This window comes from Halomonas sp. LMYGS-3, assembly GCF_059509875.1.
Window position 1 is genome coordinate 1 of sequence record NZ_JCAKFQ010000018.1, and the last position, 55174, is coordinate 55174.

A 55174-nucleotide genomic window follows, 5' to 3' on the forward strand; every position below is an offset into this window, starting at 1 on the left:
ACCGGTTGGAGGACGTGGGGCCGGCGCTGCAGAAGGCGATCGACCTGCAGATGACCGAGGGCAAGACCTGCATTCTCGAGATCATGTGCACCCGCGAGCTGGGCGACCCGTTCCGCCGCGACGCGTTGAAGAAGCCGGTGCGCCTGCTGGAGAAGTACCAGGACTACGTCTGAGGCCGGTCAGTTCAGTGGCAGTGGTCTTCCCCCGGCCTGGCCGGGGGTTTTTCTCCTGGCAGGACGATCGAGAGATTGGGAGGTGCACGAGATGAGCGCGCTGAACCGGGTACTGGACCGAGTCGCTTGGGGGGCCAGGCGGATGATCAATGTGGCGGCAAGGTGTACTCAGGCGTTGGGATCTGGGTGATGCAAGTACGCCAGCAGCACATCCTTGACGTGCTGACGACGCTCGGCAACCCAGGAAGGATCATTCAGGTTGCGGCTGAAAGTGATAGAAAGGGTGTACTGGTTAGAGTGATGGAGGTGAATCATCGAGAACAGGGTCATATAGAAATGGAAGGGGTCCACGTCCTGGCGGAAAGTGCCTTGTCGCTCGCCTTCCATGAGGATCTCATGAAGTTTGTCGAGCAGGAGCCGGCCACGATTCTTGATGGAGAGGATGTTCTGAATACATGCGCCTTGATTGATGTTCTCGATACCGACGAGACGAATGAATTCTGGATGCTCACGCAAGTGATCGAACGTGAAATCGACAAGCGCTTCAATAGCCTGGTCGGGAGTAAGTCCGGCTAGCTGTATCCCTTCTTCCCTTGTCCTGAGGTCCTCATAGACCTTCTCCAGGCAGGCCCGATAAATCTTTTCCTTGCTGCCGAAGTAGTGGTAGAGCATGCGAATATTGGTAGAGGCGCGGCGGGCGATGCGCTCGGTACGTGCGCCATCGAGTCCGTACTCACAGAACTCGTCTATCGACGCTTGCAGAATTCTGTTACGCGTTGCTTCAGCGTCGCGCAGTCGGCGCTTCTGCATGGGTCGTGCTTTGGTCTGGGTCATTCTGTCTCCCTCTATTGCTGGCGGATAACGTGACCCGGCCGAGGGGAGTGCCGTCATCCAGAGGCTGTTTCATGCCACGCAGTACATCAGACGTTGACAGCTCTGTCAACAAGTAATAAATTGCTTACTTACCTGGTGGGCCGATGCCGCTGGGCCTAACACCCTCGGCATGACTGCCATGCAGGACGAGGGTGAAGTAAACAACAACAGTATGGAAAAGAACGTATGAAAAACCGTAAACAATACAATGGGATGCTGGTGGGCAGCCTGTCGAAGGAGCATTGCCGGAAAACGAACCATGGGGCCGCGTGTCCGGGCCTGGGCGTCGCCGGCAGTTGGTGCCTTGCCCTGGCGCTTATCACAACACCAGCCATGGCCGATGAGACCACGGTGAGTATCCTCACCGCACCCTTTGGCACCACAGTGCATGCCAAGTACTCAGGGTTCGCCCGCGAAGTAGCGGATTCGATCCCAGGTGTGCGCGTCGAGGCGCTCGAGACACCCGGCTGGGTGTACAACTCAACCGAGATGGCCAGAAATGAGGAGATCCGGAGTAATACCTTGGCGGCCATCAGCCCGGGTGCGCTGTTCGCGGCTTCTCAAGGACTTCGACCATGGCGTGGCCCGACCGAAGTAGAGGGATGGAAGGCGCTGTGGGCCTACTATGTGTTGACCGGCTACTTCGTAACTACGAACTCAGATATCGATGAGGCTGAAAAGCTGGTTGATTCGCGGATCGGGCTTGGTCGCGCTACTCAGACTCACTGGTCGGTCTTTCCAAGACTGTTCCTCGAGAATGCCTACGGATTGGAGCTATCCGGTGTGGATAACCTTGGGCCGAGCGAAGCGATGAGGGCAATGCTGGATGGGGTAGTGGACTCAGCGATTGTGTCCGACAGCTTCACCTACGATTTCAGTGCCCGTCATGCGCCAAGCTCGATGATGGAGCTGGAAAGCTCGGGGCGGGACTACCATTACCTCACCCATGCCTCCCATGCGGCAATCGATGCTCTCAACGAGTCGATGGGTTCCTCCTTTCTCAAGATGACGATCCCAGCGGGTTCCTTGCCGGGTCTTGATCAGCCCATGGAAACCTACGGAGATCCGGCGATCATCTATGCGCATGAAGACTTCTCGGAGGAGGTTGCCTATGAGCTGGTCAAGTTCATGATGAACAACTGGGAATCGCTCCAGAACCATCATGCTTCCTGGGAGCTGACAAATCCCTCCACTTGGGTGGCAGGACAGACGGTGGAGACCCTGCATCCCGGGGCCGTGCGGGCTTATCGAGAAGCAGGTATCGAGATTCCCGAGCGTTGACGGAGGTACTGCTGGCCATGGATGGCCTGTCAGGACATGGAGGTAGGGATTATTCGGACACGGGCAAAGGGCCTGGTCGTCAAGCTATTGGGGGTAGGGGATGAGTACTGACCTGCAAGAGAGCCAGGTGGGCTCTGGGCGATTTTCCCGGTTGCTGCAGGGGGTGCTGCTGTATGGTGGTGCCGCCGTTGCGCTGTATCATTTCATCTATGTCTTCACCAACTTTCAAGGTTCTACAGAGCACTACATTACTCATATCACCCTGGGAGTGGTGCTGTGCGCTTTGGTGCCGGCCATCCAGGTGACTACATCGGGCCAGAGTCGCTCTCGGCGCCTGATGGTGCAACTCGGTTTAGCATTGGTACTGCTATTAGGCGTCGCCGCTCTGGTCTACATGCGCCTCTATGCCCGGGATCTCGAGGATTTCTTTCCCTACTTCGAGCCGCATCAGCTACCTATCGGTGCCATGGCGATTGGCGCCATCCTGGTTCTTACCTGGGTGCACTGGGGTGCGACCCTGCCGCTCATCACTCTGGGGGCGATCGCCTATTTCATGCTGGGGCACTGGATACCTGCCGATGGAATACTGGGAGTGTTGAGTCAGCCCAAGCGTGACATCTACTACATCATGGGCTATCTGGGGTTGAGTCCAACTCAGGGGTTTATCGGCTGGATCATTCCCGTATCTGCCAACTTCATCTTCCTGTTCGTGGTGTTTGGCAATATTCTCCTGCGCACTGGGGTCGTGGACATGTTCCTCGAGCTGGGTAGGGCCATCGGAAACGTACTGCGGCCAGGGCCCGCCTACGCGGCGACGATGGCAAGCGCCATGGTTGGGTCGGTAACTGGTGCGCCAGGGGCTAATGTGGTCCTTACCGGCAGCGTAACCATTCCTGCGATGAAGTCAGTGGGCTTCAAGGGCCATCACGCTGGAGCCATCGAAGCTTGTGCCTCGACAGGTGGCCAGATCATGCCACCCGTCATGGGAGCGGCCGTCTTCATCATGGCGGCATTCATCAATATTCCTTATATTGAAATCGCCCAACGTGCGATTGTACCAGCGACTCTCTACTTTTCGGCCATCGCGATCGGCATCTATTTCCTGGTGCAGTCGCTTGGTATTGTGCCACCGAAGGCCAATGTCTCTCACGCTATGATCTGGCGACGGCTACCATGCTTCTTGATTCCTCTCGGGATCATCGTGGTTCTGCTGGTGCAGCGTTATTCTCCGATGTATGCCGCCACGTTTGGCACCTTGGCCCTGCTGGTGGTTTCCTTCTTGCTTCCCGAAACACGCATTTCGGTGAAGAATCTCGTCAAAGCACTGAGTGAGGGGGCCGCTCAAGGGGCCCAGATTGCCATGGTGCTGGCTTGTGTCGGTATTTTCTCGCAGGTCGTGATTACCACCGGGCTTGGCGCCAGACTGGGTGACTTCGTGATGAGCCTGACTGATGGCACCTTGCTGCCAACGCTGCTGGCTTCGATGACCATCTGCATTCTACTCGGTATGTCAGTTCCTACTGTGCCGGCCTATATCATTACGGCTCTGGCTGTTGGGCCCACGCTGATTGCCCTGGGTGTCGATGCATTGGGCGCGCATATGTTTGTATTCTACTTCGCCATTTTCTCCACTTTAACACCGCCTATTGCCATGGCATCGATAGTGGCGGCTCGTATCGCTGGCGCAGGGTTTATGAGGACTTCAATCGAAGGATTGAGACTTGCCTTGGTCTGCTACTTCATTCCTTTCGCCTTCATTTTTCACCCGGCATTGCTTGAGTTTCCAATGATTGGTATCGATGGAGTCGTGGCAATTGTTTCCACACTGGTTGTCTGTGTTACCTACAGCGCCTCTAGCTATGGCTTCTTCGGTGCCGCTCTGTCGCGAGGCATGCGAGCTCTGTTCGCCATGGCGACACTGTGCGGTGTGTTGTTCGTGTTCGGCCTGGGGATCTGGGCCCTATGGTTGCAGCTCTCTCTGGCGGTGCTTTGCATGCTGGCATCCTGGAAACGATCGAGCCTTTCCCCATCGCAGATCGCGTAATAAAAACCCATGGATAACAGTGGCCTATTCAAATAAAGGAGACGACAGTTGACGATCATGAGACTTGATGAGGGCGTCATTAATGGCGCCAAGGTGAGCCAGTGCGTGGTGCATGACGGGGTAATTCATATCGCTGGCCTCATGGCGCCCGAGCCAACTGGTGACATTGGTCAGCAGACCTTGCGAGTGCTGGACATCGTCGATCACTACCTGGCTAGAACAGATAGCGACCGGCGTCATGTGCTCTCCGTTCAGATCTGGCTTCACGACATGGCGGACTTCGCCGAGATGAACCGGGTGTGGAACGCCTGGGTGGATGCGTCGCAGCCACCGGCTAGAGCCTGTGTCAGCGGCCTGTTAGCGCATGCCGATGCACGCATCGAGGTAATGGTCATGGCAAAGGTGAAGGGCTAGATATGACAATAGATCGCTACGGGCTGGTCAATGAACCAGGGCGGCCTTGCATGAGCTTGGCCCTTGCTACCGATAGCTGGATGACGGTATGCGCCACGGCCCCAGATCGAGTGCCTGACGTCGCGGATCAGACCCGTCAGGTCCTGGACATACTGGACCATTACCTGGAGGAGAGTGGTGTATCGATGAATGATGGGCTGTTAACCGCCATGGTTTGGCTCAAGGACATCACGGATTACGCCGCCATGAATGATGTCTGGAACGAATGGCTCGGGGAGCGTGCCGCTCCGGCTCGTTGTTGTGTACAAGCGAATATGGCGCGCCCCGAGATGCTGGTCGAGATCAAGCTCACCGCCGCGCGTTAACGTTTCCCTTAAATCGGGATGTGGCCGGTCTGGCGATGGGGGAAACTCCCTCCATCGCCCTGTCAGCGCGTCCTCAAGCCAGGAGAATTGGTCGTGAAGTCCAAGAAAATGGGGGTCTTTCTGGCTCTACTTTCGGTGTCGATATGGGCGGGAAATTTTGTACTCGCGAGGATCGCGCCGGGTACCATGGACGCGGTTTCCCTGACATTTCTCAGGTGGCTGGTGGCCAGCATACTGGTGTTACCCTTCGTGGTAATGCCGATGATTCAGGCATGGCGACTGGTTGTGATGCATGGAGTGACTATCGTGATCATGTCGTTGCTTGGCGTGGTGGCGTTCAATCTTTTAGTATATCAGTCGGGTCATTATCTTGATGCCGCCAGGATGTCACTCATCAATGCCATGTCTCCGGTGTTCATCATGATCTTGGCTAGTCTTTTCCTGGGCGAGAAGTTTACCCAGAGAAAACTGATTGGCGCTGCCATGGGAGGGGGCGGTGTGTGCCTCTCGATTGCAGGAGCCAGTCAGGTAGATTCAATCGATCTGGTACTTGGCATGGGAATGATGACGGTCGCTGCGATGGCATTTTCGATCTATACGCTGATGTTCAGGAAGCTCTACCAAGAAGTCGATTTCATGGCGCTCGTTGGCGCGACATTTTTCATCGGTACACTGATGCTATTGCCAGTATTCATAGTTAATGGCGTCCACAGTGATTTTCCCAATCTAAACAGACGTAATGTAGTGATCGTGCTTTACTCAGGCGTATTGGCCGCGCTGATAGCCTTCATTGCCTGGAACCTCTCTGTATCGATCATTGGCGCTTCACGAGCGGGCTGCATCTATTTCCTGATGCCAGTGTTCGCAGCGCTTCAATCTTTCACCATCATCGGGGAGTTCCCTGGCTGGAATGCCATCCTGGCTGCGCCGATCGTACTGCTCGGGGTATACATTGCCGTTGCGCAGCCGCCATCGGCCAAGTCCATCTTCCTGCCGTCGTCCTCATCCCGGCGCTGAAGCCGATCGCATGATGTGGGCCTGTGTTCGGGCCTGGCGATTGACACCACTGATCTCGTAACCCTGTGAGTTGCAGGTCGCTCTCGATGCCGGCAAGCATGCGTGTCGGGCACACGACGTCAGGCTCGAGGTTCTTGAATTCTGCCAATTGCTCCTCCTCGGCACGCCTGGTCGGGCCGGTCGTTGCGAGAGGGGCGTGTCAGGGGCTGCAGGTAGAACGCGAGTGGGGGGAGTGCTACGGTTCCTGAAAATAAATTATTTTGTACCGTTTTATGGAACCCTGCGTTGACGCACGGTCCTCGGGCGGTTAGGTTTTCCATAAGTTTCTTATTCCGGAACGATCTGTACCATAAATGAGGGAATGGCCGCAGAGGAGAAGCCGATGCACACCACAGAAATCCACGCCACATGCCACATCGTGCAGGGTGAGCAGATGATGATCCCCTCGGAGGCCTTCGTCGAAACCTCGGTGGTTAACAGCTGCTCGCACAACGACTCCTGCCCGGCCAGCCCCCGCGTCGAGTCGACAGGAGGTGGGTATGTCCCCGGTGCGGCAGCGGTCACGGCGACCGTACCGGAGATTTTGCATTCTCAGACACCTTGAACTCTGGTGGCATGAACAACAATCCGAGAGGTTCGAATGCGTGATTTCATGATCATCGGCGGTGGCGTCATCGGCATGATGACCGCCTGGCAACTGGCCGAGGCCGGCTGCTCCGTTACCCTGCTGGAGCGCCGCCGCTGCGGCCAGGAGGCCTCCTGGGCCGGCGGTGGTATCGTCTCGCCGCTCTATCCCTGGCGCTATGGCGAAGCCGTCTCGCAGTTGTCGCGCTGGTCGGAGGGGGCTTACCCCGAGCTGGCCGCACGGCTCCACGAGGCCACCGGCATCGACCCCGAGTATCGCCAGAGGGGGCTGCTCTATCTGCGTGTCGACGATGGCGACCAGGCCTTCGACTGGGCGCAGCGTATGCACAAGCCGCTGGCGGCCGTGGAGGCCGACTTCATCTACGCACAGGAGCCCTGGCTGGCCAAGGGCTTCGCTGCGGGGCTGTGGATGCCGACTCTGGGCAGCATTCGCAATCCCCGGCTCTGCCGGGCGTTGCGTGCCCGGTTGCTGTCGTTGCCCGGGGTGACTCTCGAAGAAGCCGTGGATGTTGAGCGGTTGTGCGTTGAAGGCGAGCGTGTGACCGCTGTGGAAACCTCACGCGGGCGCATGACGGCGGGCCAGGTGGTCCTGTGTGGCGGAGCCTGGAGCGGCGTGCTGCTCGGCAGACTCGGTCTGGCCTTGCCGGTTCGTCCGGTGAAGGGCCAGATGATGCTGTTCCGTACCCCGCCGATGCCCGGCGGTCGCATGCTGCTCGAGCGCGTCGTGCTGGCTGATGGTCGCTACCTGATCCCGCGGGGGGATGGACGTGTGCTGATCGGCTCGACCCTGGAGGAGGCGGATTTCGACAAGACGCCCACCGCCGAGGCGCGGGAGTCACTGCGGCAGAGCGCCCTGGGCATGCTGCCGGCCCTGGCCGATTGCGAGATCGAGCACCACTGGGCGGGCTTGCGGCCGGCAGCGCCCGACGGGGTGCCCTTCATCGGCCCGGTACCGGGCGTTCAGGGGCTGCACGTCAATGCCGGGCACTACCGCAATGGCCTGGTGCTGGCACCGGCCGCGACGCGCCTGCTGGTCGACCGGCTGCTGGGGCGCTCTGCCGTGGTGGATTCGACTCCCTACGAGCCTGCTCATCGTCTGGTGGTGTGGCGGGAAGGGGCTGCGGGGGTGGCCTGATGCCGGGCCGGACAGCCTGGCCCAACAGGTGAGTGGCAACTGGTGCTAAGCAAGGATGACGTACCCCATTACTCTCGATGACAGGTTCTGGGGAAGGTCCCCTGAACATGCAGCCGACAATGAACGGACCCCTTACAGGAGAAAATGATGAGCCAGGTTGGTGTGGAACTGCTCGAAGCCTTCAGTGATGCCCTGAATCGCCACGATATCGATGCCGTGATGGAGATGATGACCGATGACTGTGTGTTTCATGCCATTGCCGGCCCGGAACTGGTAGGCAAGAGCTTCGTCGGCCAGGCCGAAGTGCGACAGGGGCTCGAGAACGCCTGGAAGACCGCCCCCGATGCCTGCTGGGTCGATGGCGAGCACTTCGTGATCGGTGATCGCGGCTTCTCGGAGACCACCTACAAGGGCACGACCACCGATGGGGTTCGCTCCGAGGCCCGCATGATCGATGCCTTCACCTTTCGTGATGGCAAGATCGCCGTGAAGAACGCCTTCCGCAAGAACCGTCCGCCGATCGCCGGTGGCAACAGCTAGGAGCGGCGCGCAGTCACGGCCCACCAGAGACATGAAGGAGTCGATCATGGAGACACTAGCCAGCAAGGCGGGAGACGGGCAGTGCCGCTCTACCGCCCCCTTTCAGCCTTATGATCCGGCTTACGATCCGCTCAAGAGCGCCACTCCAGGGCAGGGCCGCGACTACGCGCCAACCTACTGGATCGGTACGGCGGGTGAGCCGCCCGCCGATGACGGTCCGGTGACCCAGGACATGGACGTGGATGTGGTGATCATCGGGGCCGGTTTCACCGGGCTGACGGCAGCCATCTTCCTGGCCAAGGAGTATGGCATCCGCGCCACGGTGCTCGAGGCCAATCGGACAAGCTGGGGATGCAGCACACGCAACGGTGGGCAGGCGCAGTGCGCCTCGGGGCGCCTGAAGCGCTCCCAGTGGATCGAGCGCTATGGCCTGGAGACCGCGCTCAAGCTGCATCGCGAGTGCCTGGATGGCATGGAGACCTTCAAGTCGCTGATCAAGGACATCGACTGCGAGCCTCAGCCGGGTGGTCATCTCTACATCGCCCACCGTGACAAGGTCATGCCATCCCTCGAAAAGGAGGCCAAGCTGCTGAGGGAGACGTTCGACTACGATGCCCGTATCCTCGACGCCGATACGGTCAAGCGTGACTGGGTGGGTGACCAGGACGCTGCCGGTGCCATGCACGAGCCCGAGGGAATCGGTATCCATGCCGGCAAGCTGGCCTTCGGCTATCTCAAGACGGCGAGGGCGCTGGGCGCCAGGGTACATCCGGCGAGCCCCGTGCAGGGCTGGGAGACGCGCGATGGCGTTCATTACCTGAAGACGCCTGGTGGCGTGGTCAAGGCGCGGGCCGTGGGCATCGCCACCGGCGGCTACACCTCCCAGAGCCTGCACCCCCAGCTCAAGAATCGCCTGCTGCCGATCCTGTCGAACTCGATCGTGACTCGGCCGCTCACGGCGAACGAGATCGAGGCCTGCAGCTTCAGGACGCATCAGGTCATTACCGATACGCGGGTGCTGCGGCACTATTACCGTCTGCTGCCGGACAACCGGCTGCAGATTGGTAGCCGCAGTGCGATCACCGGGCGCGATGCACCCCAGCAGAAATACGAGGATGTGCTGGTTAACAACATGATCCGTAAATTCCCGGCGCTGAAGGGCATTCCGTTGGATTACTCCTGGTGGGGCTGGGTGGACGTCAGCCACGACATGATGCCGCGCATTCATCAGCCCGATCCCAAGGAGACCATCTTCTACGCCCTGGGCTACGGCGGCAACGGGGTCATGTACTCGGCCCAGGCCGGGCGTCGCCTGGCCCAGTGGATCGCCGGTGACGGCAAGCAGCTCGACCTGCCGATCTTCACCTCCAGGCTGCCGTTCCCGAATATCCGGGAAATGGTGGAGTCCCAGGCCTTCGCCCCCTTTCGGCGTGTCGGCCAGCGGTTCCTCTATCGCTGGTACTACCTCAAAGATGAGGTGCTGTGACCCGGCTGGCAACGATCAACCGGCCGTTACCTACTGCATAGCGACTAGTCTGCCCGTTCCATGGCTCTTGGGATCAATCGAGCCAGGCGTTCGATGCCTGGCTCGATGCGTTCTTCGGGAATGGCGGAAAACCCCAGGCGCAGGTACTCGTTGCCGGGACGATCGAAGTAGTGCAGGTTGCCGCACTCGATCAGGATGTCCTCTTCGCGGGCCAGCGCCTGAAGACGCGCGCAGTCCAGCCCCTCGGGGCCCCGGACCCAGAAACAGGAACCGCCATAGGTCGAAGGCGTGAAGCACTCCGGCAGGTGTCGCTTCAACGCCTCGCTCATGCGATGCCAGCGATTCTCGAATGTCTGGTGGATCTGCCTGAGTAGCGCATCGTGATAGCCGCGGTCGAGAAACAGCGCCAGGGCGCGCTGGTTGTTGGTCGGTGGGTGGCGCAGCATCAGGCGCCGTAGCGCGCGCGCTTCGCGGATGAGCGTCGGATGGGCCACCATGTAGCCCAGCCGCAGCCCGGGCGCCAGGGTCTTGGATAGGCTGCCGACATAGATGACACGGCTGTGCCGGTCCAGGCTCTTGAGCGCCGGCGTGGGGTTGCTGAGGTAGTTGGTCTCGCTGTCGTAGTCGTCCTCGATGATCAGGAAGTTCTCGATCTCGGCCATGTCGAGCAGCTGCCGTCGCCGCTCGAGTGGCATGGTCACCGTCGTGGGGCTCTGGTGGCTGGGCGTCGTGTAGACCAGGGAACACTGCGTCAGCTCCTCGACCGGTCGCATGCCTTGCTCATCCACCGGTAACAGGCGGATATCGTCGGTGAAGATGCGGGCGATGTTATGCATGTCCACATAGCCGGGATTCTCCATGCCGAACTGCCGGCCCGGTTTCAGCAACAACATGGCGGCGATCCACAGCGCCTGCTGGGTGCCGACCGTGACGAGAATTTCCTCGGGCCTGGCCCAAACGCCACGCCGGGGGAGCAGTCGCTTGTGAATCTGCTCGATCAGTAATGGATCATCGTCATTGAGGTGGTCGACCGACCAGCTGCGAATGGCCGGTACGCTCATGGAGTCACGACTACATTCCCGCCAGTGCTGGGTCGGAAAGAGAGCAGGATCGATCTGTCCATAGAGGAATGGGTAGTGGTATCGATGCCAATCGCTGGGTTTCTGGATGGTTTCCTGCTGTGAGGGCCGGACCGTGAGCAGCCTTTCCCAAGGCATACGCTCGGCGTCGATATCGTTGAGGCGTTCCGGTTTCTCGGCGCGACCTTCCAGGATTTCCGGATTCACGAAGTAGCCGCTGCGACTCTTGGCAATCAGGTAGCCGTCGTCGAGCAACTGCTCATAGGCCAGCATCACCGTGTTGCGCGCCACCTGAAGCTCGCGCGATAACTTGCGGCTGGACGGAAGTGCCTCATCGAGCGGGATATGGCCATCCAGGATGGCATGCGTGATCTGTTCACGCAGCTGCTGCTGGAGGCTCGTCGGAAGGCTTGAATCGAGATGAAACAGTAGCTGGCTCATGGCAGGCCCAGGATGAAAGCCATCCCCTGGAAGGGGCTGGCGAGTCGATGCAGGGGGGTGGGGTACGGATGCCGGCGCCCACGACCTTCGAACATGCCAAGGATGTCACCCAATGTCTAGTTGGACAATCGAAAAATCAGTGGGTTGCATCACTCCATTCGTCGGGGATGGTGGTCTGATCACCCGATGACATCAGCCTGCGGGCGGGCTGGACCAATCGACGGCTAGTGTCTGGCACTAGTGTCGCGGTGTCGGGGGGGTAGAGTGAACAGCATGGAACAGCCCGCTCAAGACAAGACAAGCCGAGTGGATGTTTCAGGGTGAGTACAAGTCAATAACAAGACATTGCTGGGAGAGTGGCATGAACAAGATGATGTTTTCCGTAGCCGCGGCGGCCGTCAGTGCCGTCATCAGTCAGAGCGCCCTGGCGGAAACCTGGCGCATGGCGCTGGGCGATGCACAGGGCGGCACCCAGTATGCCATGGGCGAGAAATTTGCCGAACTGATCCACGAAAAGACCGAAGGTCAGGTGACGGTCGACCTGTTCCCCAACGGCCAACTGGGGAGCGAACAGGATACGGTCAGCAGTGCCAGCATGGGGTTGCTCGATCTCTCGGTTCTGGCCATCAATAACATCACGCCGTTCTCGCCTACGGTTGGCGTTCTCACGCTGCCTTATGTGATCACCAGTCCGGAAGATGCCAGGACCCTCACCCAGGGTGAGATCGGCCAGCAGCTGGCTGAAAATACCATTCGGGATGCCGGGGTCCGGGTGCTTTCCTGGGCGTATTCCGGGTGCCGCGTGCTAAGCAATTCCAGCAAACCGGTTGCCACCCCGGATGACCTGAAAGGGCTCACCATTCGTGTGCCGCGAAACGAGATCATGATCGCTTCGTATCAGGAGTGGGGAGTCAACCCACTGCCGATGGCCTGGTCGGAAACGTTCACGGCCCTGCAGCAGGGCGTCGTGGATGGACAGGACAATCCCTACATCACGATCAATGCCATGAAGTTCTATGAGGTGCAGGACTATATCACCGACATCTGCTACGTATTCTCGCTGGAGCCACTGATCATGAGCGAGTCCAAGTTCCAGAGTCTGAGGCCCGACATGCAGGAGATCGTACTGGAGGCAGGCCGAGAAGCCACTGCCTACAGCTATGACTATCTGCTGGAATCCGAGGAAAGCATCAAGCAGGCCCTGGTGGAAGAGCATGGCATGCAGATCATCGAGCCCGCCAATGGCGAGAGCGAGTGGATCGAGAAAGCCTCGAGCATCTGGCCACGGTTCTACGACAGCATCGGCGGTGAGGAGCGGTTGGAGGAAGCGCTCCAGGCACTGGGTCGAAACCTGAACTAACAGCCGAGATTCCGTGAGTGCTGCACTGAACAGGGTTTCGGTGCAGCCTTCGGGAAAGGATCAGGCAAGGCATCGGGGGAGACTATCATGAAACGGGTTCTACTTAAGACGCTCGACAATCTCGAAAGTTATCTATGCCAGTTTCTCCTGGTGTTCTTCGTGGTGTTGCTGTTCGTGCAGATCGTGCTGCGCAATGTGTTCAGTGGTTCACTGGCCTGGGGAGATGAGCTGGCTACCTATGCCTTCGTCTGGTTTGCCTATATGGGGGCCGTGTATGCTGCCAAGATGTCAGCCCATAATCGTGTGACGTTTCAGTTCAAGTTCTTTCCACGCGTAGTGGAGAAAGTTTGCAATATCATGACAGATCTGGTTTGGGTTGGGTTTAATCTCTACTTCGTCTATATGAGTTACGATTTTGTGTTCAATAGAATGAATGTCTTCTGGAAGTCTCAGACCATGGGGGTTCCAATGAAGTATTTCTACATGATTCTTCCATTGGCGTTCCTGGTAATGTCTATTCGAATCCTGCAGAACCTGTACATCAAATACGTGATGAAGCAACAGGTCATGGATCCGGAAGGTGCGCAAATCGAAGAGATGAAGCGTGCGAAAATCGAAACTGACGACAAGGGCTGATCGGCCGGAGATAACGCCATGGATCCCACTATCGTATATGTGCTGTTCGGCACTTTCTTCTTGCTGTTGTTGTTGGGAGCACCCATTACAGCATCGCTCGGCGTATCGGCATTGGCGGCGTTCCTCTATATTGGCCAGAATCCGGCCACCTTTGTCCAGATCGCCTTTACCTCGGTGGGTTCGTTCCCGCTCATGGCGTTGCCGGCCTTCATTCTCGCCGGCGCCTTGATGGAGGCCTCGGGAATATCACGCCGACTGGTCGATATCGCCGAGGCGTTTGCCGGGCCGGCCACGGGAGGGCTCGCCGCGGCGACGGTCTTCGCCTGCATGTTCTTCGGTGCCATCTCCGGGTCGGGGCCCGCCACCACGGCTGCCGTTGGCATGCTGATGATCCCGGCCATGGTGCAGCGCCACTACGACCGAGGGTACGCCTCTGCCATCACCGCTTCCTCCGGCGGGCTCGGGGTCGTGATCCCCCCCTCCATTCCCATGGTCATCTTCGGCATCACTGGCATGGGAATGACGCCGCCGCCGGAAGCGGTGGCGGCACATGGTAGTTTCCAGACCTTGTCGATTCCCAAGTTGTTCATTGCCGGCATCTTCCCCGGCATGGTGATCGCCGGCTGCCTGTTGTCCATGAACTATCTCCTTTCCAGGAAACTTGGATATCGTGGCCTGACCGATCACTGGTCGACGGAGGCGATCAAGAAGACATTGCGTCGTGGCATCTGGTCGATCCTGGCTCCCATCATCATTCTCGGAGGGATCTATTCCGGGGTGTTCACGCCGACGGAGTCGGCCATCGTCGCTATCTTCTATACGCTGATCGTGGGGATCTTCATCCACAAGGAGCTGAAGTTCCGTCCGGCCATGAAGACGCTGGAAACCACGACCTGGATCAGTGGGCGTGTGCTGCTGATACTGTTCACCGCGACGGTCTTCGGTCGGCTGCTGGTCGAGCAGCGTGTCCCGGCCTACATTGCCTCGGCCATGCTGGATTTTACCCAGAACATGTATATCATCTGGGCGCTGATCATCATGTTCCTGCTGTTCGTCGGCATGTTCATGGAGACCCTCGCGGCCATCATGATCCTGACACCTGTATTGCTGCCGATCATGTACATGCTGGGAGCCGACCCCGTCCATGTGGGGATCGTGGTCGTCTGTGCTCTGGCGATCGGCTTTCAGACACCGCCGCTCGGTGAGAACCTGTTCGTTGCCTCGGGAATTGGCGGGGCTTCCATCGAGGAAATCTCCTATCGTGCCTTGCCGTTCGCCGCTGCATCCATTATTGCGCTCTTCATTGTTGCCTATGTCCCGCAGATTTCCCTGTGGTTACCGGGAGTGATGGGCTATTAGGTCGGTATCGGCGTATCCGAGCCGTTAGCTGGTCAGGTAAGGTACAGTTGTCATCCTTGGTGACGGAGGAAACATGGACGGGTCAATCGAAAACATTCTTTGCTGTGTCGGGCTTCGCAGCGACAGCCATGTGGTACTGGAACAGGCATTCAGGCTTTCACTTGCCACCGGGGCGAAGCTGCATGTCCTCCATGCCGTCAAGTCGCTGGATGATGATGTCATGAACACGCTACGCGTCAATATTCGCGACAAGAAGACCCTGCAGGGACTCATCCGCAAGCGTCTGGACGAAGCGAGACAACAGCTGGAAGACAAGATGGCAAACTTCTGGAGCCTCCATGGTGAGGGGGGGGAGTCCGTCTCCTCCCGGGTTGCTAGCATGGAGGTGGCCGAGGGCTATCCCGCCAAGGTGATCGTCGGCACGGCCTCCAAGCTGGGCTGCGATCTGATCGTGATGGCCTCCAACAAACATGGCTTTTCCGCCTCCTATGCCGGGAAGGTGACCCGGGGGGTCCTGAAGAGAAGCCATGTTCCGGTCGTGGTCGTGCCACCCCCCGAATGATCCTCGGCTGAAGGGCTCATCAGGGCTGGCTCCGTCTCTAGAGGGTTTCTTCCAGCTCGGCAGCGACTTGCCGCATCAGTGGCGCCCACTCCATGAGCGATTCGATGGAGTGGCGAAGGCGAGGGGCATGGATCGCCAGGGTGGCTTGCATATGGCCCACGTGATCATAGATGGGGACGGCAATGGCGACCATGCCCTGGATGAATTCCTCGTTATCGGTACTCAGCCGATCCCTGGCGATCTGACCGAGCTGTTCCTCCAGGGCCGAGACGGAGGTGAGGGTATAGGGAGTGTGGGCGTCCAGCGTCAGGCTCGATAGCACGGCGCGGCGTCGGTGGGGGGGCATGAGGGCGAGAAACAGCTTGCCACTCGAGGTGCAGTGCAGCGGCAGGCGTGACCCGGGTGGCAGCTGGATGCGCACCGGCCAGTTGGTTTCCACGCGGTCGTAGTAAAGCAGTTCATGACCATCGAGCAGCGCCAGGTTACAGGTTTCGCCTACCTCCCTGGCCAGGCGCTCCAGCAGCAGGCGACGCGGCGCCTTGAGACTCTCGTTGGCCAGCGCGCCCATGGCCATGCGATGCAGTCGTGGACCGGGCAGCAGGTGCCGTCCGTCCAGGTCGCGGGTGATCAGCTGCTGTTCCTCGAGCTGCTTGAGCAGGCGGTGGATCGTCGGCTTGGGGATGTCCAGTCGCTTGTCGAGATCCGCGGCAGTAATGCTGTGCTCGGCCGTGGCGATCTCCTCGAGCAGGCTGATCGCCCGCAGGAGCGTGGTGTTGGTGGGGGCGTCTTTGGACATGGGCTTTCCTTATGACGAGCTTACTGGCGAGACTGGGCCCGATGATAGCGCAGCAGGCCCAAGGAGGCCTGCCGCGCTGCTGCAGTGTCACAGGTTGACCAGGAACATGGAAAGTGGTGGGAACAGGGAGATCGCGATCCAGGCGGTTATCAGCGCGATGAAGTACGGTATCACGTAGCGCACCAGCCTGAGGTAAGGAATCCCGGTGATGCTGCTCGCCACGTACAGGTTGAGGCCGAACGGCGGTGTGACGAAGCCGATGGCCGCCCCCACCAGGAAGATTACCGAGAAGTGGATGGGGTCCACGCCAGCACTCTGGGCGATCGGCGCCAGGATAGGGGCCAGGATGATGGTGACAGGCAGGCTCTCCAGAATCATGCCGGCAAGCAGGATCATCACCATGCAAGCGCCAAGAATAACATAGTAGTTGCCAAGCTCATGCAAGAACCCTTGCAGGATCTGGCCGGCACCGAGCACGGACAGCAGCTGCTGCATCACCACCGAGATGGCGATCAGCGGTGCCAGCATGCCGGCGATCTGTCCGGAGCGCAGCATGATGGAGGGCAGCCGGAAGATGCTGATTTCCCGGGTGATCAGCAGCCCCGCGATCATGGTGAAGCCTACCGTCATGGCGGCGGCCTCGGTCGGCGAGAACTTGCCGGAGTAGATGCCATACAGGACGACGCCGATGGTGGCGAAGCCCAGGTAGGCCTTGCGTGCAAAGACGGTACTGTCCTTGACCTTGAAGGGGATCAGGGTTCCCCAGCCATGACGCCGGGCGACCAGATGGCAGGCGACCATCATCCCCAGTACCATCATGGCCCCGGGAATCATGCCGGCGATGAAAAGGTCGCTGATCGACAGGTTCATCATGAAGCCGTAGACGATGAAGATGATGCTCGGTGGAATGATGATACCGACGGTACCCCCGCATGCCGCGGTGGCCGCCGAGAACCGCTCATCGTAGCCGTTCTTCTTCATCTCAGGGTGCATGATCGAGCCGATGGTCGCCGTGGTGCCGGCGTTGGAGCCCGAGATCGCCGCGAAGAGGCCACAGGCGCCGAGTGTCGACATCCCCATGCCGCCTCGTAGCCAGCCGAGCACCGAGTAGGAGAAATCGGAGAGCCGCTTGGCAATTCCTGCCGCATTGATCAGGTCACCCGTGAGGATAAACAGGGGCAGGGCGAGTAGGCCGAAGAAGCTCAGGCCCTGGAAAAGGGTCACACCGATGTTAGCCAGGGTGAAGTCGATGACCAGGCTGGTGCCGACCACCCATAGCCCGATGACCAGGAAGATCGGTACACCGAGCAGGAAGAAGAGCGTCACGCCTGTGGTGATCAGGCCGATAAGGAGACCGTCTGTCATGATCTGTCCTCCTAATCCATTATCGAGGGTTGGAGGTTGAAAGGCTTGCGCAGTCGAAAGCGTTGCCAGTCAGCGAATAGGTTCTGTAGAACACGATAGATGATCAGCACCCAGGCGGCCGGTGTCGCCAGGTAAAACCACCATTGCATGATGTTGTCCGTGCCCGGGACGATGGCAAAGTTGTTGTAGGCCAGTTGTACCTGATCGATGGTAAAATTGATCACCATGATGCCGAAGCCGATCCACAGTACGGCATCCAGGACAAGGCACATGAACTGGCCCGTATAGGGCAGGCGCATGCGGATCTCATTGAGCGACAAGTGCGTTCGATTCTTGACGTTGAGCGAGGCGCCGAACCAGGTCAGCCAGAGGAACAGCAGCACGGGTATGCTGGTGCTCCAGGGGGCCTGAAGGTTGAAAAAGAAACGACGGATGACCTCCACGAAGATGATGCCGGACATCCCGGAGTAGGACAGCAGAATGATGCATTTCTCCAGGTTCTCATCGAGCCAGCGTAGGGGAACCAGCCACATCGTGGCTGGTTGGGTTTGTTGGTAATTGTGGTTTGCCATGATGAGCCTCCGGTTCAGCCCTTCCACCAGCGCTGAGGCTTGACATTGACTGCTGCCATGTCACGGGGTATCTCTCGAGCGATGCCGTGAATTTCCTTGTAGATATCCACGTCACCTGCCCAGGCGTTCAGGCGCTCACGCCACTGCTCCCACGGCTCGGGATTGAATTCCGGGGCACATAGTTCCTCGGCCTGGGCACGGATCTCGTCGGTCAGCGGGGCGACCCGGACGTTGTGCTCGGCGAACACGGTACCCGCGGCCGGGTGCTCGGTGGCGCCGACAATCTGGTAGCGACCCGCCTCGTTCATGCCATGGGTGAAAACCTGCGCACAGTAGGCCGATTCCATGACCTGTTCCTGAAGCTCGCTACCCAGGCTCTCGAACTTGGAGAGGTTCATCGCGGTATGCTCGGTGCCTGCAAAGAACCTCAGATCGACCGCCTGGGAAACGACGGGAGCCATGCCCGCATAGGCCACTGCGCTCATCCAGGTCTCCGCCCCGTCGAGCAGGCCCTGACGCAGCCCATCCAGGGTTTCCTCCCAGGCCACGGGAACGGGGTTCAGCCCCAACTGCTCCATGGCGATGCGCCCGAGCTGCGTCCCGGTGACACGGTTCTTGGTGCCCTGAAGCTGCTCAAGACTGGTAACGAGTGGCTCGTCCTGCCACTTCAGGCCGAGCATGAGGCCGCGCAGGTCACAGTGGGTGAACAGAAACTGCAGGTTGTGTCGCTGGCGCAGCGGTTCGCGAAGGAGCGTCTCACTCCTTTTGTCGTAGAAGAAGTGAAACATCGAGGCGACGCTCGGGAACATATAGGCGAAGTCGAGGATGTTGAGGTAGGGCGCGCCCCCCGCGGAGTTCTGTGTCGAGGCAGAGAAGATATCGACGATCCCTTGCTGGGCCTTGCTGACGCAGTCGAGCTGGTTGCAGACCTCGTTGCTCCCCATGAACTCCACGCGGATCGCACCGTTGGTGCGCTCCTCGAGGTCGCGTGCGAAGAACAGCTGTCCCGATTTCTGGATGTCGAGGTTGCGCTCGTTGAAACCTGAGGCACCGAAGCGCAGCTGGAACTTCGGTTCGGTCTGGTAGCGGCGCTGCTGTTCCTGTTCCGCGGCCCTGGCCAGGCTGCTGGCGGTGAGGCCAGCGCCTAGCCCGGAGGCGGCGATCAGGGTAGAAGTCAGGCCGAAGCGTCCCGAGATGTTCAGAAAATCCCGGCGAGATACATTACCAATCGGTGATTTCATGAGCAGGGCTCCCGCGTTTGGTGATTGGACTTGTGATGGGATGGTGTGTGGCGTTTGCCAGACTCCTCGCCTCACTGAGTGGTGAAAATGAGGAGAACGATCTCAAGGTAGGACGGTCTTGGTGATTTTACAAGATATTTCGATACAAAAAATACCATTATTGACAGTCCGATGGTTCTGATCCAATCTTAACGAGACATAACGTATCGATATTGGTGTTATTGCCATGAAATCAACAATATACAAGCAAGAAGCCTTTGACTACATCATCGTGGGGGCCGGCTCGGCAGGCTGTGTGCTCGCCAATCGGCTCAGTGAGGATTCCGGTGCGAAGGTCTTGTTGCTGGAGGCGGGCGGTGCCGACTGGAACCCCTGGATCCATGTCCCCGTCGGCTATTTCAAGACCATGCACAATCCCGCGACGGACTGGTGTTACCTCACCGATCCGGATGCCGGCATCAATGGACGTCGCCTGCAGTGGCCGCGTGGCAAGGTTCTGGGGGGGTCAAGCTCCCTGAACGGTCTGTTGTATATCCGGGGGCAGCGCGAGGACTACGATGACTGGGCCGCAGCGGGAAACGCGGGCTGGGACTACGCCTCCGTATTGCCTTACTTCAAGAAGTCCGAGTGTCAGGAGCGAGGTGCCGACCCGTATCACGGCACGGAGGGGCCGTTGAAGGTGTCGGACCTGCGTCTGCGACGCGAGATCGCCGAGCGGTTCATCGAGGCCGCCAAGGCTGCCGGCATTCCCGAGAATCGCGATGTCAACGGGGCGACCCAGGAAGGGGTGGGCTACTTCCAGCAGACCTCCTACAAAGGCTTCCGCTGCTCGACGGCCAAGGCGTTTCTGCGGCCGGCCCTGAAGCGCGCCAACCTCACCGTCATCAAGCGAGCGCACTGCCAGCGGCTGCTGCTCGAGGGCAAGCGCGTATTAGGAGTCGAGTATCGTTGCGGTGAGCACCTGGAACGAGTGCGGGCCACCCGCGAGGTGCTGCTCGCCAGCGGTGCCATCGGTTCGCCGCAGATCCTGCAGTGTTCCGGCATCGGGGACCCCGAGCACCTCGAAGAGGTAGGGGTCGAGTGTTTGCACGAGCTGCCGGGGGTGGGCGAGAACCTGCAAGATCACCTGCAGGTCCGCCTAGTGTTCAAGACTCGTTGTCGAACGCTCAACGACGAGGTACGCCACCCCCTGAAGAAACTCGCGGTGGGCACCCAGTATCTTTTGACCCGTACCGGCCCCCTGACCCTCGCCGCCAGCCAGGTGTGTGTGTTTACCCGGTCTCGAGAAGGACTCGATCGTCCGGATATCCAGTTTCATATGCAGCCCCTGAGTGCCGACAAGCCAGCCGAAGGGGTACACCCCTTTTCGGCCTTCACCTCATCGGTCTGTCAGCTGCGCCCCACGAGTCGTGGCTCCATTCGTATCACCAGCCCCGACCCCGCTGTCTACCCTTCGATCCAGCCCAACTACCTGAGTACAGAAGAGGATTGCCGGGTCGCGGTGGATGCCATCAAGGTGGCGCGGCGGATCGCCGAACAGCACCCCCTGGCCTCGGTGATCACCGAGGAGTACGTGCCTGGGACGCAGTATCAGAGTGACAAGGAACTCCTCGAGGCGGCTCGCCAACACAGCCAGACGATCTATCACCCGGCCGGTACCTGCAAGATGGGGCATGATCCACTCGCGGTGGTGGATGAGCGGTTGTGCGTGCATGGCCTGGAGGGACTGCGCGTGGTGGATGCCTCGATCATGCCGGCGATCGTCTCCGGTAACACCAATGCGCCCACCATCATGATTGCTGAAAAAGCGGCGGACATGATCAAGGAGGATCATCTCGCCATGGAGAAGGCTTCCTGAAGCCTCATGCCCGCCATGTACTTAGGCTAACGGCCTGCTACATCGGCGGTATCTCATTGATATGCCACAGTCTGGTCTCACGTTGAAGGGCTATCTGGCTCTAACCCTGATACTCTGCCATGGGCACGATTGATGTATCCAGTGCATGGGTCGCTGCGGGAATGACGAACCGGCCGATCGGGATCCCGCTCCCCAGCCTGCGTTATTCATCGTCGTGAAGAAGAGGACGGTTCGCGTGTCCTCTCTTTCCGTGACTGCCGGACTTTCTAGTGTGAATGGCGCTCCCGTATGGCCATGATCGAGCGTAACAAGGTGATGACATGACTCGCAAGAATGCGACCAGACTGACCGGTAAGGCCGGTGCTGCCATGCTCAAGAAAGGGTTTCCACAAGGGAGCGATTGGCTTCGTCAGGTCATGCCGGGTGTGCTGATCTGCATCACCATTGCCCTGGCCACGACGTTCATTGCCGACCACTATGGTGGTCCCACGCTGCTGTATGCCCTGCTGTTCGGCATGTCATTGCATTTCCTGTCGGAGGAGGGGCGCTGTGTCGCCGGCATCGAGTTTGCGGCTCGTGCCATCCTGCGCTTCGGCGTCGCGCTGCTCGGCGTGCGGATCACCATCGAACAGGTCACGTCGCTGGGTATCGGACCGATCGTCACGGTGGTGGCCGGCGTGGTCCTGACCATCCTGATGGGGGTGCTGCTGGCCAGGCTGATGGGCCTGCATCGCGACATGGGGCTGCTGACGGGAGGTGCGGTCGCCATCTGTGGCGCCTCGGCGGCACTGGCGCTGTCGGCAGTGATGCCGCGCGGGGCCAACAGCGAGCGCAACACCATTCTCACGGTGGTGGGGGTCACGACGCTGTCGACGGCGGCGATGGTGCTCTATCCGCTGGTCGCGGGAGTGTTGAGCCTGACGGGCCAGCAGGCCGGGGTCTTCCTGGGAGGCACGATCCATGACGTGGCCCAGGTCGTCGGGGCGGGGTACTTGATCTCGGAGGAGGCCGGGGACGTCTCCACCTTCGTCAAGCTGATGCGGGTGGCGATGCTGGTGCCGGTCGTGATGTGTTTCACCTTCCTCTTCCGCCATAGCGAAGGCCGCGAGGGCAGGAGCAAGGTCCCCAGGTTGCCCGGCTTTCTGGTCGCCTTCGTCGTGCTCGTGATCATCAACAGCCTGGGCGTGATTCCAGTGAGTGTTGCCGATGGCATGACGGATCTCTCGCGCTGGTGCCTGGTCACGGCCATCGCGGCGCTGGGGGTCAAGACCTCCTTCCAGAAGCTGGCCGTCGTGGGGTGGAAGCCGGTCATCCTGATGGTGGCCGAAACCCTGTTCCTGCTCGTGCTGGTGCTGGCGTTCATTCTGTTCGGCGTGGTGGGTGTCTGATGCAGGCCTGGATCAATGGCGAACGCTGCCGGTTGAGCCCGGAGACGACTATCCGCCAACTACTGGTGGCCAGTGGGCTGGAGGGCAGGCGCGTGGCGGTCGAGTTGAATGCGGAAATCGTGCCACGCAGTCGCCACGACAAGGTGCGGATTTCCGATGGCGATCATATCGAAATCGTGCATGCCATCGGCGGTGGCTGAGACCGAATAATGAGGAATGCGGAATGCGTGAGAAAAGGTTGGACGATGCGCCCTTGATGGTGGCGGACAGGCGCTTCGACTCGCGCCTGATGGTCGGAACGGGCAAGTACCGGGACTTCGACGAGACGGCCCGGGCCCTGGAGGCGAGTGGCACTCAGGTCGTGACCTTCGCCGTGCGGCGCACCAACCTCGGCCAGTGCCCCGATGAGCCGAACCTGCTCGATGTGGTGTCGCCACGGCGCTATACCCTGCTGCCGAATACGGCGGGCTGCTACAATGCCCGCGACGCCGTCCGGACCTGCAAGCTCGCCCGCGAACTGCTGGACGGGCACAGCCTGGTCAAACTCGAAGTCCTGGGCGACGACAAGACGCTCTATCCCGATGTGGTCGAAACCCTCAAGGCCGCCGAAGTGTTGGTGCGTGATGGCTTCGACGTCATGGTCTACACCAGCGACGACCCCATCGTGGCCCTGGAGCTCGAGAAGCTGGGCTGTTGTGCCGTCATGCCGCTGGGGTCGCTCATCGGCTCGGGGTGCGGCATCCAGAATCCGCACAATATTCGGCTGATTATCGAGCAGGCGAGTGTTCCGATACTGGTCGACGCCGGTATCGGTATGGCCTCCGAGGCCGCCATGGCGATGGAGCTGGGATGTGATGCCGTACTCATGAACTCGGCGATCGCCCACTCGCCGCGGCCGATCCAGATGGCCAGGGCGATGCGGCTGGCGGTCGAGGCAGGGCGCATGGCCTACCTGGCGGGGCGAATGCCCCGCCGGGAGCGAGCCGAGCCCTCATCACCCGTTGCCGGTTGCATCAGGAGCTGAGGGCGGCTCCTCTCTCCGGTCGATGCGGTCGGCGGGCACCCACCTCAGGGGCGACAGTAGTAGAGCTTCGCCGGGAGGATGTTGAGGGGCTCGAAATCGCACTCCACGTCGGAGAAGACGCGGCGCAGGTCGGGCAACACCCTGGAGGAGAACTGGTAGATCAGCATGGAGCCCTGGGGCGAGAGCGCGTCGAGGCTGTTCATCAGGATGGACTCGCGGCTCGTGGCCGGCATGGTGCTGAAGGGGATGCCGGCCAGCACGTAGTCGACGGCGGGCAGCCCCAGACGGGTCAGTTCGGCCTGGATCGTCTCGGCGGAGCCCTGCACCACCTTGAGCCGGGGATCCGGCAACGACTGCTGGAGGAAGTCGACGAACTCCTGGTTGGTCTCCAGCGCCAGCAGGGTCATCTCCGGTGGCATGTGACGCAGGAGCTCCCGGGTGATGGTCCCGACCCCGGGCCCGTATTCGACGATGACTCGGGTGTTCTGCCAGTCGATCCGTTCGAGCAATCGTCGCACCAGGAAGGGAGAACTGGGGATGATCGAGCCCAGCATGCGGGGATGCTTGAAGAAGTTGCGTGCGAAGAGCGATAGCTGGGCGCGTCTTCCGTTTCCTGCCAAGGCCGTGGGTCGGTCTTGCGCCGTCATGGGCGTGCCTCCTGCTGCGTCTGGAACGAAGTATCCTTCCACTCTAGGCCGGTAGACGCGAGTGGGAAAGGGCGCACCAAGGAGGCGCGGGGCGTCATCGGGCGGATTTCCCCAGTAGATGTCGGGTCTCCTCGGCGATGCGACCCTCCTCGTCGGTAGGGATCACCCACAACCGCGGGGCGGCAGGGTGGCGGCCGTCGATGCGGCCCTCACGGCCGCATACCGTCGCCGCATTGGCAGCGCGGTCGAGGCCGAGGCCGAAGTGGGGCAGGTGGCCCACCACCATCTCGCGCACCAGTGGCGAGTTCTCGCCGATACCGCCGGTGAAGACGATACCGTCGAGGCGGGGCAGGGCACAGGAGAGCGCCGCCAGCGACTTGGCGATGCGGTAGCAGAACACCTCGATGGCCAGCTGCGCACCGGCATGGCCCGTCTCGGCGGCGGCTTCCAGCTCGCGCAGGTCGTGGGTCAGGCCGGAGAGGCCCAACAGGCCGCTGCCGCGATTGAGCACCTCGTCGATGCGCGGCAGTGTCCAGCCGAGCCGTCGTGCCAGGTGGGCATGCAGGCCCGGGTCCACATCGCCGCTGCGGCTTCCCATCACCAGGCCCTCCAGCGGCGTCAGGCCCATGCTGGTATCGAGGCTGCGGCCTTCCCACACCGCGCAGGTGGAGCAGCCGTTGCCCAGGTGCGCGGTCAGCCAGCCGCCTCCCTCGAGGCTGCTCAGGGCATCGGCACGGGCGCTGACATGGGCGTGGCTGGTACCGTGGAAGCCGTAGCGGCGGATGCCATGGTCTCGGTAGAGCGCCTCCGGGAGGGCGTAGCGATGCGCCCGCGGCGGCAGCGTCTGGTGGAAGGCGGTGTCGAACACCGCGACCTGGGGCAATTCGGGAAATAGCCGGCGCGTGGCGATCACGCCCAGGAGGTTGGCCGGGTTGTGCAGCGGCGCCAGGACGGCGCTCTCCTCGATGGCCGCGACCACCTCGTCGTCGATGCGGGCGGCCCGGGTGAAGCGCTCGCCACCGTGGACGATGCGGTGGCCCACGGCGCCGGGCATCCGTCCCTCGAGGTTGTCGAGGATCGCCGCCAGGGCGTGGGCATGGTCGGCCCCGGACAGCTCGCGCTCGAAAGGCTCGCCGCGGCTGTCGCTACCCCGCAGGCGGGCATCGCTGCTGCCCAGGCGCTCGGCCAGCCCGGCCTGGCGCGGCTGCGTGGGGGCGGTGGGAATCAGGGCGTACTTGATCGAGGAAGAGCCACAGTTGATGACCAGCACCGGGTCGTTCATCGGCAGTCCTTGGAAACAGGCAGAGCGACAAGGGCAATAGGGCGTCAGTTTAGCCTGTTGGGTTTGACCGATCGTCGCGAGAAATACGGTTTTCGAGTCAAGTTTATCGATCTGATGAGGCGAATAGCGAGCTATTTAACGAAGCAGATCGAATGAAATTGGCCGAAAGGCCAGGTTTCGCAGTAGATCAGCGTTAGGACCGACAGGCTGCCAGCAGCCTGCGGTGCGTCGGAGAGCCGTGCATGCCGTCCGCTCCCAGTCGCGCGGCGAAGCCCTCGTGCCGTCTAGCACACTGCGCTCCGACCGATAGGGCTTGCGCCTTGCCTCGAGCTGTACCAGAATGATCTGCGCGTAGGGAAACGCTGTTTCCTAATTGGAGGTACACCATGAAGATCCTTGCCATTTCCTCTGCTTCAGCGGCGCTGCTGCTGGCAGGTGCCTTCGCATCCACCGCCCAGGCCCAGCAGCCCATGGCCATGCAGGGCTACATCGGCGGCGACGCCATGTTCTGGGAGCTCGACCGCGACCGGGCCCCCGATCGTGACGGCACCGGGCTGCGTTTGCGTGGTGGTGCGCAGTTCAACGACTACTTCGCCGTGGAAGGCCATCTGGGTAGTGGCGGGTCGGATGGCCCGATCGAGCTGGACTATCTGGTGGGGGCCTATGCCAAGGGCATCCTGCCCCTCGCCGACGAGTTCCGCCTCTATGGCCTGGCCGGCTATACCGAGGTGGACCTCGATGTCGATCGCGAGAGCGACTTCTCCTATGGGGCCGGTGCCGAGTTCGACCTGACCCCCAACCTGGCGGTCGGCGCCGACTACATGCGCTACCTCGACAAGTCCCGCTTCAACTTCGACGCTGCCAGTGTCGGTCTGACCTATCGGTTCTGATCGGCGGGTCTGCCGGCCTCACCGAGGCCAACAAGGACGCCCTCGTCGCGCTTGCGGCGGGGGCGTCTTGCGTCGGGAGTCGTTGTGCCTCCATTTTCCTGAAACCCACGAAACGACACAGGGCCGCATGAGGCGGCCCTGTGACGATCGGTCAGCGTACTGTCCGGCTGAGCTCATACCTCCTTGTACAGCTCCGCGCCTTCATTACGGAACTTCTCCGCCTGCTCCTCCATGCCCTTCATGACCGCTTCCTGGTCGCCGTCGAGGCCGTGCTCGGCGGCGTAGTCACGCACCTCCTGGCTGATCTTCATCGAGCAGAACTTGGGCCCGCACATGGAGCAGAAGTGGGCGACCTTGGCGGAGTCCTTGGGCAGGGTCTCGTCGTGGTACTCGCGCGCGGTGTCCGGGTCCAGGCCGAGGTTGAACTGGTCCTCCCAGCGGAACTCGAAGCGCGCCTTGGACAGCGCGTTGTCGCGGCGCTGGGCGGCCGGGTGGCCCTTGGCCAGGTCGGCGGCGTGGGCGGCGATCTTGTAGGTGATGATGCCGGTCTTGACGTCGTCCTTGTTGGGCAGGCCGAGGTGCTCCTTGGGGGTCACGTAGCAGAGCATGGCACAGCCGTACCAGCCGATCATCGCCGCGCCGATGCCGGAGGTGATGTGGTCGTAGCCGGGCGCGATGTCGGTGACCAGCGGCCCCAGGGTGTAGAAAGGCGCCTCATCGCAGTATTCGAGCTGCTTGTCCATGTTCTCCTTGACCAGGTGCATGGGCACATGGCCGGGGCCCTCAATCATTACCTGGACGTCGTGCTTCCAGGCAATATGAGTCAGCTCGCCGAGAGTCTTGAGCTCGGCCATCTGCGCCTCGTCGTTGGCGTCGGCGACCGAGCCGGGGCGCAGGCCATCGCCCAGTGAGAAGGCGACGTCGTACTGCTTGCAGATCTCGCAGATCTCCTCGAAGTGGGTATAGAGGAAGCTCTCCCGGTGATGAAAGAGGCACCACTTGGCCATGATCGAGCCGCCGCGGGAGACGATACCGGTCACGCGCTTGGCGGTGAGCGGCACATAGCGCAGCAACACGCCGGCGTGGATGGTGAAGTAGTCCACGCCCTGCTCGGCCTGCTCGATCAGGGTGTCGCGGAACACCTCCCAGGTGAGGTCCTCGGCCACGCCCTTGACCTTCTCCAGGGCCTGGTAGATCGGGACGGTGCCGATCGGCACCGGCGAGTTGCGAATGATCCACTCGCGGGTCTCGTGGATGTTCTGCCCGGTGGAGAGGTCCATGATGGTGTCGGCACCCCAGCGGATGCCCCAGGTCATCTTGTCCACTTCCTCCTCGATGGAAGAGGTCACCGCCGAGTTACCCAGGTTGCCGTTGATCTTCACCAGGAAGTTGCGGCCGATGATCATCGGCTCGGACTCCGGGTGGTTGATGTTGTTGGGAATGATGGCACGGCCGGCAGCGACCTCGGCGCGCACGAACTCGGGCGTGATCTCCTCGGGCAGGCGGGCGCCGAAGCCCTGGCCCGGGTGCTGGTGGCCGAGGATGCGTTCGACTTCTTCCGTACCCAGGGCCTGGCGGCGCTGGTTCTCGCGAATGGCGATGAATTCCATCTCCGGCGTGACGATGCCCTGGCGCGCATAGTGCAGCTGGGTGACGTTCTTGCCTGCCTTGGCGCGGCGCGGGGTACGGGTCAGGTCGAAGCGCAGCTGAGCAAGCGTCGGGTCGTTGGCACGGCGCTGGCCGTATTCCGAGGTGGGGCCGTCGAGGAACTCGGTGTCGCCGCGCTCCTCGATCCAGGCGCGGCGCAGTTCGGGGAGGCCGCGGCGCAGGTCATTGGTGGTCTCGGGATCGGTGTAGGGGCCGGAGGTGTCGTAGACCAGCAGCGGCGGGTTCTCCTCGTCCTCGCCGGAGGTGCGGGTCGGTGAGAGCGAGATCTCGCGGAAGGGCACGCGGATATCGGGTCTCGAGCCCTCCACATAGACCTTGCGCGAGCCGGGCAGCGGTTGGATGGCGGCCTCGTCGACCCGGGCGGTCTCGGCGAGGAAGTGGGCGGTCTTGCTCATATGGTGTTCTCCCTTGGGGTGTTGTCACGTCTGGGGTCGTTGTCAGGGAGGACAGCTGGGAGGACAGGGGCAGTGGCTGGCATGGCCGCGCTGCGTGTCGCTTGATCCCTACGCTGGTCCTAGCCAGTTCAGGTTCAACGGGATCCATGCTGTCTCTCCATGGCGAGAGGCATGATCTCAGCCGTCGTCAACGGCACCCCGTCAAGCGTGTGGTCGGGTGATCGCTCGATCACCGGTGTAACGCCCGGGGGGCGGCCTGACCAGGGCCAACGGGCGAGTGGCGATAGGACCAGCGGCGCTAGAATGCGCGATCCAGCCCCATCTGCCAGAAGTCGATCTCCAGTCGGGTGGCATCACGGAACACCGCGCAGAGCTCTTTGAGGCGTGCCGGCGTCACCTCGGCCAGGCGGGCGTCGAGCCAGGCGATCTCGGCGCCCATGGCGGCCTGGAACTCCTCGCCCTCGTACATGGCGATCCAGGCGTCATAGGGGTTGGCCTCACCGCGTACGGTGAAGGCCTGGGCGTTCAGCCAGTTGGCGATCTCGCCATAGCCGACCAGGCAGGGCGCCAGCGCCACGTGCAGGTCGAGCAGGTCGCCGCGGTTGCCGGTGTCGAGCACGTAGCGGGTATAGGCCATCGTCGCCCGCGCCTCGGGCAGTCGGGCGAGTGCCTCCTCACCGATACCCCACTCGCGGCAGTAGCCTACGTGCAGATCGAGCTCCACGTCGAGGATCGCCTTGAGCCCCTCATGGGCCTGGCGCAGGTCGGTCAGGGTGCGGCTCTTGTAGGCGGCCAGGGCGTAGGCCCGGGCGAAGTGGATCAGGAAGAGGTAGTCCTGCTGCAGGTAGTGGCGGAAGGCGTCGGTCTCGAGGGTCCCGTCGCCGAGCCGGCACACGAAATCGTGCTCGACATAGGCGCGCCAGTCGTCATGGCAAGCGGCAGTCAGATCGGTGAAGCGGTAGCCCATCATGCCCCCGGTGATGATGACGATCCGGGGTGCGGGCGGTGGGGAACGAGGGGGTGGGGCGACAGCGACAAGGCCCACCGCCTGATTCCCTACGCCGGTTCGGGCGTGGCGGTGCGGCAAGGCATCGCCACGCTTACCCGGATCAGGTTCCACGGGACCAGCGCTGGTGGTGACCGGGTGGTCAGCCTGCGCCATCTCAGCCGGATTCACCGGCACCCCGTCAAGCGTCGGAGCCAGTCTAGCAGGCTGGCGGCGACTTTCCAGCCCCCCGACTACTGGCGAAGTGCCTCCAATTCGAAGATCAGCGCTACCTCGTCGCCGACCATGCCGTTGTCGACGCCGTAGGTCATGCCCCAGTCGCTGCGTGCGATGGTGGTACGGGCCGACAGCCCCAGCGTGTACTGCTCATGACCGAAGGGGTAGGTCTCGGCCTTGTTGAGCGTGACGTCCAGGGTCACCGGGCGCGTCTCGCCGAGCAGGGTCAGTTCCCCCTCCAGGGTGCCCTCGCTGTCGCTGTGAGCCTCGAAGCCGGTGGCCTCGAAGACGATGGTCGCGTGGCGGTCGACGTCGAGGAAGTCGTTGCTGCGCAGGTGGTTGTCGCGCTCCTCGTGGTTGGTGAAGACGCTGTCGGCAGCGACCTCGACCCGAGCCGAGTGCAGTTCCCGGGTTTCTTCGTCATAGACGAACTCGCCACTGGCCTCGAGGAACATGCCCAGCAAGTCCGCATAGCCGACATGTTCGGTCAAGAAGCCGACGGAGAAGTGCTCGGGGTCGATCTCGTAGGTATGGGGTTCGGCGGCGGCGGGCAGGGCCGCGAGGGCGAGTCCCGTGGCCAGTCCGGCGGCCGCCGGCAACTTCAGGATGCGATGGATCGGGTGTGTCGTGGACATCGTGGGTCCTCCGGATTCGTGAGTCATGGCTGGCCGGCCAAGCGAAGGTGTCATCCGTGTCCGGCGTGGCGATGGAGCCACCGGATGTCGGTGCCGAACGATCCGGCGAGCCCGGCCAGGGCCGTCGCCGCCAGCCAGGTCGTGGCCGTGGCACCGACGGCCGGCAGCAGGCCGATCATCAATGCCGCCACCTGCCAGACACAGACCGCCCGGCGGCGGCGACTCTCCGGCAGCGTAGCGTTCAGCCAGGGTAGGCGCCGGCCGGCCAGCACGAAGGCGTAGCGCATGGCGCCGATGGCGAGTATCCAGGGGCCGACCTTGCCGAGCACCATCAGTGCCAGACATAGCACCAGGATGAAGAAGGCATCCAGTTCCATGTCGAAGCGTGCCCCGAAGGGGCTGGTGGTGCCGCTGCGCCGAGCCACCCAGCCGTCCAGGCCGTCGAGCAGCAGGGCGGTCAGCGCCACGCCGGCGAACAGGCTGCCCTGCGTCGCCAGCAGCTCGGGGTCGGTCACCGCGCCGGCCAGCAGTGCCACCAGCACGCCCCTCGCCAGGGTGACCCGGTTGGCCCAGCCCAGCCCGCGCCCACGGTCCGGCAGTCGGTGCAGGAGCAGCCCGGCGAGCACGAGATAGGTGGCCATGGCCGCCAGCGGCACGGTCGGGCTGGCCTGAAGCCAGAGCCGCAGCATGGCGCCGGCCGCCAGCAGGCCTATGAGCCCCGTCGCCAACTCCAGGACGAGGCGGTCAGCGGTCCCGGCCCGTGATGCCGGGGTGAGGTCCTGAAACGGGGCGAGGCGTGACATGCGATCTCCGGCAGGCGGCGGCGACGATGCCGGCCCTTTGTCGCTATGCTGACCATCAGCGGAACCACAGTCTCAACGTAGTCCAATGGCAGGCGCTTGGCAGCATTAAATTATGCATTTAAATATTCATGTACCATTATTGTAGAAGGTAAGCCGTCCAGGACGGCCTGCCGGAACAGGGTATAGCAGGAGCAGCTCGATGTCGGACACCATCGCCACCGCCTATTGGACCCTGGCCCCCGGCCAGGGAGCCTTGCGCGAGGAGCCACTGGCCGCACCGGGCGAGGGAGAAGTGCGCGTCAGGACGCTGTACAGCGGCGTCAGCCGGGGCACCGAGGCGCTGGTGTTCCAGGGCCGGGTGCCGGCAAGCGAGTATCGGCGCATGCGTGCCCCCTTCCAGGCCGGTGACTTCCCCGGCCCGGTCAAGTACGGCTACGCCAGCGTGGGAGTGGTGGAAGCCGGGGAGCCCGAGCTGTTGGGTCGGGAGGTCTTCTGCCTCCATCCCCACCAGGACCGCTACGTGGTGCCGACGAGTGCCGTGGTTCCACTGCCCGAGGGGCTGCCACCGGCCCGGGCGGTACTGGCGGCGAACATGGAGACCGCCGTCAACGGCCTCTGGGACGCCGCGCCCGGCGTGGGCGACCGTATCGCGGTGATCGGTGCCGGTGTGGTGGGGGTCCTGGTGGCCTGGCTCTGTGCGGCGATTCCCGGGACCCGGGTGCAACTGGTGGACGTGGTCCCCGGTCGCGCCGGGCTCGCCGCGGCCCTGGGGCTGGAGTTCGCGACGCCCGACACCGCCCGGGGCGACAACGACCGGGTGATCCACGTCAGCGGTAGCGCACCGGGCCTGCGGCTGGCCCTGCAACTCGCGGGGGTGGAGTCGCGCGTCGTGGAGATGAGCTGGTTCGGCGACGACGAGGTGAGCTTGCCCCTGGGCGAGGCCTTCCATTCGTGCCGGCTGACCCTGTGCGCGAGCCAGGTGGGCCGTCTTCCCGCCGCGCGTTCACCGCGCTGGGACCACCGTCGCCGGTTGACGCTGGCCCTCGAACTGCTGCGCGATGCCCGTCTGGATGCCTTGATCAGCGGCGAGAGCGACTTTCGTGACCTGCCCGCCCTGATGCCGCGCCTGTCGGGTGTGGCGGGCGAGGCGCTCTGCCACCGCCTGCGCTACGCGACCGCGCCCCCCCTTGAACCACGGGAGCCTTCGACATGTACCGCCTGACCGTTCGCGACCATTTCATGATCGCCCACAGCTTCCGCGGCGAGCTCTTCGGCCCCGCCCAGCGTCCCCATGGGGCCACCTACGTGGTCGATGTCTGCTTCCAGCGTCGCGAGCTCGACGATCATGACCTGGTGGTGGACATCGGCCTCGCCGGCGCGGCGCTGAAGGCGGTGCTAGGCGAGTTCGATTACCGCAACCTCGACGAGGTGGACGAGTTCCATGGCCGCAACACCACCACCGAGTTCATGGCACGGGTGATCTTCGAGCGCCTCGCCACGGCGATCCAGCTCGGCCGCCTCGGCGAGACGGCCGGCGGGCTCGAGACCATGAGGGTGACCCTGCACGAATCCCACGTCGCCTGGGCCAGCTACGAGGGCAAGCTGTGATGACGACGGACACGGCGCCCGACCTCACGCTGATCGTCGCCGGCGACCCCGGCCAGCTCACCGGGGGCTACGTCTATGATGCGCGCATGGTCGCGGAACTGCGCCGTCGCGGGTGGCGGGTCGCGGTGGTGGGGCTCGACGGCGAGTTCCCGACCCCCGACGCCACGGCCCGTCGGAGCCTGGAGGCGGCCCTGGCGGCGCTGCCCGACGCCGCCCGCGTGGTGATCGACGGTCTGGCCATGGGCGGGCTGCCCGAGGGGGTCGAGCGCCATGCCGAGCGCCTGGCGATCACCGCCCTGGTCCACCACCCGCTGGCCGACGAGACCGGGCTCGACGAGGGGCAGCGGCGGCGTCTGTTCGAGAGCGAGGCCCGTGGGCTGGCCGCGGTTCGGCGGGTGATCGTCACCAGCCCCTACACCGCCCGCGGCCTGTCGCGCTTCCGGGTGCCCGCGGCCCGCATCCGGGTGGTTGAACCGGGCGTCGAGCGGGCGGCCCTGGCCGCCGGTGCCCAGGATTCCGAGGATGCCGCACGCCCTTGGCGGCTGCTCTGCGTGGCGACCCTGACCCCGCGCAAGGGCCATGAGCTGCTGGTCGAGGCGCTGGCCGGGCTCGCCGATCGCGACTGGGAGTGCGAGGCCATCGGCAGCCACGACCGCGATCCGGCGCATGCCGCCCGCCTGCTCGCCGCGACCCGTCGCCGCGGCCTGACCGGCCGCCTGCGCTGGCCGGGCGAGCGGGACGCCGCCGGCCTGGCCGCGGCCTACCATCATGCGCATCTGTTCGTGCTGCCGTCGCACTACGAGGGCTACGGCATGGTGGTGACCGAGGCCCTGGCGCGGGGACTGCCGGTGATCACCACCACCGGCGGGGCGCTCGCCGATACCCTGCCGCCCGAGGCCGGTATCGCCGTGCCCCCTGGCGACGCGGCGGCGCTGGGCCGTGCCCTGGCCCGCTGGCTCGACGATGCCGAGCTGCGCCGCCGGCTGCGGTGCGGGGCCCGCCGGGTCCGCAAGGGGCTGGCGGACTGGCGGCAGGCCGGGGAGCGTTTCGCGGCGGCCCTGGACCTGCCGTCATCCGTTACGGAGGCGTCCGGAGCGCGATATCCATGAACCGACCCGCCCCCGACGCGTGCTTCAGCGCCGACTGGCTCGCCCGGCGCGAGGGGGTGGATGCCCGCTCGCGCAGCTACCGCCTGACCCGACTGGCGGCGAACTGGCTGGCCGCGCGCTCTGGGATTCACGGCGTGGTCGACCTGGGGGCCGGCAGCGGCAGCAACCTGCGGTTCCTGGCGCCCCGCCTGCCGGGTCCGCAGCGCTGGCGGCTGGTCGACCATGACCCTGCGCTGCTCGCCCGGGCCCGGCACCAGGGCGAGCGACTGTGTGACGGCGCGGGGACGCGGGTGACGCTGGAGACCCGCTGCCGCGATCTGGCGCCGGTGGACGACGACCTGCTGGCTGGCGCCGACCTGGTGGTGGCGTCGGCACTGTTCGACCTGGTCTCCCGCGACTGGGTCGAGGCGCTGGGGGCCGCCTGTGCCGAGCGCCGTCAGGCGCTGCTCGTCGCCCTCAGCGTCGACGGCGACTGGGCCTTTCTGGATGCCGCGGGCGAGCGCCGCGACGACGCCGGGGATGCCGCCGTGCGTGCCCTCGTCCGGGCCCACCAGCGCCGCGACAAGGGGCTGGGGGCGGCGCTGGGCGGCGAGGCCCCGGGCGTGCTGGCCGGTGCCATGATGGCGGCCGGCTATCGGGTGGAGTGTGCGACCACCCCCTGGCACCTGGCCGCCGGCGATGCCGAGGGGATGGCCCTGGCCGCGGCCCTGGTCGACGGCTGGCACGACGCTGCCCGGGAGCAGGCGCCGGGGGCAGGGCGCCGGCTGGCGCGGTGGCGCGAGCGGCGGCTGGCCGGGCTGGCCGTCGGCGAGCTGGGGGTGACGGTGGGGCATCGAGACCTCCTGGCCCTGCCGCCGTCTCCGGCGGACGGGCGCTGACCCAGGTGCATCGTCTGTGCCGCGTGGCGTCGACTCTCAGTGAGCGGCGAGGAGATCCAGATCGAAGAGGGTGTCGTCGCCGCAGCGGAAGGTTCGCACCCGGGGACGCCGGGCCTGGTCCAGGGTGGCGATGGGCGTCATCGCCAGCCCCGGACGACCGGAGCCGATCAGCAGCGGCGCCACCAGCAGGTGCAGGCGGTCGAGCGCGCCGGCCTCGAGAAAGCGCGAGACGGTGATCCCGCCGCCCTCGACCAGTACCCGCGAGAGGCCCCGCCCGGCGAGGGCCTCGAGCACGGTGGCCGGGGCGACGTGACCGTCGGCTATCGGCAGGTGCAGGCGAGTGACGTGCCCGGCGGGCGGCCCGTCGGCGACGGCATCCTCGCCGAGCAGGTGCAGGGTAGGGGCCGGGCCCTCGCGCAGCAGGCGCAGCCGGGCCGGGGCCCGGCCGCGGGGGTCGAGAATCACCCGCACCGGCTGGCGCCCCGACACATGGCGCACCGTGAGCAGGGGGTCGTCCGCGCAGGCGGTACCGGCGCCGACCACCACGGCATCGACCAGGGCCCGCAGCCGGTGCAGGTGAACCCGGCCCGCCAGACCGTTGATGTAGTGGGAGTGGCCACTCTCGGTGGCGATACGGCCGTCGAGGCTCTGGCCGAGCTGGGCGATGGCCAGCCGGCCGGAGTGAACCGCAAGGGGGGCGAGGCAGTCCAGCAGGTCGCGGGCGTCGTCCGCGACGGGGCCCGCTGCCTCCCAGCCGGCCGGGGTCAGGCGCAGGCGGCCCGGTGCGGTGGGGGACGTGGCGGGTCGGCTGAGCGCCTGCCAGGCCTCCTCGAGGGTCAGTAAGGGAGCGGATGGACGCATGCGGCCTCCGGGTCGGGAGCAGACGCTCATTAGTCCTTGCCGTGGCCGGTGTTCGTGGCCCGGGCCTCGCGCAGGATGCGGGCGATACGCTTGGCGTAGTGGGCGACCAGGCGTTCGCCCAGCTCGGCCGTGCCGAGGCGGGCATTGCCCACGACGCCCTCGGGATGGAGATCCTCGGCCAGCCAGGCGAAGGCAGCCTCACCCTCGGGAGCCAGCAGCAGCCCCCGCTCCTCCATGGCCTCTCCCCGCGAGCGCGGATGCTCGAGCCGGTCGAGGCGCACCTTGTCGGGGGCGAGATAGCGCATCATGGCGGTCTCCACGGCGCCGCCGTGCAGCCCGTGGCGCAGCTCCTCGGCCGGCAGGCCGCCGGCGGGCAGGGTGCCCGGTGGCGGCATGTCGGCGTAGTTGACCTTGACCACCAGCATGCCGTGCCGGCGACGCAACCGCAGCGCGGCGATATCCATCACCGCCCGGTTGCCGCCGTGGCTGTTGATCAACACCAGGCGATGCAGGCCGGCCCGGGCCACGGCGCCGCCGTGGGCCTCCAGGGTGGCGATGGCCAACTCCGGCGAGAGGCTCAGGGTGCCGGGGAAACTCAGGTGCTCGTCACTGGCACCCACCGCCATGGGTGGCAGGATCACCAGGGGGAAGCGCTCGGGCAGGTGGGGCAGTGCCTCCGCGAGCAGCCCCTGGCCGATGTCGAGGTCGGTGGAGAGCGGCAGGTGGGGGCCGTGCTGCTCGATGGCACCGAGCACCATCACCGCCACGGTGCCGCCCTGCAGGTACTCCATCTCGCGGCTGGTGAGGTCCTGCCAGCGGGGCCACCGCGACCGGTCGATCAAGGGGGGCTCACTCATGGGATCTCCTCGGTGCCCTGCCGGGCATCCATCAGTCGTGCGTAGAGGTCGCCGGAGAGCAGGCCGTCGGCACCCCGAGCCAGCCACTGCCGCGTGGCCTCCGAGGGGCGCCACTCCGGCCACAGGAAGCGACGGCTCTCGCCGGCGATGGCGTTGAATCGATAATCGCCCAGCTCGGCCAATCGCACCACACAGGCATCGGCGACCGCCAGGGCTCCGGCCACGAACTCCACCGACACGCCGGCCAACGGCCGACTGAGCCCGGCCAGTACCTCGGCCTCGTAGCCCTCCACGTCGATCTTGCAGAAACGCGGCAGCCCGTGCTCGGCGATCAGCGCATCCAGGGTGGTCACTGGCACCCGCAGGCGCCGCTCCCAGCGCACGTGGCGAAAGCCGGGGTGGCGCTCGCCGATGGCGTGGCGCCACTCCCGGGCCAGGGTGGAGACCGTCGGCGTCGCCTCGCTCACCGCCAGCTCCGCCTCACCGGGGGCGGCGCCGACGGCCCAGGGCAGCAGGGTGACGCCGCGACGGCGCCCCACCAGTCGCTGGAGCCAGGGCATGAGGTCGGGCTGGGGCTCCAGGGCGACGACCCGCGCGCCGAGTGCCTGGAAGGCGGCGGTGCGATCTCCCAGGTGAGCGCCCACGTCGAACACCAGTTCACCCGGCGCGACGAAGTCGGCATAGAGCCGCCGCAGGCGACGCTGGCGTCCCGGACGCCAGTAGATCAACAGCGACCTGGTCAGGCCGAGACCGCGGCGCAGGCGTGCCGGCCAGGGGAGGGCCGTCAGGGGCAGTCGTCGTTTCGGCATGGACTTGGCACCTCTCCCCGCATTCCCACGGAGCCTCACAGACACAGTGTCGCTGCGGATCCGCCAGTCTGCACGCACCCTGGACGTCGATCGTCCCGGTGTGACCCCTATGCCATGTCGCTGGACTACGCTTTACATGCCAGCCTGCGCTGGGCCGAGGAGGTCGTGCACCCCAGCGAGTATTCGATGACGGCGCGGCCGCAAGGCCGGGAGGCAGCATGAAGCGAGGGCATGTCACGACGGCGGGAGGCCTGATGGCGGGGCTCGGCCTGGTGCTGACGGCGACACCGCAGGCCATGGCCTGGGAGCTGGACCGCGAGGCCAGTCGTATCGAGCTGATCGGCACCGCCGATGGTCGCGAGGCGGTGACGCGGGTCGAGACCTTCGATGTCGAGCTCGAGGGCGACCCGGACGACCCGACCACCGGTGACCTGGTGCTGACCCTGCACTCGGCGAGCGTCACCAGCGGAAGCGCCATGGTCGACGACATGCTCCACGGACGGAACTGGTTCGATGTCGAGGCGCATCCCGAGATCGTCTATCGCAGCACCGCCATCCATGAGTCGGCCCCGGGCGAGCTGCGCGTCGAGGGCGAGCTCGAGGTGCTCGGCGAGACCTACCCGCTCGAGGTACCCGTCGGCTGGGAGCGCGACGGCGATCGGGTACGGGCCGAGGGACGCCTGCCTCTGGATCGCACCGACTTCGACGTCGGGCGCGGCGCCTGGCGTACCGAGGGCACGGTGAAGCACGAGGTGTACGTCGACTTCGCCTTCGAGCTGGTGGCGCCGTGAGCCTCGCCCGGCGCGGGAGTGTCGCCTGGCGCAACCATGCCGCCGGCTGGGGCCTGGTGCCGCGGCTGCTGCACTGGCTGGTCGCCGGCCTGGTGCTCTTCCTGCTGGGGCTGGGGCTCTACATGGGCGGGGTGGAGGACGTCTTCCGTCAGTTCGAGCTGTTCCAGCTGCACAAGTCGGTGGGGGTGACGGTCTGGCTGCTGATGCTGCTGCGGCTGGGCTGGCGCCTGCGGGACCCGCCGCCGCCGTCGCTGCCGGCCAGGGCCTGGGAGCATCGCCTGGCGCGGCTGGTGCATGGCCTCTTCTATGTCGTGCTGCTGGTCATGCCGATCACCGGCTACCTGATGGCCTCGGCCTCGACCCTGGAGATCCCGACCCGGATCTTCGGCCTCGTCGAGCTGCCGCACCTGCTGTCGCCCAGCGAGCGGCTGGAGACCGTCTTCTACACCTTGCACCAGTGGCTCGGCTGGCTGCTGATGCTCGGCATCGCCCTGCACGTGGGCGGCGCGCTCAAGCACCATGTCATCGACCGGGACGCGACGCTGCGGCGGATGCTGATCGGCCGCTGAGGGCGTCGCCCACCGCAAGAGGAGGTTCGCCCGTGTTCACCCCCGTGATCCTGGCCGGCGGCGACGGCGTGCGGCTCTGGCCGCTCTCGCGTCGCCAGCGGCCCAAGCAGTTCCTGTCGCTGCTCGACGAGGACAGCCTGCTGGTCCAGACCCTGGCGCGCCTCGAGGGGCCCGAGATCGCGCCGCCGATCGTGATCTGTCACGAAGCGCACCGCTTCCTGGCCGCCGAGCAGTTGCGCCGGGCCGGCGTCACGGGGGCGACCCTGCTGCTCGAGCCCGAGGGGCGCGGCACCGCGCCGGCCATCGCCCTGGCGGCGCTGTTCGCCGAGGCCGAGGGGCGCGACGGGCCACTGCTGGTGCTGCCCTGCGATCACCATCTGCCCGACGAGACGGCCTTCCGCACCGCGCTGGGGGCCGCCGCGCGGCTGGCCGGGCAGGGCCGGCTGGTGACCTTCGGGGTGGTGCCGACCCGGGCCGAGGCCGGCTACGGCTATATTCGTGCCGGCGAGCCGCTGGGCGAGGCGGGCTTCAGTGTCGCGCGCTTCGTCGAAAAGCCCGATGCCACCACCGCCGAGCGTTTCCTCGCCGCCGGCAACCACTACTGGAACAGCGGCATCTTCGTGTTGCCGGCAGACCGTTACCTGGCGGCGCTGGCGGCTTTCGAGCCGGCGATGCTCGACGCCTGCCGCCGGGCCATGGCGGGCGCGGCGGCCGACCTCGACTTCCTGCGCCCGGCGGCGGACGCTTTCCTGGCAACCCCCGCCGGTTCCGTCGACGTGGCGGTGATGGAGCGCACCGAGGCGGCGGCCATGGTGCCACTGGCGGCGGGCTGGAGCGACATCGGCTCCTGGCAGGCGCTGTGGGAGGCGCTGCCCCGCGACGCCGACGACAATGCTCTGCGCGGCGACGTGGTCTGCGAGGAGAGCCGGGGGCTGATGGTGCATGCCGAGTCGCGGCTGGTGGCGGCCCTGGGGGTGGAGGGACTGGTGATCGTCGAGACCGACGACGCCGTGCTGGTGGCCGATCGCGCCTGCAGCCAGGCGCTCCGCGGCCTGGTCGCCAGGCTCGAGGAGCAGGGGCGCGACGAGACCCGCCGCACGACCCGGGTGCATCGACCCTGGGGGCACTACCAGAGCATCGACGTCGGGCCGCGCCATCAGGTCAAGCACATCACCGTGCGGCCCGGCGCGCGGCTGTCGCTGCAGCTCCACCACCACCGCGCCGAGCACTGGGTGGTGGTCAGCGGCACCGCCCGGGTCACCCTGGACGACGAGACCTACCTGGTGGGCGAGAACGAGTCGACCTATATCCCCGTGGGGCGGGTGCATCGCCTGGAGAACCCCGGCCCGGAGCCGCTGGAGCTGATCGAGGTGCAGTCCGGCAGCTACCTGGGCGAGGACGACATCGTGCGCCTCGACGACCGCTACGGGCGGGAGTGAGGCGCCTCGGTAGCGCCGGGACGAGGGGGCCGCCCGCGAAACGGTTGCCCCTGGTCGATCACAATGGATCATGCAAGGATGGCGGCGTGACTTTGCGTACATAAACTAGACATCAATGTACACTTGGATGTCCTCCTGCACTTCCCCGGCATTCCCGCCCCACAGAGACCGTCTCGATGCGACCCGCCGATAACCACAACACCAAATGGAAAGGCTCCCGCGACGCCTGGCTCGATGCAGCCTTCGAGTTGCTGCTCGAGTCCGGGGTGGATAGCGTACGGATCCTGCCGCTGGCCAAGCGGCTCAACCTCTCGCGGACCAGCTTCTACTGGTTCTTCAAGGACCGCGAGGCATTATTGAGCGCCTTGATCGAGCGCTGGCGCGAGAAGAATACCCAGGGCCTGGTGCGGCAGACCGAGGCCTATGCCGAGAACATCATCGAAGCGATTCTCAACGTCTTCGACTGCTGGCTCGATCCCGCGCTGTTCGACTCGCAGCTGGAATTCGCGATGCGTAGCTGGGCGCTGCAGTCGGACGCGGTGGCCCGGGAGATCGATGCCGCCGACGAAGCGCGCTTCGAGGCGCTGACGCAGATGTTCGTGCGACACGGATACGAAGCGTTGGCGGCCAACGTGCGAGGCCGCACCATCTACCTCACCCAGATCGGCTATATCTCGATGAAGACTCAGGAAGCGCTCGAGGTTCGCATGCGGCGTATTCCCGCCTATGTCGAGATCTTCACCGGGCAGACGCCGCAACCACGAGAACTGCAACGCTTCCACGCCCGGCATGGTTATGCGCCGGAAGGGGCCATTCCCACCACATCTCGCTCGCCGTGAGCCATTTGCCGACCACCAGGGGCTGCATGACGGCCTGACACACCTGTCTTCTCTGTCTGTACATGTATGTACATTATGTTGACTTCAATGTACATTTGTCGAAAGTGCTGTCGACGATACAACAACAGAGAGACCCGACCATGGCTAACGACCCGCTGCTGCAGCCCTTCCAGCTCAAGCATCTCACCCTGAAGAACCGGCTCATGATGACGGCCCACGAGCCCGCTTATCCCGAGGACGGGATGCCCAAGGCGCTCTATCGCGCTTACCACGTCGAGCGGGCCAAGGCCGGCCTCGGCCTGACCATGACCGCCGGATCCGCGGCAGTGGCCAAGGACAGCCCGCCGGTGTTCAACAACATCCTGGCCTACAAGGACGAGGTGGTGCCGTGGATGAAGGAACTCACCGACGCCTGCCACGAGCATGGCACCGCCGTGATGATCCAGTTGACCCACCTGGGTCGGCGCACCCGCTGGGACAAGGGCGACTGGCTGCCGGCGGTGTCGCCCTCTCATCGCCGCGAGGCATCCCACCGTGCCTTTCCCAAGCAGGTCGAGGACTGGGACATCGAGCGCCTGATCCGCGATTACGCCGATGCCGCCGAGCGCATGCACGCCGCCGGCCTCGACGGCATCGAGCTGCAGGCCTATGGCCACCTGATGGATCAGTTCTGGTCGCCGCTGACCAATACCCTCGAGGCGCCCTACGGGGGCGATCTCGACAACCGGCTGCGTTTCACCTTCGACGTGCTGCGCGCCATTCGCCAGCGGGTCGGCGAGGCATTCATCGTCGGCGTGCGCTATACCGGCGACGAGATGCTGCCGGGCGGACTGACGGCCAGCGACGGGATGGAGATCTCGCGGCGCCTCAAGGACAGCGGCCTGGTCGATTTCCTCAACGTGGTCCGCGGTCATATCGACACCGACCCGGGACTCACCGACGTCATCCCCATCCAGGGCATGCCCAGCGCCCCGCACCTGGATTTCGCCGGCGAGATCCGTCGCGAGGTCGACTTTCCCACCTTCCATGGGGCCAAGATCCAGGATGTCGCCACCGCCCGCTACGCCATCGCCTCGGGCAAGGTCGACATGATCGGCATGACCCGCGCCCACATGGCCGACCCGCACATCGTGCGCAAGATCATGGAGGGGCGCGAGGAAGAGATCCGTCCCTGCGTCGGCGCCAACTACTGCCTCGATCGCATCTACCAGGGCGGTGCCGCCTACTGCATTCACAACGCTGCCACCGGGCGGGAAACCACCATGCCCCATACCATCCCCAAGGCAGCGCAGCAGCGGCGGGTGGTGATCATCGGCGCCGGTCCCGCGGGCCTGGAAGCCGCCCGCGTCGCCGGCGAGCGAGGCCACGAGGTGGTGGTACTGGAAGCCGCCAGCGATGCCGGCGGGCAGGTGCGTCTCACGGCGCAGAGCGAGCGCCGCCGCGAGATGATGGGCATCATCGATTGGCGTCTGGAACGCTGCGAGGCACTCGGCGTCGAGATTCGCTACAACGTCTGGGCCGAGGTCGAGGACGTGCTCGCCGAGAAGCCGGACGTGGTGATCGTGGCCACCGGCGGCTACCCCATGGAAGACCAGCCCGCGGTCGGGCACGAGCTGGTGGTCAATACCTGGGACATCCTGTCGGGCCACGTGGCGCCGGGCAACCGGGTGCTGCTGTTCGACGATGCCGGCGATCATGCCGCCATGCAGGCCGCAGAGATCATCGCCGCCACCGGAGCCGAGCTCGAGATCATGACGCCGGACCGCACCTTCGCGGCGGAAATCATGGCCATGAACCTGGTGCCCTACATGCGCGCTCTGCAGCGGCCCAACGTCACCTTCACGCCCACCTACCGGCTGAGGTCCGTGCAGCGGGATGGCGGCGAGCTGCTCGCCAGGATCACCAGCGACTATGTCACTCCCGGCAATCCGGACCTGGATCACGAGCGGCGCATCGACCAGGTGGTGGTCAACTACGGCATCACGCCGATGGCCGACATCTATTTCGAGCTGAAACCGCATTCCCGCAACAGCGGCGAGGTGAACTACGAGGACCTGATCGTCGGCCGGCCCCAGGCGGTTGTCCACAACGCCAATGCTGGCTTCCAGCTATTCCGCATCGGCGACGCCGTCGAGTCGCGGAACACCCATGCGGCCATCTACGACGCCCTGCGGTTGGTCAAGGACCTGTGATACGGACGACGAGACACCGGGCCGGTTCCCGATTGATCGCTGACCAGGGGGTCAATAGAGCCGGAACGACTGGTGCGCCGGGTGCCCCTGCAGCTGCTGGATCACCTTGCGGTAGCGCTTGTACTCCCACTGGTACTGGGCCGGGTCGAGGGCGATGGCGGCTTCCACGCAGGCGTTGACGCCGGTGGCGGAGGTGGTCTCGTCGGTGGCGTAGACGCGCTCGTCGGCGGCCAGGAAGTGCAGGGCAAAGCCGCGGCCGGGCAGGCGCCTGGCCACTCCGGTGACCACCCGCGCTTCGGTGCGGGCGACCAGCTTGGGCAGCAGGGTGGCGGTATAGGCCGGGCGGTCGAAGAAGGGCGCGAAGACGCCGCTGCCCCAGGAGGGCTCCTGGTCGGGGAGGATGCCGATCGCCTCGCAGCGCTTGAGCGCCTTGAGCAGCGCCGCCACCCCGCGGGGGGTGGTCGGCACCAGGCTCGCCCCCATGCGCTCGCGGCCCTGGCGGATCAGCGGGTCCAGGGCGTCGATCTTGGGCGGCTCGTACATGGCGGTGAAGGGGAAGTGGCTCGAGAGCCAGAAATTGAGCACCTCCCAGTTGCCGAAGTGCGGCGCCAGCACGATCACGCCGCGCCCCTCGGCGCGCGCGCCGTCGAGCAGCTCGCGGCCGTGGACCTCGAGGATCGAGGCCTCGACCCGCGCGGGGTCGGCCATCCAGGCGAAGCCCAGCTCGAGCATGGTGGCGGTGGAGTGCACCAGGCTCTCCCGGGCGAGGTCGCGCCGGGCGGCCTCGCTGCGGCTCGGGTAGACCTGGGCGAGGTTGATCTCGGTGACCTCGCGCTCGCGCCGGCTGAACCGGTACACCAGCGGGCCGGCCAGGCGCGAGAATCGCCACAGCGTCGACAGGCGACGACCCGCCAGGGTGCGCCACAACAGGGCGATGGCGCGGGACTGGGCGTTGCTGGAAGAGGACTCCGGTACGGCCATGGACTCAGAACAGCCAGGTATCCACGTTGTCGGGTGCGCGCTTCTCCTGGAGGCCCTTGAACCCCTTGACGCAGCGCACGATCAGCCACACGGCCAGGGCGATCAGCAGCGGGATGCCGATGGCGATCAGCACCAGCAGGCTGGCGATGGCGCCGTAGAGCAGGCCGATCCAGAAGGTGCGGATCTGGTAGCGGTAGTGCTCGTCGAGCCAGGTCGGGCCCCTGTCACGGTAGACATAGGCGATGACCACCCCGATCACCGAGGTAAAGCCGACCACGAAGCTGACCAGGTAGAGGGCATAGATCACCATCGCCATGGTGGTGTCCGGTGAGTTGCCCTGCTCGGCGACGACTCGCTCGTCGTCATATTGCACGTTATCGCTCATGGATCGTCCCTGGGATTCGAGTGACTGGTGCCAATGATACCGGCCGTCGGCGACATTGCCACCGGCAGCGACCAACGGGGTCAGTCGGCGCCCGGTCGACGTGGGCGGCTGATCTCCAGCAGGTTGCCGTCGGGGTCGCGCAGGTAGAGCGAATCGATCTCGCCGGTGGCGCCCTGACGCGCCACCGGACCCAGTTCCACCTCGACGTCGAGCGCCTCCAGGTGCCGCTTGACCTCGTCCAGCGGCAGCAGGCTGCGCAGGCAGAGGTCGAGGCTGCCGGGCGTGGGAGTAGCCGCCCTCGGGCTCACGTCGGTGTCGGTCCAGTGCAGGCGCAGCGCCAGGTCGCCGAGCATCAGGTCGACACGCTCGCGGTCGCGATAGCGCACGTCGAGCCCCAGCACCCGGGAGTAGAAGTCCACGGCGCGGGAAATGTCGGTCACGGTGATGACCAGGTGGTCCAGACCTGACAGCATTCACATCTCCTTGGAAGATTGTACTGGCACAGAGGATACGATGATGCAGACCTGCCCGCTATGCGCATCTCGCGATACGCCTCACTATCACCGCGATGCGCGGCGCGACTACCACCAGTGTGCACGGTGCGAGCTGGTCTTCGTGCCGCCGACCCAACGGCTCGACCCGGCGGCGGAGCGGGCGGTCTACGATCAGCACGAGAACTCCCCCGACGACCTCGGCTATCGCCGCTTCCTGTCGCGGCTGTTCGCGCCGCTGCGCGGCCGGCTCGCCCCCGGCGCCCGGGGCCTCGACTTCGGCGCCGGCCCCGGGCCGACCCTGTCGGTGATGTTCGAGGAGGCCGGCCACCCCATGGCGATCTACGACCCCTTCTACGCCCCGGATGCCGCGGTACTCGAACGCCGCTACGACTTCATCACCGCCACCGAGGTGGTCGAGCACCTCTTCGAGCCCGGCCGGGAGCTCGCGCGGCTGGCCGCCATGTTGCCCGCGGGCGGTTGGCTGGGGCTGATGACCAAGCGGGTCGCCTCACGGGAGGCGTTCGCCGGCTGGCACTACATCCTCGACCCGACCCACGTCTGTTTCTTCAGCGAGACGAGCTTCGCGTGGCTGGCCGATCACCTGGGAATGCGTGTCGAGTTTCCCGCCGCCGACGTGGCCCTGCTGGAGAAGCGATAAATCGTCCCGAATTTCCAGGCCTTTGCCGAGCTACATCCCGGCTCCGGTGAGCCGGGGCGACAAAGCGTTTGACTTGGCCGTTCGTGGGCGTATGATTCGCGCGCGTTCCTCGCACGGCCCAGTGCGTATCTGCTTTCTTTCGGCATGTCGTGGCAGGTATTCTCGGCGATTCTGCCATCCTGTTTCCTGTCGTTTCTGCTGCTGTGAGGCCCTTCATGTCGCGGCAACTGCTGGCCATGGCCCTGGCTCCCCTGCTGGGGCTCTTCATCCTCGGGATCGGCAACGGCTTCCTGGCCACCCTGATCACCCTGCGCCTGGATGCCGCCGGCGAGTCGCCGGTGGTGATCGGCTGGGTATCGTCGGCCTACTTCATCGGCCTGGCGCTGGGGGCAATGTTCAACGACCGGCTGCTGCTGCGCATCGGCCATATCCGTGCCTACGGCAGCTTCGCCTCGCTGGTGGCGGTGACCGTGCTGCTGCAGGGGCTGTGGCTCGACCCCATTTCCTGGTTCGTGCTGCGCCTGATCGGTGGCTGGGCCACCGTCGGCGTCTACCTGGTGATCGAGAGCTGGCTGCTCACCGCCGGTGACCAGAAGGTCCGCGGGCGACTGCTGGCGCTCTACATGATCTCGCTCTATGCCGCGGGGGTGATCGGCCAGCTGCTGCTGGGGGTGACCGATGCCATGGGCGTGACCGCGCCCTTCATGGTGATCGGCATGCTGGCCTCGCTGTCGGTGCTGCCGATGGCCATGATCCCGCGGGTCTCGCCGCTGATCGAGCACGCCGAGCCGCTCTCGCCGATGCGGCTGATCACCCTGACGCCAACCGGGGTGATGGGCAGCTTCGGCTCGGGGCTCGCCGTGGCGGCGGTCTACACCCTGCTGCCGCTCTACCTGCAGCGCGTCGGCCTGACGGTGGCCCAGGTCGGCCAGATGATGGCGGTGGTGGTGCTCGGCGCCATGCTGCTGCAATACCCCATCGGCCGCTGGTCCGACCGCCACGACCGCCAGATGGTGCTGATCCTGATCGGGGCCTTCTGCGTGCTGATCTCGGCCGGCATGCTGTGGCTGCCGCTCAACCCCTGGGTGCTCGCCGGCCTGCTGTTCCTGCTCGGTGGTGGTGTCTTCGCCCTCTACCCGGTGGCGGTGAGTCACGCCGCCGACCGCGCCCCGGCCGGGGCCCTGGTGCGCATGAGCCAGGGCCTGCTGCTGATCAACGCCATCGGCTCCACCGTCAGCCCGCCGATGATCTCGCCGCTCATGGCGGCGTTGGGCGATGCCGGCCTGTTCTGGGCCTTCGGTGCGCTGGGGCTCTTCCTGGTGGGCTTCTTCGCCTGGCGGCGCAGCGTGCGGCCGGCACCGGTGCCGGTGGCGCCCTTCGCGCCGACCACGCCGATGTCGTCGGTGGGCGCCGAGCTCGCCGTGACCGAGGAGCTGATGCAGGGGGCTATCGAGCACGAGCACGTGGAGGACCTCTCCGGGGCGGTGCCCGAAGTGGACGTGGCCGAGCCGCTGGTCGGCCCGCCGCCGCCCGACGAGGCGCATATCGCCTACTATGACGACGACGAGAACGGCGGGCATCCGCCACTCGACGACGAGGTGGCGCCGCAGGACGTCGAGCCCGGTTCCGCCCGTGGCTGACGCCCCGTCACCGGCCTGTCGCTTTCCCTTCGCACCCGATGCCTTGCATCGGGTGCTTTCTTATCGGAGTCGACCTAGGGATAATGGCTAACGAAAAATAGTGAATCTACTATCTTCGTTATCATTTTTCCTAGAGGTGCCTTCATGACCCCTTTTGCCGCCCCCGTTCGCGACTTCCGCTTCGTGCTCGAGGAACTGCTCGAATACGGCTCGCTCTCGTTGCCGGGCTTCGAGGAGACCAGCCCCGACCTGGTCGAGGCCGTGCTGGAGGAGGCGGCGAGGCTGGCCGGCGAGGTGTGGGCGCCGCTCAACGCCAGCGGCGACCGCCAGGGCTGCCAGCTGAAGGATGGCAAGGTTCAACTTCCTGACGGCTTTATCGAGGCCTACCGCGCCTACGCCGAGGGTGGCTGGAACGGCATCGGCGTCTCCGAGGCGCTCGGTGGCCAGGGCCTGCCCGAGGTGGTGGCGAGCGCGGTGCAGGAGATGCTCCACGGTGCCAACATGGCGCTGGGCCTGTGCCCGATGCTCACCGCCGGCGCCATCGAGGCCCTGGGCCACCACGGCAGCGACGAGCAGAAGGCCCACTACCTGCCGAAGCTGGTCGAGGGCAGCTGGACCGGCACCATGAACCTCACCGAGCCCCAGGCCGGCTCCGATCTCTCCCGCGTGCGTACGCGGGCCGTCCCATGCCCCGATGAAGAGGGCGGCCATTACCGCCTGTTTGGCCAGAAGATCTTTATCACCTGGGGCGAGCACGACGCCGCCGAGAACATCCTCCACCTGGTGCTGGCGCGCACTCCGGACGCCCCCGAGGGCAACAAGGGCATCTCGCTGTTCCTGGTACCGAAGTACCTGGAGACTGAGTCCCTGGTTAACGCCGATGGTTCGCTGGGTGAGCGCAACGACGTCACCTGTGCCTCCATCGAGCACAAGCTCGGCATCCACGGCTCGCCCACCTGCACCCTGAGCTTCGGCGAGCACGAGGGCGCCATCGGCTACCTGGTTGGCGAGGAGGGGCGTGGTCTCAACCACATGTTCACCATGATGAACGAGGCGCGCCACAAGGTCGGCGTGCAGGGCATCGGGGTGGCCGAGCGGGCCTGCCAGCACGCCTTCGCCTATGCCCGGGACCGCGTCCAGGGCCGCCGCCCGAAGAGCCGTGGCGCCGGCGAGTGCACCATCAGCGACCACCTGGACGTGCGGCGCATGCTGCTCTCCATGCGGGCCCGCACCGACGCCCTGCGCGCGCTGGCGCTCACCTGTGCGGCCGAGCTCGACGTGGCCCGCCACGCCGCCGAGGCCACCGAGCGCGAGGCCGCCCAGGCCCGGGCCGAGGTGCTGATCCCGGTGGTCAAGGCCTTCTCCACCGACCAGGCCGTGGAGATCGCCTCGCTGGGCGTGCAGGTGCACGGCGGCATGGGCTTCATCGAGGAGACCGGCGCCGCCCAGCTGCTGCGCGACGCCCGCATCGCCCCCATCTACGAGGGCACCAACGGCATCCAGGCCCTGGACCTGGCCGGGCGCAAGCTGCAGCGCGACGGCGGCGCGGCGCTCAAGAGCCTGATCGACGACGTCGAGGCCACCGCCCAGGCGCTGGCGGCCACCCCCTCACTGGCCAGCCTCGGCGAGAGTCTGGCCGCCGGCGCCGCCGACCTGCGGGCCGCCATGGTCCTGGTGCTGGAGCAGGGCGCCGATCCCGAGTTCGGCCCCGACGCCACCCAGGCCTACGCCACCCCCTTCCTGGCCCTGGCCGGCCATGTGCTGTGTGCCTGGCAGATGGGGCGCGCGGCGCTCAAGGCGCGTGCCGCCCTCGACGCCGGCAGCGATGACCCCTTCTATGCCGCGAAGCTGCAGGGCGCCGACTTCGCCATTCGTCAGTGGCTGCCGGTGGGCCGTGCCCAGCGCGCGGTGATCGAGGCGGGCATGACGAGCCTGGCCGCCTTCGACGCCGCCGCCCACTGATCCCGCATCGATTCGCCGCCGGCCCCGCGCCGGCGGCGGCCGTTCATAACAACGTGCCAAGACATTTCACGGAGCCAGCCATGAGCCAGAGCATCTTCGAACAGGGCCTGCCCAGGACCCCCGCCAACCATGTGGCACTATCGCCGCTGACCTTCATCGAACGCAGCGCCTCGGTCTATCCCGACTACCCGGCGGTGGTTTACGGCGAGATCCGCCGCGACTGGGGCGAGACCTGGGCGCGCTGCCGGCGGCTCGCCTCGGCGCTGGCGAAGCGCGGCATCGCGCCCGGCCAGGCGGTGGCGGCGATGCTGCCCAACGTGCCGGCGATGTTCGAGGCCCACTTCGGCGTGCCCCTGGCCGGCTGCGTGCTCAACACCCTGAACATCCGCCTGGATGCCGACGCCATCGCCTACATGCTCGCGCACGGCGAGGCCAAGGCGATCCTGGTCGATCCGGAGTTCGCCGACGTGATCGAGGAGGCGGTGAGCAAGCTCGACGACAAGCCGCTGATCATCGACGTGGCGGACGCGCAGTTCATGGCCGAGGGTCGCGCCATCGGCGAGATCGAATACGAGGCGCTGCTGGCCGAGGGCGATCCGGCCTACCCCTACCGCCTGCCCGAGGACGAGTGGCAGGCGATCTCGCTCAACTACACCTCCGGCACCACCGGCAAGCCCAAGGGGGTGGTCTACCACCACCGTGGCGCCTACCTCAACGCCGTCAGCAACATCCTGGTGTGGGCGATGCCCCACCACCCGGTCTATCTGTGGACCCTGCCGATGTTCCACTGCAACGGCTGGTGCTTCCCCTGGACCATCGCCGCCGCCGCCGGTACCAATGTCTGCCTGCGCAAGGTGGAGGCGAAGAGGGTCATGGACCTGATCGCCGACGAGGGGGTGACCCACTTCAGCGGGGCGCCCATCGTGCTCAACGGCCTGGTCAACCTGCCCGCCGAGGACAAGCGCGACTTCGACCACCCGGTGAAGGTCACCACCGCCGGCGCCGCGCCGCCCGCCTCGGTGATCGCCGGGGTCGAGCAACTGGGGATCGAGGTGACCCACGTCTACGGCCTCACCGAGGTCTATGGCCCGGTGACCTCCTGCGCCTGGCGCGAGGCCTGGAACGAGCTGCCCATGGAGGCGCGGGCCAAGCTCAAGTCCCGCCAGGGTGTGCGCTACCATATGCTCGAGGCGCTCTGCGTGGCCGACCCCAATACCCTGGAGCCGGTGCCTAAGGATGGCCAGACCATCGGCGAGATCCTGATGCGCGGCAACAACGTAATGAAGGGCTACCTGAAGAACGAGGCGGCCACCGAGCAGGCGCTCGAGGGCGGCTGGTACCATACCGGCGACCTGGCCGTGTGGCATGCCGACGGCTACCTCGAGATCAAGGACCGCTCCAAGGACATCATCATCTCCGGCGGCGAGAATATCTCCACCATCGAGGTGGAGGACGCCATCTACTCGCACCCGGCGGTGGAGGAGGCCGCGGTGGTCGCCAAGCCCGACGAGAAGTGGGGCGAGACCCCCTGCGCCTTCGTCAAGCTCAAGGCCGGCTACGGCGAGGTCACCGAGCAGGACATCATCGCGCACTGCCGCGAGCACCTGGCCCGCTTCAAGGTGCCCAGGACGGTGGTCTTCAGCGAACTGCCCAAGACCTCCACCGGCAAGATCCAGAAGTTCGTGCTGCGCGAACAAGCGCGCAAGCAGTAACTATCCGCCGCCCGGGAGGCCCTTTGGTCAGACCCCGGCGGTGGGCAACCCCGTTTGAGAAGCGCACGGTGATAGGCATGGTGGCTTGGCTGGGGTCTGACCCCAAAGGGGCGGGCCACCGCGGCATCACCCCACAAGAAGAGATCGAGGAGAGTGCAATGAGCCAACAACCGATTGGCGTGGTGGGCGCCGGGACCATGGGGCAGGGCATCGCCCAGGTGCTGGTGACCAGCGGCTTCGCGGTGCAGCTCTATGACGTCGCCGACGAACAGTTGTCGCGCGCCCGCGGCGCCATCGACAAGGGGCTGGGCAAGCTGGTGGCCAAGGAAAAACTCAGCGAGGCCGACAAGGGCGAGGCCATGGCACGCCTCTCGACCAGCACCGCGCTGGACGCGCTGCGCGACTGTGCGGTGATCATCGAGGCCGCTCCCGAACAGCCGGCGCTCAAGGAGAAGCTGTTCCGCGACCTCAGCCGCCTGACCCACGATGCGATACTCGCCTCCAACACCTCGTCGCTGTCGCTGACCCGGCTCGCCGCGGTGTGCGAACGCCCCGAGCGGGTGGTGGGCATGCACTTCTTCAACCCGGTGCCGGTGCTGAAACTGGTCGAAGTGATCCGCGCCGAGCAGACCAGTGACGCCACCGTGGCACGCATCGAGGCACTCACCCAAGCGCTGGGCAAGACCGCCGTGGCCATCGCCGATTCCCCCGGATTCGCGGTCAATCGCCTGCTGGTGCCGATGATCAACGAGGCGGCCTTCCTGCTGCAGGAAGGCGCCGCCACCGCCGAGGACATCGATCAGTCGATGAAGCTCGGTGCCGCGCACCCCATGGGGCCGCTGGCGCTCGCCGACCTGATCGGGCTCGACGTCTGCCTGGCGATCATGGAGGTGCTGCAGGAGGGCTTCGGCGATCCCAAGTACCGCCCCTGCCCGCTGCTCCGGCGCATGGTCGCCGCCGGCTATCTGGGGCGGAAGACGGGCCGCGGTTTCCACGTCTACGAATAACCCATCGACAACGCCTGGTCCGGCTGTCCTTCGGCGATGGCCGGGTCGATATCGGCCACATGCCGCGGTACGACTGCGAGACGCGCCGGGGGGAGTGCCCCGGCATGTTCTTGCGCTTTTATAGACGATCGGTCTATATTGGGTGGCATGAATCATCCAGCCGCCAAGCCACGCCGTGGCCGCCCGCCCAAGACGCCGCGTGAAGACCCGGACACGCGCGCCGCGCTGATTCGCAGCGGCACCGAGGTACTGACCGAGCAGGGGTTCACGGCGTCCGGGATCGACAGCATTCTCAAGCGCGTTGGCGTCCCCAAGGGCTCCTTCTACTACTACTTCGCCAGCAAGGAAGCCTTCGGTCGCGCCATCATGGCGCACTACGAGGCCTATTTCGCCCACAAGCTGGACCGTCACCTGTTGAACACCGAACTGCCGCCACTTCGTCGGATCGAGGCCTTCGTTGCCGATGCCAAGACCGGGATGGCGCGTCATGACTTCCGACGGGGATGCCTGGTGGGCAACCTGGGGCAGGAGGTTGGCAGCTTGCCGGAAGCGTATCGGCAATGGCTGCGGGAGACGCTGGATGACTGGCAGCGGCGTCTGGCGCGCTGCCTGGAAGAGGCCCGGGAGGCGGGGGAGCTCGCCCGGGACGCCGATTGCAGCCGGCTCGCCGAAGCCTTCTGGATCGGCTGGGAAGGGGCCGTCATGCGTGCCCGGCTGGAGCGTAGCGTCCATCCCATGGAGGTCTTTCTCCAGTGCTATCTGGACGGGCTGCCGCGGTAGCCCTTTTGACATGTCATTAACTAGACGATCGGTCTATAAAGGAGGAACGCAATGTTCAAGGCGATCTTGATCGAGAAGCAGGAGGGCGACCAGCGGGTCGGCCTCCAGACGCTGGAGGAGTCGCAGCTCCCGGAAGGTGATGTCACCGTGCGGGTCGACTGCAGCACCCTCAACTACAAGGATGCCCTGGCCATCACCGGCAAGGGGCCGGTGGTCAGGGAGTTTCCCATGGTGCCGGGGATTGACCTGGCGGGGACGGTCGAATCCTCGACCTCCGATGCGTTCAAGCCGGGCGACAGCGTCCTGCTGAATGGCTGGGGCGTGGGCGAAGGGCACTGGGGCGGCCTGGCCGAAAAGGCTCGCCTGGAGAGTCGCTGGCTGATCCCGCTCCCCTCGGCCTTCAGCGCCCGCCAGGCCATGGCCATCGGCACCGCGGGCTACACGGCGATGCTCGCCGTCATGGCGCTGGAGCGTCAGGGTGTGTTGCCGGACCAGGGCGACGTGCTGGTGACCGGCGCCAACGGTGGTGTGGGCAGCTACGCCATTGCGCTCCTGTCGCGGCTGGGCTACCGGGTCATCGCCGCCACGGGACGCCCGCAGGAAGAGGCCTACCTGCGAGGGCTGGGGACCCAGGAGATCATCGACCGCGGTGAGCTGTCGGAGCCGGGCCGGCCGCTAGCCAAGGAGCGCTGGGTCGGCGCCATCGACTCGGTAGGCAGCCACACGCTGGCCAACGTTCTGGCATCCACGCGCTACGGTGGGACCGTGGCGGCCTGTGGGCTGGCCCAGGGCATGGATCTCCCTGCCACGGTGGCTCCCTTCATCCTGCGCGGCGTGACGCTGGCCGGTATCGACAGTGTCATGAAGCCCCGGCCGGAACGGATCGAGGCCTGGCGCCGGCTGGGTGAGCTGCTCGACCCCGCACAACTGGATGCGATCACCGAGACCATCGGCCTCGAGGAGGCCATCGCCAAGGCCGAGGAGCTGCTCGCGGGCCGCGTGCGCGGGAGAGTCGTCGTCAGCATGGCGTAAGCCGCGCCCGACGAAAGAGGGGATTGCCGACCAACCTAGCGTTCGCTAGGGTTTAGCGACATTCCATTGCACAATGGTCCTGAAGCGCAGCCCTGAACAACAAGCCAAGGAGCCTGATATGAGTGAATCCCTGATCGAGGTGGTTGACAACGCCGGCGTCGTGCGTCTGACCATCAGCCGTCCCAAGGCGCTGAACGCTCTCAACAGCGACGTGCTGAGTGAACTGGAGCACGTACTGGCCGACCTGGAGGCACGCGACGACCTGCGTGCCGTGCTGATCACCGGGGCCGGCGAGAAGGCCTTCGTCGCCGGTGCCGACATCGCCGAGATGCGCGACAAGACCCCGGAGCAGGCCCGCGCCTTCGCCACCCAGGCCCTGCGCACCCTCAAGCGACTGGAGACTCTGCCGGTGCCGGTGGTCTCCCTGGTGAACGGGTTTTGCCTTGGCGGCGGCTGCGAACTGGCCCTGGCCAGCGACTGGGCGGTAGCCAGCGACAACGCCATCTTCGGCCAGCCGGAGGTCCTCCTGGGCGTGATCCCGGGCTTCGGCGGCACCCAGCGCCTGCCGCGTCGCGTTGGCCCCGCCATGGCCCTCGACCTGGTCACCACTGGCCGCAAGATCGACGCCCAGGAGGCGCTACGGATCGGGCTGGTCAATCGGGTGATGCCCCAGGCCGAGCTCGAGGCCTATGCCGAGGAGCTGACCCAGCAGCTCGCCGGCAACGGCCCCATCGCCGTGCGCGCCGCCAAGCAGGCGGTGCACGACGGCATGGACCAGGACCTCGGCAGCGCCCTGGCGCTGGAGACCGCGCTGTTCACCGTCTGCTTCGCCGGTGAGGAACAGAAGGAGGGCATGAGCGCCTTCGTCGAGAAGCGCAAGCCGAACTTCTGAGCCGAGGCAACCGCCTGCGCAACCCGGCCGTGGCGGAAACGCCACGGTCGGGTTGCGTCTCGTCCACGCGTCCTGGCGGTCGGCCCCTCGCCGGAGACACCAGCCAACGTCGGACGCCCGAGGGCTCGGGAAGCCCCCCGCCGGGGAGCGGACCGCAGGGTCGAGCCCCGAGGTTATCGGCGGGCCTGGAGCAGGTCGCGCAAGGCTTCCCCGACGCCGGTGGCCGATTGCGGGTTCTGCCCCGTCACCAGGCGGTCGTCGGTCACCACCTGCGGCGTCCAGTCGGCGGCGGGCTGCAGCTGCGCGCCGCGCTCGGCCAGCCTGGACGACAGCAGGAAGGGCACGACCTCGGTGAGCCCGACCGCCTGCTCCTCGGCATCGGTGAAGGCCGCAACGTTGCGCCCAGCCACCAGATGACTGCCATCGGACAGGGTGACGTTCACCAGCGCGGCGGGACCGTGGCAGACCGCGCCCACCACGCCG

The 55174-nt window shown here is 65.0% G+C and carries 54 protein-coding genes and 2 riboswitches (1 of these 56 cut by a window edge); of the genes, 35 read left to right on the forward strand and 19 right to left on the reverse strand.

Annotated elements, in window-relative coordinates; translation table 11 throughout:
- Positions 1-341 precede the first annotated feature (341 nt).
- Positions 342-1007 (reverse strand): TetR/AcrR family transcriptional regulator, encoded by a 666-nt coding sequence (locus AC5W54_RS15550; protein ID WP_495963001.1) that lies wholly within the window; start codon positions 1005-1007, stop codon positions 342-344.
- Positions 1008-1232: 225 nt separating this feature from the next.
- Here AC5W54_RS15550 and AC5W54_RS15555 point away from each other — a divergent pair, with 225 nt between their 5' ends.
- The 9 genes from AC5W54_RS15555 (at position 1233) to AC5W54_RS15595 (ending at position 9973) form a co-directional block, all read left to right on the forward strand.
- The gene (locus tag AC5W54_RS15555) at positions 1233-2327 is read left to right on the forward strand and encodes a TAXI family TRAP transporter solute-binding subunit (protein WP_495963002.1); all 1095 of its coding nucleotides are present in this window, start codon (positions 1233-1235) and stop codon (positions 2325-2327) included.
- A 100-nt stretch (positions 2328-2427) separates the two neighbouring features.
- On the forward strand, positions 2428-4371 hold the full coding sequence (locus tag AC5W54_RS15560; protein WP_495963003.1) for a TRAP transporter permease: 1944 nt from the start codon (positions 2428-2430) through the stop codon (positions 4369-4371).
- 57 nt (positions 4372-4428) lie between these two features.
- The gene (locus AC5W54_RS15565) at positions 4429-4785 is read left to right on the forward strand and encodes a RidA family protein (protein WP_495963076.1); all 357 of its coding nucleotides are present in this window, start codon (positions 4429-4431) and stop codon (positions 4783-4785) included.
- A gap of 80 nt (positions 4786-4865) precedes the next feature.
- Complete coding sequence (locus tag AC5W54_RS15570; protein WP_495963077.1) at positions 4866-5150, forward strand: RidA family protein; 285 nt, start codon at positions 4866-4868, stop codon at positions 5148-5150.
- A 93-nt stretch (positions 5151-5243) separates the two neighbouring features.
- Positions 5244-6167 (forward strand): DMT family transporter, encoded by a 924-nt coding sequence (locus AC5W54_RS15575; protein ID WP_495963004.1) that lies wholly within the window; start codon positions 5244-5246, stop codon positions 6165-6167.
- Between the two features lie 382 nt (positions 6168-6549).
- Positions 6550-6771: a hypothetical protein gene (locus AC5W54_RS15580; protein ID WP_495963005.1), complete on the forward strand. Its 222-nt coding sequence runs from the start codon at positions 6550-6552 to the stop codon at positions 6769-6771.
- Positions 6772-6807: 36 nt separating this feature from the next.
- Positions 6808-7947 (forward strand): glycine oxidase ThiO, encoded by a 1140-nt coding sequence (gene thiO / locus AC5W54_RS15585; protein ID WP_495963006.1) that lies wholly within the window; start codon positions 6808-6810, stop codon positions 7945-7947.
- A 147-nt stretch (positions 7948-8094) separates the two neighbouring features.
- Positions 8095-8487 carry a nuclear transport factor 2 family protein gene (locus AC5W54_RS15590; RefSeq protein WP_495963007.1) on the forward strand — a complete coding sequence of 131 codons (393 nt, stop codon included), beginning with the start codon at positions 8095-8097 and terminating at the stop codon, positions 8485-8487.
- Between the two features lie 46 nt (positions 8488-8533).
- Positions 8534-9973: an NAD(P)/FAD-dependent oxidoreductase gene (locus AC5W54_RS15595; protein WP_495963008.1), complete on the forward strand. Its 1440-nt coding sequence runs from the start codon at positions 8534-8536 to the stop codon at positions 9971-9973.
- A 44-nt stretch (positions 9974-10017) separates the two neighbouring features.
- Here AC5W54_RS15595 and pdxR read toward each other — a convergent pair whose 3' ends face one another.
- Positions 10018-11493: a MocR-like pyridoxine biosynthesis transcription factor PdxR gene (gene pdxR, locus AC5W54_RS15600; RefSeq protein WP_495963009.1), complete on the reverse strand. Its 1476-nt coding sequence runs from the start codon at positions 11491-11493 to the stop codon at positions 10018-10020.
- A 361-nt stretch (positions 11494-11854) separates the two neighbouring features.
- Between pdxR and AC5W54_RS15605 the strand changes: the two genes are divergently transcribed.
- The 4 genes from AC5W54_RS15605 to AC5W54_RS15620 all read left to right on the forward strand — a co-directional run bounded on the left by AC5W54_RS15605 (position 11855) and on the right by AC5W54_RS15620 (position 15410).
- Positions 11855-12853: a TRAP transporter substrate-binding protein gene (locus AC5W54_RS15605; protein ID WP_495963010.1), complete on the forward strand. Its 999-nt coding sequence runs from the start codon at positions 11855-11857 to the stop codon at positions 12851-12853.
- A gap of 87 nt (positions 12854-12940) precedes the next feature.
- On the forward strand, positions 12941-13489 hold the full coding sequence (locus AC5W54_RS15610; protein WP_495963011.1) for a TRAP transporter small permease: 549 nt from the start codon (positions 12941-12943) through the stop codon (positions 13487-13489).
- Positions 13490-13507: 18 nt separating this feature from the next.
- Entirely contained in the window at positions 13508-14848 is a 1341-nt protein-coding gene (locus AC5W54_RS15615) for a TRAP transporter large permease (protein WP_495963012.1), read from the forward strand.
- A 73-nt stretch (positions 14849-14921) separates the two neighbouring features.
- Positions 14922-15410 carry a universal stress protein gene (locus tag AC5W54_RS15620; protein ID WP_495963013.1) on the forward strand — a complete coding sequence of 163 codons (489 nt, stop codon included), beginning with the start codon at positions 14922-14924 and terminating at the stop codon, positions 15408-15410.
- Between the two features lie 37 nt (positions 15411-15447).
- Here the strand turns inward: AC5W54_RS15620 and AC5W54_RS15625 are convergent, their stop codons facing one another.
- From AC5W54_RS15625 to AC5W54_RS15640, 4 genes are all read right to left on the reverse strand, one after another.
- Positions 15448-16206 (reverse strand): IclR family transcriptional regulator, encoded by a 759-nt coding sequence (locus tag AC5W54_RS15625; RefSeq protein WP_495963014.1) that lies wholly within the window; start codon positions 16204-16206, stop codon positions 15448-15450.
- 87 nt (positions 16207-16293) lie between these two features.
- Positions 16294-17571 carry a TRAP transporter large permease gene (locus AC5W54_RS15630; RefSeq protein WP_495963015.1) on the reverse strand — a complete coding sequence of 426 codons (1278 nt, stop codon included), beginning with the start codon at positions 17569-17571 and terminating at the stop codon, positions 16294-16296.
- Positions 17572-17582: 11 nt separating this feature from the next.
- Positions 17583-18143, reverse strand: a complete 561-nt coding sequence (locus AC5W54_RS15635; RefSeq protein ID WP_495963016.1) for a TRAP transporter small permease — start codon at positions 18141-18143, stop codon at positions 17583-17585.
- A 14-nt stretch (positions 18144-18157) separates the two neighbouring features.
- A complete protein-coding gene (locus AC5W54_RS15640; RefSeq protein WP_495963017.1) occupies positions 18158-19384 on the reverse strand; it encodes a TRAP transporter substrate-binding protein in 1227 nt (408 codons plus the stop codon).
- A 226-nt stretch (positions 19385-19610) separates the two neighbouring features.
- On the opposite strand from AC5W54_RS15640, the gene AC5W54_RS15645 reads away from it, so the two are divergent.
- The 4 genes from AC5W54_RS15645 to AC5W54_RS15660 all read left to right on the forward strand — a co-directional run bounded on the left by AC5W54_RS15645 (position 19611) and on the right by AC5W54_RS15660 (position 23654).
- Positions 19611-21242, forward strand: a complete 1632-nt coding sequence (locus AC5W54_RS15645; protein ID WP_495963018.1) for a GMC family oxidoreductase — start codon at positions 19611-19613, stop codon at positions 21240-21242.
- Between the two features lie 320 nt (positions 21243-21562).
- Positions 21563-22630, forward strand: a complete 1068-nt coding sequence (locus AC5W54_RS15650; RefSeq protein ID WP_495963019.1) for a YeiH family protein — start codon at positions 21563-21565, stop codon at positions 22628-22630.
- Positions 22630-22830 (forward strand): sulfur carrier protein ThiS, encoded by a 201-nt coding sequence (thiS, locus tag AC5W54_RS15655; protein ID WP_495963020.1) that lies wholly within the window; start codon positions 22630-22632, stop codon positions 22828-22830. Before AC5W54_RS15650 ends, thiS begins: the two co-directional genes overlap by 1 nt.
- Before the next feature lie 23 nt (positions 22831-22853).
- Positions 22854-23654 carry a thiazole synthase gene (locus AC5W54_RS15660; RefSeq protein WP_495963021.1) on the forward strand — a complete coding sequence of 267 codons (801 nt, stop codon included), beginning with the start codon at positions 22854-22856 and terminating at the stop codon, positions 23652-23654.
- 44 nt (positions 23655-23698) lie between these two features.
- Here AC5W54_RS15660 and AC5W54_RS15665 read toward each other — a convergent pair whose 3' ends face one another.
- Positions 23699-24301, reverse strand: a complete 603-nt coding sequence (locus AC5W54_RS15665) for a class I SAM-dependent methyltransferase (protein WP_495963022.1) — start codon at positions 24299-24301, stop codon at positions 23699-23701.
- A 94-nt stretch (positions 24302-24395) separates the two neighbouring features.
- The gene (locus AC5W54_RS15670) at positions 24396-25583 is read right to left on the reverse strand and encodes an acetate/propionate family kinase (RefSeq protein ID WP_495963023.1); all 1188 of its coding nucleotides are present in this window, start codon (positions 25581-25583) and stop codon (positions 24396-24398) included.
- Positions 25584-25969: 386 nt separating this feature from the next.
- Between AC5W54_RS15670 and AC5W54_RS15675 the strand changes: the two genes are divergently transcribed.
- Positions 25970-26473 (forward strand): porin family protein, encoded by a 504-nt coding sequence (locus AC5W54_RS15675; RefSeq protein WP_495963024.1) that lies wholly within the window; start codon positions 25970-25972, stop codon positions 26471-26473.
- A 173-nt stretch (positions 26474-26646) separates the two neighbouring features.
- Here AC5W54_RS15675 and thiC read toward each other — a convergent pair whose 3' ends face one another.
- The 4 genes from thiC to AC5W54_RS15695 all read right to left on the reverse strand — a co-directional run bounded on the left by thiC (position 26647) and on the right by AC5W54_RS15695 (position 31196).
- Complete coding sequence (gene thiC, locus AC5W54_RS15680) at positions 26647-28536, reverse strand: phosphomethylpyrimidine synthase ThiC (RefSeq protein WP_495963025.1); 1890 nt, start codon at positions 28534-28536, stop codon at positions 26647-26649.
- An 88-nt stretch (positions 28537-28624) separates the two neighbouring features.
- A riboswitch (TPP riboswitch) is annotated at positions 28625-28747 on the reverse strand.
- Positions 28748-28834: 87 nt separating this feature from the next.
- Positions 28835-29503, reverse strand: coding sequence for a thiaminase II (gene tenA, locus AC5W54_RS15685; protein ID WP_495963078.1), 669 nt, complete (start codon positions 29501-29503; stop codon positions 28835-28837).
- Positions 29504-29571: 68 nt separating this feature from the next.
- A riboswitch (TPP riboswitch) is annotated at positions 29572-29733 on the reverse strand.
- 42 nt (positions 29734-29775) lie between these two features.
- The gene (locus tag AC5W54_RS15690) at positions 29776-30393 is read right to left on the reverse strand and encodes a YceI family protein (protein ID WP_495963026.1); all 618 of its coding nucleotides are present in this window, start codon (positions 30391-30393) and stop codon (positions 29776-29778) included.
- A gap of 50 nt (positions 30394-30443) precedes the next feature.
- Complete coding sequence (locus tag AC5W54_RS15695; RefSeq protein WP_495963027.1) at positions 30444-31196, reverse strand: CDP-alcohol phosphatidyltransferase family protein; 753 nt, start codon at positions 31194-31196, stop codon at positions 30444-30446.
- A 199-nt stretch (positions 31197-31395) separates the two neighbouring features.
- On the opposite strand from AC5W54_RS15695, the gene AC5W54_RS15700 reads away from it, so the two are divergent.
- Genes AC5W54_RS15700 through AC5W54_RS15715 form a run of 4 tightly spaced genes read left to right on the forward strand, consistent with a single transcriptional unit; the run spans position 31396 to position 34791 of the window.
- The gene (locus AC5W54_RS15700) at positions 31396-32418 is read left to right on the forward strand and encodes a zinc-dependent alcohol dehydrogenase (RefSeq protein WP_495963028.1); all 1023 of its coding nucleotides are present in this window, start codon (positions 31396-31398) and stop codon (positions 32416-32418) included.
- On the forward strand, positions 32406-32804 hold the full coding sequence (locus AC5W54_RS15705; RefSeq protein ID WP_495963029.1) for a 6-pyruvoyl trahydropterin synthase family protein: 399 nt from the start codon (positions 32406-32408) through the stop codon (positions 32802-32804). The genes AC5W54_RS15700 and AC5W54_RS15705 overlap by 13 nt, the downstream gene beginning before the upstream one ends.
- Entirely contained in the window at positions 32804-33913 is a 1110-nt protein-coding gene (locus AC5W54_RS15710) for a glycosyltransferase family 4 protein (protein ID WP_495963030.1), read from the forward strand. The genes AC5W54_RS15705 and AC5W54_RS15710 overlap by 1 nt, the downstream gene beginning before the upstream one ends.
- A complete protein-coding gene (locus AC5W54_RS15715) occupies positions 33910-34791 on the forward strand; it encodes a methyltransferase domain-containing protein (protein WP_495963031.1) in 882 nt (293 codons plus the stop codon). Before AC5W54_RS15710 ends, AC5W54_RS15715 begins: the two co-directional genes overlap by 4 nt.
- 36 nt (positions 34792-34827) lie before the next feature.
- Here AC5W54_RS15715 and AC5W54_RS15720 read toward each other — a convergent pair whose 3' ends face one another.
- The 3 genes from AC5W54_RS15720 to AC5W54_RS15730 are packed head-to-tail and all read right to left on the reverse strand — an operon-like array spanning position 34828 to position 37318.
- Positions 34828-35652: a RibD family protein gene (locus AC5W54_RS15720; protein WP_495963032.1), complete on the reverse strand. Its 825-nt coding sequence runs from the start codon at positions 35650-35652 to the stop codon at positions 34828-34830.
- Positions 35653-35681: 29 nt separating this feature from the next.
- Complete coding sequence (locus AC5W54_RS15725; RefSeq protein WP_495963033.1) at positions 35682-36509, reverse strand: creatininase family protein; 828 nt, start codon at positions 36507-36509, stop codon at positions 35682-35684.
- Positions 36506-37318, reverse strand: coding sequence for an FkbM family methyltransferase (locus AC5W54_RS15730; RefSeq protein WP_495963034.1), 813 nt, complete (start codon positions 37316-37318; stop codon positions 36506-36508). The genes AC5W54_RS15725 and AC5W54_RS15730 overlap by 4 nt, the downstream gene beginning before the upstream one ends.
- Positions 37319-37536: 218 nt before the next feature.
- Between AC5W54_RS15730 and AC5W54_RS15735 the strand changes: the two genes are divergently transcribed.
- From AC5W54_RS15735 to AC5W54_RS15755, 5 genes are all read left to right on the forward strand, one after another.
- Complete coding sequence (locus AC5W54_RS15735; protein WP_495963035.1) at positions 37537-38109, forward strand: YceI family protein; 573 nt, start codon at positions 37537-37539, stop codon at positions 38107-38109.
- Positions 38106-38678: a cytochrome b gene (locus tag AC5W54_RS15740; RefSeq protein WP_495963036.1), complete on the forward strand. Its 573-nt coding sequence runs from the start codon at positions 38106-38108 to the stop codon at positions 38676-38678. The genes AC5W54_RS15735 and AC5W54_RS15740 overlap by 4 nt, the downstream gene beginning before the upstream one ends.
- A gap of 32 nt (positions 38679-38710) precedes the next feature.
- Entirely contained in the window at positions 38711-40117 is a 1407-nt protein-coding gene (locus AC5W54_RS15745) for a mannose-1-phosphate guanylyltransferase/mannose-6-phosphate isomerase (protein WP_495963037.1), read from the forward strand.
- 176 nt (positions 40118-40293) lie between these two features.
- Complete coding sequence (locus AC5W54_RS15750; protein WP_495963038.1) at positions 40294-40956, forward strand: TetR/AcrR family transcriptional regulator; 663 nt, start codon at positions 40294-40296, stop codon at positions 40954-40956.
- A 140-nt stretch (positions 40957-41096) separates the two neighbouring features.
- Positions 41097-43148, forward strand: coding sequence for an oxidoreductase (locus AC5W54_RS15755; RefSeq protein ID WP_495963039.1), 2052 nt, complete (start codon positions 41097-41099; stop codon positions 43146-43148).
- A 51-nt stretch (positions 43149-43199) separates the two neighbouring features.
- On the opposite strand, the gene AC5W54_RS15760 is transcribed toward AC5W54_RS15755, so the two are convergent.
- The 3 genes from AC5W54_RS15760 to AC5W54_RS15770 all read right to left on the reverse strand — a co-directional run bounded on the left by AC5W54_RS15760 (position 43200) and on the right by AC5W54_RS15770 (position 44987).
- A complete protein-coding gene (locus tag AC5W54_RS15760) occupies positions 43200-44129 on the reverse strand; it encodes a lysophospholipid acyltransferase family protein (protein WP_495963040.1) in 930 nt (309 codons plus the stop codon).
- A 4-nt stretch (positions 44130-44133) separates the two neighbouring features.
- On the reverse strand, positions 44134-44514 hold the full coding sequence (locus AC5W54_RS15765; protein ID WP_495963041.1) for a DUF4870 family protein: 381 nt from the start codon (positions 44512-44514) through the stop codon (positions 44134-44136).
- 80 nt (positions 44515-44594) lie between these two features.
- Complete coding sequence (locus AC5W54_RS15770) at positions 44595-44987, reverse strand: VOC family protein (protein ID WP_495963042.1); 393 nt, start codon at positions 44985-44987, stop codon at positions 44595-44597.
- Between the two features lie 40 nt (positions 44988-45027).
- Between AC5W54_RS15770 and AC5W54_RS15775 the strand changes: the two genes are divergently transcribed.
- The 8 genes from AC5W54_RS15775 (at position 45028) to AC5W54_RS15810 (ending at position 54691) form a co-directional block, all read left to right on the forward strand.
- On the forward strand, positions 45028-45666 hold the full coding sequence (locus AC5W54_RS15775; protein ID WP_495963043.1) for a class I SAM-dependent methyltransferase: 639 nt from the start codon (positions 45028-45030) through the stop codon (positions 45664-45666).
- 215 nt (positions 45667-45881) lie between these two features.
- Positions 45882-47306 (forward strand): MFS transporter, encoded by a 1425-nt coding sequence (locus AC5W54_RS15780; RefSeq protein WP_495963044.1) that lies wholly within the window; start codon positions 45882-45884, stop codon positions 47304-47306.
- A 144-nt stretch (positions 47307-47450) separates the two neighbouring features.
- Complete coding sequence (locus AC5W54_RS15785; protein ID WP_495963045.1) at positions 47451-49268, forward strand: acyl-CoA dehydrogenase; 1818 nt, start codon at positions 47451-47453, stop codon at positions 49266-49268.
- Positions 49269-49348: 80 nt separating this feature from the next.
- A complete protein-coding gene (locus tag AC5W54_RS15790; protein WP_495963046.1) occupies positions 49349-50980 on the forward strand; it encodes an acyl-CoA synthetase in 1632 nt (543 codons plus the stop codon).
- Positions 50981-51138: 158 nt separating this feature from the next.
- Positions 51139-51987: a 3-hydroxybutyryl-CoA dehydrogenase gene (locus tag AC5W54_RS15795; RefSeq protein WP_495963047.1), complete on the forward strand. Its 849-nt coding sequence runs from the start codon at positions 51139-51141 to the stop codon at positions 51985-51987.
- 147 nt (positions 51988-52134) lie between these two features.
- Complete coding sequence (gene acuR / locus AC5W54_RS15800; protein WP_495963048.1) at positions 52135-52767, forward strand: acrylate utilization transcriptional regulator AcuR; 633 nt, start codon at positions 52135-52137, stop codon at positions 52765-52767.
- 51 nt (positions 52768-52818) lie between these two features.
- A complete protein-coding gene (gene acuI / locus AC5W54_RS15805; protein WP_495963049.1) occupies positions 52819-53799 on the forward strand; it encodes an acrylyl-CoA reductase (NADPH) in 981 nt (326 codons plus the stop codon).
- A gap of 118 nt (positions 53800-53917) precedes the next feature.
- Positions 53918-54691: an enoyl-CoA hydratase-related protein gene (locus tag AC5W54_RS15810; RefSeq protein WP_495963050.1), complete on the forward strand. Its 774-nt coding sequence runs from the start codon at positions 53918-53920 to the stop codon at positions 54689-54691.
- Between the two features lie 173 nt (positions 54692-54864).
- Here AC5W54_RS15810 and AC5W54_RS15815 read toward each other — a convergent pair whose 3' ends face one another.
- Positions 54865-55174, reverse strand: the final stretch of a protein-coding gene (locus AC5W54_RS15815) for a type 1 glutamine amidotransferase domain-containing protein (protein WP_495963051.1). It continues 380 nt past the right edge of the window; 310 of the gene's 690 nt are visible here — the last part of the coding sequence; the start codon falls outside the window, past its right edge — the gene reads right to left on this strand; the stop codon is at positions 54865-54867.

What these genes read in the sequence shown, in the direction of transcription:
- AC5W54_RS15590 (WP_495963007.1), top strand. Translation starts at nt 8,095, where the DNA reads ATGAGCCAGGTTGGTGTGGAACTGCTCGAAGCCTTCAGTGATGCCCTG.
- AC5W54_RS15730 (WP_495963034.1), bottom strand. Translation starts at nt 37,318, where the DNA reads ATGCCGAAACGACGACTGCCCCTGACGGCCCTCCCCTGGCCGGCACGC.
- AC5W54_RS15595 (WP_495963008.1), top strand. Translation starts at nt 8,534, where the DNA reads ATGGAGACACTAGCCAGCAAGGCGGGAGACGGGCAGTGCCGCTCTACC.
- AC5W54_RS15785 (WP_495963045.1), top strand. Translation starts at nt 47,451, where the DNA reads ATGACCCCTTTTGCCGCCCCCGTTCGCGACTTCCGCTTCGTGCTCGAG.
- AC5W54_RS15780 (WP_495963044.1), top strand. Translation starts at nt 45,882, where the DNA reads ATGTCGCGGCAACTGCTGGCCATGGCCCTGGCTCCCCTGCTGGGGCTC.
- AC5W54_RS15690 (WP_495963026.1), bottom strand. Translation starts at nt 30,393, where the DNA reads ATGTCCACGACACACCCGATCCATCGCATCCTGAAGTTGCCGGCGGCC.
- AC5W54_RS15755 (WP_495963039.1), top strand. Translation starts at nt 41,097, where the DNA reads ATGGCTAACGACCCGCTGCTGCAGCCCTTCCAGCTCAAGCATCTCACC.
- AC5W54_RS15765 (WP_495963041.1), bottom strand. Translation starts at nt 44,514, where the DNA reads ATGAGCGATAACGTGCAATATGACGACGAGCGAGTCGTCGCCGAGCAG.
- AC5W54_RS15560 (WP_495963003.1), top strand. Translation starts at nt 2,428, where the DNA reads ATGAGTACTGACCTGCAAGAGAGCCAGGTGGGCTCTGGGCGATTTTCC.
- AC5W54_RS15760 (WP_495963040.1), bottom strand. Translation starts at nt 44,129, where the DNA reads ATGGCCGTACCGGAGTCCTCTTCCAGCAACGCCCAGTCCCGCGCCATC.
- AC5W54_RS15565 (WP_495963076.1), top strand. Translation starts at nt 4,429, where the DNA reads ATGAGACTTGATGAGGGCGTCATTAATGGCGCCAAGGTGAGCCAGTGC.
- AC5W54_RS15610 (WP_495963011.1), top strand. Translation starts at nt 12,941, where the DNA reads ATGAAACGGGTTCTACTTAAGACGCTCGACAATCTCGAAAGTTATCTA.
- AC5W54_RS15710 (WP_495963030.1), top strand. Translation starts at nt 32,804, where the DNA reads ATGACGACGGACACGGCGCCCGACCTCACGCTGATCGTCGCCGGCGAC.
- thiO (WP_495963006.1), top strand. Translation starts at nt 6,808, where the DNA reads ATGCGTGATTTCATGATCATCGGCGGTGGCGTCATCGGCATGATGACC.
- AC5W54_RS15700 (WP_495963028.1), top strand. Translation starts at nt 31,396, where the DNA reads ATGTCGGACACCATCGCCACCGCCTATTGGACCCTGGCCCCCGGCCAG.
- AC5W54_RS15580 (WP_495963005.1), top strand. Translation starts at nt 6,550, where the DNA reads ATGCACACCACAGAAATCCACGCCACATGCCACATCGTGCAGGGTGAG.
- AC5W54_RS15775 (WP_495963043.1), top strand. Translation starts at nt 45,028, where the DNA reads ATGATGCAGACCTGCCCGCTATGCGCATCTCGCGATACGCCTCACTAT.
- thiC (WP_495963025.1), bottom strand. Translation starts at nt 28,536, where the DNA reads ATGAGCAAGACCGCCCACTTCCTCGCCGAGACCGCCCGGGTCGACGAG.
- AC5W54_RS15720 (WP_495963032.1), bottom strand. Translation starts at nt 35,652, where the DNA reads ATGCGTCCATCCGCTCCCTTACTGACCCTCGAGGAGGCCTGGCAGGCG.
- AC5W54_RS15640 (WP_495963017.1), bottom strand. Translation starts at nt 19,384, where the DNA reads ATGAAATCACCGATTGGTAATGTATCTCGCCGGGATTTTCTGAACATC.
- pdxR (WP_495963009.1), bottom strand. Translation starts at nt 11,493, where the DNA reads ATGAGCCAGCTACTGTTTCATCTCGATTCAAGCCTTCCGACGAGCCTC.
- AC5W54_RS15635 (WP_495963016.1), bottom strand. Translation starts at nt 18,143, where the DNA reads ATGGCAAACCACAATTACCAACAAACCCAACCAGCCACGATGTGGCTG.
- AC5W54_RS15695 (WP_495963027.1), bottom strand. Translation starts at nt 31,196, where the DNA reads ATGTCACGCCTCGCCCCGTTTCAGGACCTCACCCCGGCATCACGGGCC.
- AC5W54_RS15675 (WP_495963024.1), top strand. Translation starts at nt 25,970, where the DNA reads ATGAAGATCCTTGCCATTTCCTCTGCTTCAGCGGCGCTGCTGCTGGCA.
- AC5W54_RS15705 (WP_495963029.1), top strand. Translation starts at nt 32,406, where the DNA reads ATGTACCGCCTGACCGTTCGCGACCATTTCATGATCGCCCACAGCTTC.
- acuR (WP_495963048.1), top strand. Translation starts at nt 52,135, where the DNA reads ATGAATCATCCAGCCGCCAAGCCACGCCGTGGCCGCCCGCCCAAGACG.
- AC5W54_RS15555 (WP_495963002.1), top strand. Translation starts at nt 1,233, where the DNA reads ATGAAAAACCGTAAACAATACAATGGGATGCTGGTGGGCAGCCTGTCG.
- AC5W54_RS15665 (WP_495963022.1), bottom strand. Translation starts at nt 24,301, where the DNA reads ATGACGGCGCAAGACCGACCCACGGCCTTGGCAGGAAACGGAAGACGC.
- AC5W54_RS15790 (WP_495963046.1), top strand. Translation starts at nt 49,349, where the DNA reads ATGAGCCAGAGCATCTTCGAACAGGGCCTGCCCAGGACCCCCGCCAAC.
- AC5W54_RS15750 (WP_495963038.1), top strand. Translation starts at nt 40,294, where the DNA reads ATGCGACCCGCCGATAACCACAACACCAAATGGAAAGGCTCCCGCGAC.
- AC5W54_RS15770 (WP_495963042.1), bottom strand. Translation starts at nt 44,987, where the DNA reads ATGCTGTCAGGTCTGGACCACCTGGTCATCACCGTGACCGACATTTCC.
- AC5W54_RS15670 (WP_495963023.1), bottom strand. Translation starts at nt 25,583, where the DNA reads ATGAACGACCCGGTGCTGGTCATCAACTGTGGCTCTTCCTCGATCAAG.
- AC5W54_RS15645 (WP_495963018.1), top strand. Translation starts at nt 19,611, where the DNA reads ATGAAATCAACAATATACAAGCAAGAAGCCTTTGACTACATCATCGTG.
- tenA (WP_495963078.1), bottom strand. Translation starts at nt 29,503, where the DNA reads ATGGGCTACCGCTTCACCGATCTGACTGCCGCTTGCCATGACGACTGG.
- AC5W54_RS15625 (WP_495963014.1), bottom strand. Translation starts at nt 16,206, where the DNA reads ATGTCCAAAGACGCCCCCACCAACACCACGCTCCTGCGGGCGATCAGC.
- acuI (WP_495963049.1), top strand. Translation starts at nt 52,819, where the DNA reads ATGTTCAAGGCGATCTTGATCGAGAAGCAGGAGGGCGACCAGCGGGTC.
- AC5W54_RS15615 (WP_495963012.1), top strand. Translation starts at nt 13,508, where the DNA reads ATGGATCCCACTATCGTATATGTGCTGTTCGGCACTTTCTTCTTGCTG.
- AC5W54_RS15650 (WP_495963019.1), top strand. Translation starts at nt 21,563, where the DNA reads ATGACTCGCAAGAATGCGACCAGACTGACCGGTAAGGCCGGTGCTGCC.
- AC5W54_RS15570 (WP_495963077.1), top strand. Translation starts at nt 4,866, where the DNA reads ATGACGGTATGCGCCACGGCCCCAGATCGAGTGCCTGACGTCGCGGAT.
- AC5W54_RS15725 (WP_495963033.1), bottom strand. Translation starts at nt 36,509, where the DNA reads ATGAGTGAGCCCCCCTTGATCGACCGGTCGCGGTGGCCCCGCTGGCAG.
- AC5W54_RS15715 (WP_495963031.1), top strand. Translation starts at nt 33,910, where the DNA reads ATGAACCGACCCGCCCCCGACGCGTGCTTCAGCGCCGACTGGCTCGCC.
- AC5W54_RS15735 (WP_495963035.1), top strand. Translation starts at nt 37,537, where the DNA reads ATGAAGCGAGGGCATGTCACGACGGCGGGAGGCCTGATGGCGGGGCTC.
- AC5W54_RS15630 (WP_495963015.1), bottom strand. Translation starts at nt 17,571, where the DNA reads ATGACAGACGGTCTCCTTATCGGCCTGATCACCACAGGCGTGACGCTC.
- AC5W54_RS15550 (WP_495963001.1), bottom strand. Translation starts at nt 1,007, where the DNA reads ATGACCCAGACCAAAGCACGACCCATGCAGAAGCGCCGACTGCGCGAC.
- thiS (WP_495963020.1), top strand. Translation starts at nt 22,630, where the DNA reads ATGCAGGCCTGGATCAATGGCGAACGCTGCCGGTTGAGCCCGGAGACG.
- AC5W54_RS15620 (WP_495963013.1), top strand. Translation starts at nt 14,922, where the DNA reads ATGGACGGGTCAATCGAAAACATTCTTTGCTGTGTCGGGCTTCGCAGC.
- AC5W54_RS15810 (WP_495963050.1), top strand. Translation starts at nt 53,918, where the DNA reads ATGAGTGAATCCCTGATCGAGGTGGTTGACAACGCCGGCGTCGTGCGT.
- AC5W54_RS15605 (WP_495963010.1), top strand. Translation starts at nt 11,855, where the DNA reads ATGAACAAGATGATGTTTTCCGTAGCCGCGGCGGCCGTCAGTGCCGTC.
- AC5W54_RS15660 (WP_495963021.1), top strand. Translation starts at nt 22,854, where the DNA reads ATGCGTGAGAAAAGGTTGGACGATGCGCCCTTGATGGTGGCGGACAGG.
- AC5W54_RS15795 (WP_495963047.1), top strand. Translation starts at nt 51,139, where the DNA reads ATGAGCCAACAACCGATTGGCGTGGTGGGCGCCGGGACCATGGGGCAG.